At 66.0% G+C, this 56,969-nt stretch carries 48 protein-coding genes (1 of these 48 running past the window's edge); 23 read left to right on the forward strand and 25 right to left on the reverse strand.

Translation table 11 applies throughout. The annotated features are described in order from the left end of the window. Positions 1-149 precede the first annotated feature (149 nt). The 6 genes from tal to pgi all read right to left on the reverse strand — a co-directional run bounded on the left by tal (position 150) and on the right by pgi (position 7,027). Positions 150-1,079 carry a transaldolase gene (tal, locus tag AC56K1_RS21055; RefSeq protein ID WP_497159736.1) on the reverse strand — a complete coding sequence of 310 codons (930 nt, stop codon included), beginning with the start codon at positions 1,077-1,079 and terminating at the stop codon, positions 150-152. A 175-nt stretch (positions 1,080-1,254) separates the two neighbouring features. Next, complete coding sequence (locus tag AC56K1_RS21060) at positions 1,255-1,755, reverse strand: GAF domain-containing protein (RefSeq protein ID WP_497159737.1); 501 nt, start codon at positions 1,753-1,755, stop codon at positions 1,255-1,257. Positions 1,756-1,954: 199 nt separating this feature from the next. Beyond that, complete coding sequence (locus AC56K1_RS21065; RefSeq protein ID WP_171082253.1) at positions 1,955-2,809, reverse strand: SIS domain-containing protein; 855 nt, start codon at positions 2,807-2,809, stop codon at positions 1,955-1,957. Between the two features lie 6 nt (positions 2,810-2,815). Then, positions 2,816-4,285, reverse strand: a complete 1,470-nt coding sequence (gene zwf / locus AC56K1_RS21070) for a glucose-6-phosphate dehydrogenase (RefSeq protein WP_497159738.1) — start codon at positions 4,283-4,285, stop codon at positions 2,816-2,818. Between the two features lie 176 nt (positions 4,286-4,461). Beyond that, positions 4,462-5,364, reverse strand: a complete 903-nt coding sequence (locus AC56K1_RS21075; protein ID WP_497159739.1) for an SMP-30/gluconolactonase/LRE family protein — start codon at positions 5,362-5,364, stop codon at positions 4,462-4,464. A 19-nt stretch (positions 5,365-5,383) separates the two neighbouring features. Beyond that, entirely contained in the window at positions 5,384-7,027 is a 1,644-nt protein-coding gene (gene pgi / locus AC56K1_RS21080; RefSeq protein ID WP_497159740.1) for a glucose-6-phosphate isomerase, read from the reverse strand. A 326-nt stretch (positions 7,028-7,353) separates the two neighbouring features. Here pgi and edd point away from each other — a divergent pair, with 326 nt between their 5' ends. From edd to AC56K1_RS21100, 4 genes are all read left to right on the forward strand, one after another. Further along, positions 7,354-9,273 carry a phosphogluconate dehydratase gene (gene edd, locus AC56K1_RS21085; protein WP_497159741.1) on the forward strand — a complete coding sequence of 640 codons (1,920 nt, stop codon included), beginning with the start codon at positions 7,354-7,356 and terminating at the stop codon, positions 9,271-9,273. After that, positions 9,270-9,893: a bifunctional 4-hydroxy-2-oxoglutarate aldolase/2-dehydro-3-deoxy-phosphogluconate aldolase gene (eda, locus tag AC56K1_RS21090; RefSeq protein WP_497159742.1), complete on the forward strand. Its 624-nt coding sequence runs from the start codon at positions 9,270-9,272 to the stop codon at positions 9,891-9,893. The genes edd and eda overlap by 4 nt, the downstream gene beginning before the upstream one ends. Positions 9,894-9,899: 6 nt before the next feature. Further along, positions 9,900-10,445, forward strand: a complete 546-nt coding sequence (locus AC56K1_RS21095; protein ID WP_497159743.1) for a Rhs element Vgr protein — start codon at positions 9,900-9,902, stop codon at positions 10,443-10,445. A gap of 300 nt (positions 10,446-10,745) precedes the next feature. Then, a complete protein-coding gene (locus tag AC56K1_RS21100) occupies positions 10,746-11,300 on the forward strand; it encodes a DUF4755 domain-containing protein (RefSeq protein WP_497159744.1) in 555 nt (184 codons plus the stop codon). A 66-nt stretch (positions 11,301-11,366) separates the two neighbouring features. Here AC56K1_RS21100 and AC56K1_RS21105 read toward each other — a convergent pair whose 3' ends face one another. Then, positions 11,367-13,841, reverse strand: coding sequence for an AAA family ATPase (locus AC56K1_RS21105; RefSeq protein ID WP_497159745.1), 2,475 nt, complete (start codon positions 13,839-13,841; stop codon positions 11,367-11,369). Positions 13,842-14,187: 346 nt separating this feature from the next. Here AC56K1_RS21105 and AC56K1_RS21110 point away from each other — a divergent pair, with 346 nt between their 5' ends. The 7 genes from AC56K1_RS21110 to AC56K1_RS21140 are packed head-to-tail and all read left to right on the forward strand — an operon-like array spanning position 14,188 to position 23,210. Next, entirely contained in the window at positions 14,188-14,913 is a 726-nt protein-coding gene (locus tag AC56K1_RS21110; RefSeq protein WP_497159746.1) for a hypothetical protein, read from the forward strand. Beyond that, positions 14,910-15,983 (forward strand): hypothetical protein, encoded by a 1,074-nt coding sequence (locus tag AC56K1_RS21115; protein ID WP_497159747.1) that lies wholly within the window; start codon positions 14,910-14,912, stop codon positions 15,981-15,983. The genes AC56K1_RS21110 and AC56K1_RS21115 overlap by 4 nt, the downstream gene beginning before the upstream one ends. After that, positions 15,980-17,341: a caspase family protein gene (locus tag AC56K1_RS21120; protein WP_497159748.1), complete on the forward strand. Its 1,362-nt coding sequence runs from the start codon at positions 15,980-15,982 to the stop codon at positions 17,339-17,341. Before AC56K1_RS21115 ends, AC56K1_RS21120 begins: the two co-directional genes overlap by 4 nt. Positions 17,342-17,379: 38 nt before the next feature. Next, positions 17,380-18,126 carry a hypothetical protein gene (locus AC56K1_RS21125; protein ID WP_497159749.1) on the forward strand — a complete coding sequence of 249 codons (747 nt, stop codon included), beginning with the start codon at positions 17,380-17,382 and terminating at the stop codon, positions 18,124-18,126. Further along, complete coding sequence (locus tag AC56K1_RS21130) at positions 18,123-19,703, forward strand: hypothetical protein (protein WP_497159750.1); 1,581 nt, start codon at positions 18,123-18,125, stop codon at positions 19,701-19,703. Before AC56K1_RS21125 ends, AC56K1_RS21130 begins: the two co-directional genes overlap by 4 nt. Before the next feature lies 1 nt (position 19,704). Continuing rightward, positions 19,705-20,928: a surface-adhesin E family protein gene (locus AC56K1_RS21135; RefSeq protein WP_497159751.1), complete on the forward strand. Its 1,224-nt coding sequence runs from the start codon at positions 19,705-19,707 to the stop codon at positions 20,926-20,928. Further along, positions 20,925-23,210, forward strand: a complete 2,286-nt coding sequence (locus tag AC56K1_RS21140; RefSeq protein WP_497159752.1) for a lipase family protein — start codon at positions 20,925-20,927, stop codon at positions 23,208-23,210. The genes AC56K1_RS21135 and AC56K1_RS21140 overlap by 4 nt, the downstream gene beginning before the upstream one ends. Positions 23,211-23,268: 58 nt before the next feature. On the opposite strand, the gene AC56K1_RS21145 is transcribed toward AC56K1_RS21140, so the two are convergent. The 5 genes from AC56K1_RS21145 to AC56K1_RS21165 form a co-directional block, all read right to left on the reverse strand. Then, the gene (locus AC56K1_RS21145) at positions 23,269-25,539 is read right to left on the reverse strand and encodes a hybrid sensor histidine kinase/response regulator (RefSeq protein WP_497159753.1); all 2,271 of its coding nucleotides are present in this window, start codon (positions 25,537-25,539) and stop codon (positions 23,269-23,271) included. Between the two features lie 268 nt (positions 25,540-25,807). After that, on the reverse strand, positions 25,808-27,031 hold the full coding sequence (locus AC56K1_RS21150; RefSeq protein ID WP_497159754.1) for an ABC transporter permease: 1,224 nt from the start codon (positions 27,029-27,031) through the stop codon (positions 25,808-25,810). Continuing rightward, entirely contained in the window at positions 27,028-27,777 is a 750-nt protein-coding gene (locus AC56K1_RS21155; RefSeq protein WP_497159755.1) for an ABC transporter ATP-binding protein, read from the reverse strand. Before AC56K1_RS21155 ends, AC56K1_RS21150 begins: the two co-directional genes overlap by 4 nt. Then, the gene (locus tag AC56K1_RS21160) at positions 27,774-28,997 is read right to left on the reverse strand and encodes an efflux RND transporter periplasmic adaptor subunit (RefSeq protein WP_497159756.1); all 1,224 of its coding nucleotides are present in this window, start codon (positions 28,995-28,997) and stop codon (positions 27,774-27,776) included. The genes AC56K1_RS21155 and AC56K1_RS21160 overlap by 4 nt, the downstream gene beginning before the upstream one ends. Before the next feature lie 11 nt (positions 28,998-29,008). Then, positions 29,009-29,167, reverse strand: a complete 159-nt coding sequence (locus AC56K1_RS21165) for a hypothetical protein (protein WP_497159757.1) — start codon at positions 29,165-29,167, stop codon at positions 29,009-29,011. Here AC56K1_RS21165 and rpiA point away from each other — a divergent pair. Both rpiA and AC56K1_RS21175 read left to right on the forward strand, forming a co-directional pair. Next, positions 29,166-29,843: a ribose-5-phosphate isomerase RpiA gene (gene rpiA / locus AC56K1_RS21170; protein WP_497159758.1), complete on the forward strand. Its 678-nt coding sequence runs from the start codon at positions 29,166-29,168 to the stop codon at positions 29,841-29,843. The two genes, AC56K1_RS21165 and rpiA, sit on opposite strands and share 2 nt — an antisense overlap. 21 nt (positions 29,844-29,864) lie before the next feature. Next, on the forward strand, positions 29,865-30,221 hold the full coding sequence (locus AC56K1_RS21175) for a hypothetical protein (RefSeq protein ID WP_497159759.1): 357 nt from the start codon (positions 29,865-29,867) through the stop codon (positions 30,219-30,221). 209 nt (positions 30,222-30,430) lie between these two features. On the opposite strand, the gene AC56K1_RS21180 is transcribed toward AC56K1_RS21175, so the two are convergent. Beyond that, positions 30,431-30,703: an oxidative damage protection protein gene (locus AC56K1_RS21180; RefSeq protein ID WP_497130648.1), complete on the reverse strand. Its 273-nt coding sequence runs from the start codon at positions 30,701-30,703 to the stop codon at positions 30,431-30,433. Between the two features lie 37 nt (positions 30,704-30,740). Continuing rightward, positions 30,741-32,054, reverse strand: a complete 1,314-nt coding sequence (argA, locus tag AC56K1_RS21185; protein ID WP_497159760.1) for an amino-acid N-acetyltransferase — start codon at positions 32,052-32,054, stop codon at positions 30,741-30,743. A gap of 55 nt (positions 32,055-32,109) precedes the next feature. Here argA and hrpA point away from each other — a divergent pair, with 55 nt between their 5' ends. Further along, entirely contained in the window at positions 32,110-36,258 is a 4,149-nt protein-coding gene (gene hrpA / locus AC56K1_RS21190) for an ATP-dependent RNA helicase HrpA (RefSeq protein ID WP_497159761.1), read from the forward strand. A gap of 237 nt (positions 36,259-36,495) precedes the next feature. Here hrpA and AC56K1_RS21195 read toward each other — a convergent pair whose 3' ends face one another. Continuing rightward, a complete protein-coding gene (locus tag AC56K1_RS21195) occupies positions 36,496-37,182 on the reverse strand; it encodes a PRC-barrel domain-containing protein (protein ID WP_497159762.1) in 687 nt (228 codons plus the stop codon). 526 nt (positions 37,183-37,708) lie between these two features. Between AC56K1_RS21195 and AC56K1_RS21200 the strand changes: the two genes are divergently transcribed. Beyond that, positions 37,709-38,335: a TetR/AcrR family transcriptional regulator gene (locus AC56K1_RS21200; protein WP_497159763.1), complete on the forward strand. Its 627-nt coding sequence runs from the start codon at positions 37,709-37,711 to the stop codon at positions 38,333-38,335. 224 nt (positions 38,336-38,559) lie between these two features. Here AC56K1_RS21200 and AC56K1_RS21205 read toward each other — a convergent pair whose 3' ends face one another. The 3 genes from AC56K1_RS21205 to AC56K1_RS21215 are packed head-to-tail and all read right to left on the reverse strand — an operon-like array spanning position 38,560 to position 43,843. Beyond that, a complete protein-coding gene (locus AC56K1_RS21205) occupies positions 38,560-41,382 on the reverse strand; it encodes an Hsp70 family protein (RefSeq protein WP_497159764.1) in 2,823 nt (940 codons plus the stop codon). Between the two features lie 17 nt (positions 41,383-41,399). Beyond that, complete coding sequence (locus AC56K1_RS21210) at positions 41,400-43,262, reverse strand: Hsp70 family protein (protein WP_497159765.1); 1,863 nt, start codon at positions 43,260-43,262, stop codon at positions 41,400-41,402. After that, complete coding sequence (locus tag AC56K1_RS21215) at positions 43,259-43,843, reverse strand: DUF2760 domain-containing protein (RefSeq protein ID WP_497159766.1); 585 nt, start codon at positions 43,841-43,843, stop codon at positions 43,259-43,261. Before AC56K1_RS21215 ends, AC56K1_RS21210 begins: the two co-directional genes overlap by 4 nt. A 219-nt stretch (positions 43,844-44,062) precedes the next feature. Here AC56K1_RS21215 and AC56K1_RS21220 point away from each other — a divergent pair, with 219 nt between their 5' ends. Together AC56K1_RS21220 and AC56K1_RS21225 are read left to right on the forward strand one after the other, a co-directional pair. Next, on the forward strand, positions 44,063-44,260 hold the full coding sequence (locus AC56K1_RS21220; RefSeq protein WP_497159767.1) for a hypothetical protein: 198 nt from the start codon (positions 44,063-44,065) through the stop codon (positions 44,258-44,260). 132 nt (positions 44,261-44,392) lie between these two features. After that, positions 44,393-44,779, forward strand: coding sequence for a VOC family protein (locus AC56K1_RS21225; RefSeq protein ID WP_497159768.1), 387 nt, complete (start codon positions 44,393-44,395; stop codon positions 44,777-44,779). A 15-nt stretch (positions 44,780-44,794) separates the two neighbouring features. Here the strand turns inward: AC56K1_RS21225 and AC56K1_RS21230 are convergent, their stop codons facing one another. Both AC56K1_RS21230 and AC56K1_RS21235 read right to left on the reverse strand, forming a co-directional pair. Next, on the reverse strand, positions 44,795-45,694 hold the full coding sequence (locus AC56K1_RS21230; RefSeq protein ID WP_497159769.1) for a DUF2145 domain-containing protein: 900 nt from the start codon (positions 45,692-45,694) through the stop codon (positions 44,795-44,797). Then, positions 45,694-46,155 (reverse strand): hypothetical protein, encoded by a 462-nt coding sequence (locus AC56K1_RS21235; RefSeq protein WP_497159770.1) that lies wholly within the window; start codon positions 46,153-46,155, stop codon positions 45,694-45,696. The genes AC56K1_RS21230 and AC56K1_RS21235 overlap by 1 nt, the downstream gene beginning before the upstream one ends. A gap of 235 nt (positions 46,156-46,390) precedes the next feature. Here AC56K1_RS21235 and AC56K1_RS21240 point away from each other — a divergent pair, with 235 nt between their 5' ends. Next, positions 46,391-47,479, forward strand: a complete 1,089-nt coding sequence (locus tag AC56K1_RS21240) for an endonuclease/exonuclease/phosphatase family protein (protein WP_497159771.1) — start codon at positions 46,391-46,393, stop codon at positions 47,477-47,479. 129 nt (positions 47,480-47,608) lie between these two features. Here the strand turns inward: AC56K1_RS21240 and hepT are convergent, their stop codons facing one another. Both hepT and AC56K1_RS21250 read right to left on the reverse strand, forming a co-directional pair. After that, on the reverse strand, positions 47,609-48,025 hold the full coding sequence (hepT, locus tag AC56K1_RS21245; protein ID WP_497159772.1) for a type VII toxin-antitoxin system HepT family RNase toxin: 417 nt from the start codon (positions 48,023-48,025) through the stop codon (positions 47,609-47,611). 16 nt (positions 48,026-48,041) lie between these two features. After that, complete coding sequence (locus AC56K1_RS21250) at positions 48,042-49,280, reverse strand: putative Na+/H+ antiporter (protein WP_497159773.1); 1,239 nt, start codon at positions 49,278-49,280, stop codon at positions 48,042-48,044. 228 nt (positions 49,281-49,508) lie between these two features. Here AC56K1_RS21250 and imuA point away from each other — a divergent pair, with 228 nt between their 5' ends. From imuA to AC56K1_RS21265, 3 genes are all read left to right on the forward strand, one after another. After that, the gene (gene imuA / locus AC56K1_RS21255) at positions 49,509-50,216 is read left to right on the forward strand and encodes a translesion DNA synthesis-associated protein ImuA (protein ID WP_497159774.1); all 708 of its coding nucleotides are present in this window, start codon (positions 49,509-49,511) and stop codon (positions 50,214-50,216) included. Next, positions 50,146-51,720: a Y-family DNA polymerase gene (locus AC56K1_RS21260; protein WP_497159775.1), complete on the forward strand. Its 1,575-nt coding sequence runs from the start codon at positions 50,146-50,148 to the stop codon at positions 51,718-51,720. The genes imuA and AC56K1_RS21260 overlap by 71 nt, the downstream gene beginning before the upstream one ends. Before the next feature lie 169 nt (positions 51,721-51,889). Beyond that, complete coding sequence (locus AC56K1_RS21265) at positions 51,890-52,318, forward strand: response regulator (protein ID WP_497159776.1); 429 nt, start codon at positions 51,890-51,892, stop codon at positions 52,316-52,318. Positions 52,319-52,372: 54 nt separating this feature from the next. Here the strand turns inward: AC56K1_RS21265 and AC56K1_RS21270 are convergent, their stop codons facing one another. Further along, positions 52,373-54,769 (reverse strand): hybrid sensor histidine kinase/response regulator, encoded by a 2,397-nt coding sequence (locus AC56K1_RS21270; RefSeq protein ID WP_497159777.1) that lies wholly within the window; start codon positions 54,767-54,769, stop codon positions 52,373-52,375. Positions 54,770-54,796: 27 nt separating this feature from the next. Further along, positions 54,797-55,501: a GNAT family N-acetyltransferase gene (locus tag AC56K1_RS21275; RefSeq protein ID WP_497159778.1), complete on the reverse strand. Its 705-nt coding sequence runs from the start codon at positions 55,499-55,501 to the stop codon at positions 54,797-54,799. A gap of 97 nt (positions 55,502-55,598) precedes the next feature. Between AC56K1_RS21275 and AC56K1_RS21280 the strand changes: the two genes are divergently transcribed. Next, positions 55,599-55,832 (forward strand): hypothetical protein, encoded by a 234-nt coding sequence (locus AC56K1_RS21280; protein WP_497159779.1) that lies wholly within the window; start codon positions 55,599-55,601, stop codon positions 55,830-55,832. 16 nt (positions 55,833-55,848) lie between these two features. Here the strand turns inward: AC56K1_RS21280 and arfB are convergent, their stop codons facing one another. After that, on the reverse strand, positions 55,849-56,247 hold the full coding sequence (gene arfB / locus AC56K1_RS21285) for an alternative ribosome rescue aminoacyl-tRNA hydrolase ArfB (protein ID WP_497159789.1): 399 nt from the start codon (positions 56,245-56,247) through the stop codon (positions 55,849-55,851). A gap of 185 nt (positions 56,248-56,432) precedes the next feature. Here arfB and AC56K1_RS21290 point away from each other — a divergent pair, with 185 nt between their 5' ends. Further along, positions 56,433-56,969, forward strand: partial view of a putative bifunctional diguanylate cyclase/phosphodiesterase gene (locus tag AC56K1_RS21290; protein ID WP_497159780.1) — the 5' end (the start) only. Its footprint extends 1,848 nt past the window's final position; 537 of the gene's 2,385 nt are visible here — the first part of the coding sequence; its start codon is at positions 56,433-56,435; its stop codon lies beyond the right edge, outside the window.

Genomic DNA, 56,969 nt, shown 5'->3' on the forward strand with positions numbered 1-56,969 from the left:
ACCCGCAGTGCCGGAAAGGTACTGCTGGACGATGGCGAGCTTAAATTGCTCACTGTACTTCGACATGAAAAAACCCCAAAAGTTGGTGTCCAACTTTTGGGGTTCAGTTCACCCGGGGCGCGCTTTTGTATTTACCGCATGCGTCTTGATCAACGCATCGTTTCGATCATCTGCTTCAGCTTGATCGAATCCGCGACAAAAGCGCGGATGCCTTCGGCCAGCTTCTCGGTGCCCATCGCGTCTTCATTGAGCATGAAGCGGAAGGTCTTTTCGTCCACGGTGATCTTCTCGATGTCGGCCTGCGCCTCGGCGACCAGCTTGCGTTCGAGGGGGGTATCGCTGTCGGCCAGCTTTTGCAGCAGGTCCGGCGAGATGGTGAGCAGGTCGCAGCCGGCCAGTTCCTGGATCTGCGAGGTGTTGCGGAAGCTCGCGCCCATCACTTCGGTCTTGTAGCCAAACGTGCGGTAGTACTGGTAAATACGCTTGACCGACTGCACGCCCGGATCGTCCGCGCCCTGGTAGTCGGTACCGGTCGATTTCTTGTACCAGTCGTAGATGCGGCCGACGAACGGCGAGATCAGCTGCACGCCGGCGTCGGCGCAGGCGATCGCCTGGCACAGCGAGAACAGCAGGGTCAGGTTGCAGTGGATGCCTTCCTTTTCCAGGATCTCGGCTGCGCGGATGCCTTCCCAGGTCGAGGCGATCTTGATCAGGACGCGCTCGCGCGAGACGCCGGCCTTTTCGTACAGGGCGATCAGCTCGCGGCCCTTGGCGACGGTGGCTTGCGTGTCGAACGACAGGGCGGCATCGATCTCGGTCGAGACGCGGCCCGGCACGAACTTCAGGATCTCGACGCCGAAACCGATCAGGAGGTTGTCGACGATTTCATCGACGGTGGCGTGCGGCGCATCCGCAATGGCCTTTTCCAGCAGCGGGCGGTATTCCGGCTTTTGCACGGCCTTCAGGATCAGCGACGGATTGGTGGTCGCATCCTGCGGCGTGTAGGCCTTGATCGACTGGAAGTCGCCGGTGTCGGCGACGACGGTGGTGTATTGCTTGAGTTGTTCGAGTTGGTTCATCGTGGGTCTCGGTGTGAATGAGTGAAACTTGAATGTGGTGTTGCGGATTCGGTCGGAGAACTTGGATCCCCGCCTGCGCGGGGACGACGTGCAAAGTGTGTATTGCAAATACGGGTACCACTGACCTGCAGCCTAAAAACCGTCGTTCCCGCGCGGGGGGAACCCACTCAACGCATTATGAAAAATCGGTCCCATCCATGAACGCCGCAATCATGCGCTCCAGCCCTTCGCGGTCTTCATCCGAAAACCGGTCCAGCACCGGGCTGTCGATATCGAACACGCCGAGCACTTCGCCATCCTTGATCAGCGGAATCACGATCTCCGAATTCGACGCAGAATCGCAGGCGATATGCCCCGGAAAGGCATGCACGTCCGCCACCACGATGGTCTTGCGCTCGGCCGCGGTGGTGCCGCAGACGCCGCGTCCGAACGGAATGCGGGCGCAGGCCGGCTTGCCCTGGAAGGGACCGACCAGCAGGTCCTGGCCGTCACCCTTGCGCGCCGGCACGGTGAAATAGAAGCCGGCCCAGTTCAGGTCGGAGAGTGTGTCATAGACGAGCGCCGAGAACTGCGCGGCGTTCGCGATCAGGCTGCGCTCTCCTTCGAGAACGCTCTCGACCTGGCGCTCGAGCAGGGCGTAATCGGGACGGGTGGTGCGTTCGGGATTGATATGCATGGCGGTGCCCGGGATGCTTTGGAAACCGGCTATTTTACACCTGTGGCATTTTCAACGCCGCGGCCGCTCAATCAAGATTGGGCTCCCGACTGCGCGGGAGCGACGGTTTTAAGGCCAACAACATTTGCACGTCATACCGGCGAAGGCCGAAACAATGCCACTGGCATTGTTCCGTCCAATTCGTTCGAAAAGCGTTAGCTCAACCAATAAACGAATCGAACTGCATATCGAACTCCTGCAACGCCTTCTGCGCATTCTGCATCTTCTTGCGGAATTCCGGCCCGCGCTGCAGCGCCAGGCCCACGGCCAGCACGTCGATCACGACCAGGTAGGCCAGGCGCGCCGAAATCGGCGTGTAGGGGTCGATCGCGAACACCAGGTCGATCGGGATGAACAGGGTGGCGATCTCCGCCAGCGGGGTGCCGGACGGCGCCAGCACGATCACGTCGGCGCCGCCGCGCCTGGCCAGCTTGGCCGAACGGGTCAGGGCCGGATTGTTGCCGCGCTGGGAAATCGCCACCACCGCATCGCCTTCGCGCAGCAGAGCCGCCGCGATCGAGTGGATGGCCGGGTCGGTATAGGCCACGGTCGGCACGCCCGAGCGGAAGAACTTGTGCTGGGCGTCGCAGGCCACGAAACCCGACGAGCCCTGGCCGTAGAACTCGATCTTGTTGGCGCGCGAGAGGATGTCGAGCGCCTTTTGCACCAGCTCCGGCTTGAGATTGTTGCGCAGGTCGAGCAGGGTATTGATCGAGCGGCTGCAGATCTTGTTCACCAAATCGGCCGCCAGGTCGTCCGGCGCCGGCTGCTCGTTCGCACCGGGGAGCGCCAGCGCCAGGCCCTGGGCCAGCTTGAGCTTGAACTCGTGCCAGCCGTCGTAGCCGAGCGTGCGGCAGAAACGCACCACGGTCGGCTCGGACACTTGCGCATTCTTGGCCAGCGCGGTGATGTTCTGGCTCACCGTGCTCGACGGCGCGGCGAGCACCGCGAGCGCCACCTTGCGCTCGGATTTCGAGAGCGAGTCGAGCTGGGTGCGGATGGAGTCGAGCAGCATGGCTATTTAATCTTCCGGCAGCACTTCTTCGCGCCACTGCAGGCCATCGCGGCCGATCAGCGCGCTCGAGGCGGCTGGGCCCCAGGTGCCGGAGGAATAGGGCACCGGGGTGGAATCGTCCTGCTCCCAATGCTCCAGGATAGGCTCGACCCATTCCCAGGCCGCTTCCAGCTCGTCGCCGCGCATGAACAGGGTCAGCTGGCCGCGCAGCACGTCGACCAGCAGGCGTTCGTAGGCTTCCATGCGCGGGCTCTTGAACTGCTCGCGGAAGTCCAGCTCCAACTCGGCCTGCTTCAGGCGCATGGAATCGCCCGGGGTCTTGGCCATCAGGTTCATCGACAGGCCTTCGTCCGGCTGCAAGCGGATCACCAGACTGTTTGGCTGGAAGCTCGACGTCGGCTGGTTGAAGATCGAATGCGGGATCGGCTTGAAGCGCACCACGATTTCGGCCAGGCGGTCGGCCATGCGCTTGCCGGTGCGCAGGTAGAAGGGCACGCCGGCCCAGCGCCAGGTGTCGATCTCGGCCTTCATCGCCACGAAGGTCTCGGTCTTCGAGCCCTTTGGCGCTTCCGGCTCGTCGCGGTAGCCCGGCACCGCCTGGCCATCGACATAGCCGCCGCGGTACTGGCCGCGCACGATGTTCTGCGCCAGCGTGGTCGGGGTGAAGCGTTTCAATGAACGCAGCACCTGCAGCTTGGCGTCGCGTACGGCGTCCGGCGAAATCGAGGTCGGCGGCTCCATCGCGACGATACACAGCAGCTGCAGCAGGTGATTCTGCAGCATGTCGCGCAGCGCGCCCGAGGTGTCGTAATAACCCAGGCGGTTGCCCACGCCAATTTTCTCGGCGATGGTGATCTGCACGTCCGAAATCCATTCGCGGCGCCACAGCGGCTCGAACAGGATGTTCCCGAAGCGCAGGGCCAGCAGGTTCTGCACGGTCTCTTTGCCCAGGTAGTGGTCGATCCGGTAGATCTGCGATTCAGCAAAGACCTTGCCGACGTCCAGGTTGATCTGCTTGGCCGAGGCCAGGTCGCGCCCGAGCGGCTTTTCCAGCACCACGCGCGAGTTCGGCGATACCAGGCTTGTTGCGGCCAGGTTGTCGCAGATGGTGGCGAACAGGTGGGGCGGGGTGGCCAGGTAGTAAACGCGGGTGAGCGAATCGTCCTTGCGCAATGCCTCGACCAGCGGGCCGTAGGTGGCGACATTCGTGGCGTTGAGCGCCACGTAGACGATGCGCTTGAGGAAGCGCGCCCAGCTTTCCTCGTTGGGCGTGTCCTTGATGTGCTGCTTGGAGTTCGTCTCGACCATCTTCAGGAATTCTTCCTGGGTCGCTTCCTCGCGGCCGACGCAGATGATGCGGGCGCTGTCCGGCAAGTCGTTGCAGACATCGCGCGAGTACATCGCAGGGAGCAGCTTGCGCATCGCAAGGTCGCCGCTGCCGCCGAAGAAAACGAGGTCGAAATCGGAAAGTGCCATAGGAATCTGGGGGAGAGTGAAGACTTGGATGTAAATTTACTACACGAATATCGTGTTAGCAAGAAAATATACTACGAAACCGCCGGGTTGGACGGTGAACTCCCGCGCATCGCAGGGTGGGCGGCGCACGCGGCGCGGATGAATCCCATCACCGGGTGGAGCCGCCCATCCTACGGTTATGCGTGTGACCGGTATTCCGGCTCTTCCCGCCCCGCCACATCCACGCGAATCGACAGCAGCTTCCCGCTGAGCGGATAGGTCGCCAGCTCTTCCGCCGACCGTCCATGGCTGGCGCTGGTGATGTATAGCGTGCGCAAGTCCGAGCCGCCGAAGGCGAGCGAAGTGGGGCAGCGCACCGGCAGCGCAATCTCGCGCAGCACCGTGCCATCCGGCGCGATGCGCAGCACGCGCCCGCCTTCGAACATCGCCACCCAGTAGGCGCCTTCGCTGTCGACCGTCGCGCCATCCGGGCGGCCGCCGTAATCCGCAGCCGCCTTGTCGCTCGAGAAGGTCTTGATCGTGCGCCCGTTCGATTGCACGCCGGTCGCCGGGTCGAAATCGTAGCAATCGATGCGGTGCGTCGTCGTATCGGCATGGAACATCGTGCCGCCGTCCAGGCTCCAGGCCAGGCCGTTCGAATTGGTCATGCCGCCAGCCCAGGCGCGGCGCAGCTGGCCGCGCTCGAGCACGTACATCTCGGCGGCCGGCTTGTCGCGCGGCTCGTACATGGTGCCGATCCAGAAGCGGCCGGCCGGGTCCACGCGGCCGTCGTTGAAGCGGACGATGGACGTGTCGTAGGGCGCATCCGCGATCGGCGTTTCCTTGCCGCTGGTCGTGTTCAGGCAGACCAGGCCGGCGCGCGTGGCGACCATCAGGTTGTTGTCGCCGTCGATGGCGATCGCCGACGGCTCCGAGCCCATTTTCCACGAGCTGAACTTGCCGCTTGCAGGGTGCACGCGGTTCACAGTGAAGCCGTTGATGTCGACCCAGTACAGGGCCGACTCGACCTCGTGCCAGGTTGCGGATTCGCCGACCAGCATCGGCGCGTCGTGCACCACTTCGAATTTTTCCGTTGCCATGTGCATGTTCAGTTGGGGTTCAGACGGCGGCCTTGGCCCGTGCAATCAGGCCGTTGGTGGAGCTGTCGTGGAGTTCGGGTTGGGGCTCGCCTGCCAGCTCGGCTTCGATCTTCTTGGCCAGCACCTTGCCCAGTTCAACGCCCCACTGGTCGAAGCTGTTGACATCCCAGAGCACGCCCTGCACGAAGGTCTTGTGTTCGTACAACGCGATCAGGGCGCCCAGCGTGGCCGGGGTGAGCCGCTCCATCAGGATAGTGTTGCTCGGACGGTTGCCCGGGAAGGTCTTGTGCGGCGCCAGGCGCTCGATTTCGCTCGGCGACAGGCCTTGCTGCTGCAGGTCGATCCGCACTTCGTCGAGCGTCTTGCCCTTCATGAAGGCTTCCGACTGCGCGAAGCAGTTCGCCAGCAGGGCAGTGTGGTGGTTCTGCATTTCGTGCGCAGGGCGCAGCGCGGCGATGACGTCGATCGGGGTCAGGTCGGTACCCTGGTGCAGCAGCTGGAAATAGGCGTGCTGGCCATTGGTGCCGGGTTCGCCCCAGATCGCCGGGCAGGTCGGGGTGTCAACCGGCTCGCCGTCGCGCGTGACGCGCTTGCCGTTGCTCTCCATGTCGAGCTGCTGCAAATAGGCCGGGAAGCGGTTCAGGTCCTGGTGGTAGGGGGCAATCGTGACCGACGTGGCGCCCAGGAACTGGCGGTTCCAGAACCCGACCAGCGCCAGGATCATCGGCAGGTTTTCTTCGACCGGAGCAGTGCGGAAGTGCTCGTCCAGCTCGTGCGCACCGGCCAGGAAGTCGGTGAAATAGCCGAAGCCCACGGCCAGTGCCACCGGCAGGCCGATGGCCGACCAGACCGAATAGCGCCCGCCAACCCAGTCCCAGAACGGGAACATGTTGGCCGGGTCGATGCCGAAGGTTTTAATGGCCTCGGTATTGGTCGAGACCGCGACGAAGTGCCTGGCCAGCGCTTCTTCGGGCGCATTCTGCAGGAACCAGGCGCGCGCCGTCTGCGCGTTCATCATCGTCTCGGCGGTCGTAAAGGTCTTGGACGCGACGATGAACAGCGTGGTTTCCGGATCGACCTGATTCAAGGCCGCATCCATGTCGTGGCCGTCCACGTTCGACACGAAATGCAGCGCCAAGCGCGGATGGGCGTAGTGGCGCAGCGCCAGCACGACCATCTTCGGGCCCAGGTCCGAGCCGCCGATGCCGATGTTGACGATGTCCGTGATCGGCTTGCCCGTATGACCCAGCCAGTCGCCGCTGCGCACCGCGTCGGTGAACAGCTTGACGCGGTCGAGTACTGCGTGCACGTCGGCATTCACGTCCTGGCCTTCGACCACGAGTTTCGCGCCGCGCGGCGCACGCAGGGCAGTGTGCAGCACGGCGCGGTTTTCGGTGTTGTTGATCCGTTCGCCGGCGAACATCGCATCGCGGCGCGCCTCCACGCCACGCTCGCGCAACAGCGCCGCGAGCAGTTCAAGCGTGCGCCCGTCGAGGCGATTTTTTGAATAGTCTAGGAACAGTCCTGCAGCTTCGGCCGAGAGACGCTCGAAGCGCTGGGGATCGGCGGCGAACAGGCTGCGCATCTCCCAGTCTTCGGCCTCGATGGCATGGGTTTCAAGGGCCTGGAAGCTGGAGGTGGAGGTCAGGGAAGGCTGGCGCATGGGGTCGGTGTCGATGGCACAATGTTGTCAATAGCAGATTAGCGAATAATACAATATGTGTGCGTAAATTCACTACACAAAAAGTGGTTGTATTCGCATGGTGGTGTCGCGCGACGATGATGTGATCGCGCAAGAGCAGCCGGAATTCGTTGGGGCGGCGGGTCCCCGCCCACGCGGCGATAGTTGGAATATGTGCAGCCGCACGGGCAACAGCACCGTGATGTGAACGCGTGGCCGGGAAACCCGACCACCCTGCCGGCCGATTTGCTGCACCCCAAATAAATCTGTAGTAAAATTTCAGATACCAAATTTAAGAAGGAACGATCATGGCGCTGCACCCCGTAGTCGAGCAGGTAACCAAGCGGATCATCCAGCGTAGCCGGCCATCGCGCGCGGCTTACCTGGCGCATCTCGAAGCGGCCCGGATCCAGGGTGTGCAGCGCGGCGCGCTGTCGTGCACCAACCTGGCGCACGGCTTCGCCGCCTTCCCGGCCAACGACAAGCTCAAGCTGCGCGAATACAAGCAGCCGTCGGTCGCGATCGTGTCGTCGTACAACGACATGCTCTCGGCCCACCAGCCCTTCGAGTATTACCCGAAAGTGATCAAGGACGCCGTGCGCGAGATCGGCGCCGTGGCCCAGTTCGCGGGCGGCGTGCCGGCCATGTGCGACGGCGTTACGCAAGGCCAGCCGGGCATGGAGCTGTCGCTGTTCTCGCGCGACACCATCGCCATGTCGACCGCCGTGGCGCTGTCGCACAATATGTTCGACGCTTCACTCTACCTGGGCATCTGCGACAAGATCGTGCCGGGCCTGCTCATCGGAGCGCTGCACTTCGGCCATATCCCGGGCATCTTCGTGCCGGGCGGTCCGATGACCTCGGGCCTGTCGAACAAGGAAAAGGCGCGCGTGCGCCAGCTCTACGCGCAGGGCAAGGCCACCCGCGAAGAGCTGATGGAATGCGAAGCCCAGTCCTACCACGACGCCGGCACCTGCACCTTCTACGGCACCGCGAACAGCAACCAGATGCTGATGGAGATGATGGGCCTGCACCTGCCGGGCGCCGCCTTCATCACGCCGGGCACCCCGCTGCGCGATGCGCTCACGCGTGCTGCCGCCCAGCAGGCGGTCGCGATCTCCCAGCAGGGCAGCAACTACATGCCAATCGGCCGCATCGTGGACGAGAAGAGCATCGTCAACGCCATCGTCGCGCTGCACGCGACCGGCGGCTCGACCAACCACACGCTGCACCTGGTGGCGATCGCCCGCGCGGCAGGCATCGTGATCGACTGGAACGACTTCGACGAACTGTCGAAAGTGGTGCCCTCGCTGACCCGCATCTACCCGAACGGCGAAGCCGACGTGAACCACTTCCAGGCCGCCGGCGGTCCTGGCTTCGTGATCCGCGAACTGCTCGACGCCGGCCTGGCCCACGAAGACGTCAACACCATCCTCGGCCACGGCCTGCGCAATCACTGCAGGGAGCCCTTCCTGGGCGAGGACGGCAAGGTCGTGTGGCGCGACGTGCCGCAGCAAAGCGGCGACGACAGCGTGCTGCGGGGGGCGGCGAACCCGTTCAGCGACAACGGCGGCATGGTGCTGGTGCAGGGCAACCTGGGCCGCGCCATCATGAAAATCTCGTCCGTGAAGAAGGAATACCACGTGGTCGAAGCGCCGGCGCTGACCTTCGATTCGCAGGAAGCCTTCATGCAGGCCTATAAAGACGGCAAACTCAATCGCGACTTCGTGGCCGTGATCCGCTTCCAGGGCCCGCGCGCCAACGGCATGCCGGAACTGCACGCGCTGACCCCGGCGCTGTCGAACCTGCAGGACGCCGGTTTCAAGGTGGCGATGGTCACCGACGGCCGCATGTCGGGCGCTTCCGGCAAAGTGCCGGCGGCGATCCACGTCTCGCCCGAAATCCTTGCCGGCGGCCCGCTCGGCCTGGTGCGCGACGGCGACATGATCCGCGTCGATGCCACCACCGGCTCGTTCGCTGCGCTGGTGCCCGACGACGTCTGGGCCTCGCGCAGCATGGCGACCGCCGACCTGTCCAAGAGCCACATCGGCATGGGGCGCGAGCTGTTCGCCATGTTCCGCAACGCCAGCACGCCGGCGGAGCAGGGCGCGGCCACCTTCCCGATGCCCTCGCCCATCCCGACCACCGTACCGCTGCACGAAGGCATCAACGCCGATGAAGTCGTGCCCGGTTCAGACGAAGACTTTCTCTTTAGGACGCAGAAATGACCTTACTTGAAATCATGCGCTCGGCGAGCGTCATCCCTGTCATCGCCATCGACGATCCGGAGCACGCCGTGCCGCTGGCCAAGGCCCTGGTGGCAGGCGGCATCCGCGTGCTGGAAGTGACGCTGCGCACCAAACACGGCCTGGAGGCGATCCGCGCCATGAGCCAGGTCGAAGGCGCCATCGTCGGCGTCGGCACCCTGACGCAGGCCGACGAATTCGCAGCCTCGCGCGATGCCGGCGCCGTGTTCGGCGTCTCGCCTGGCCTGACCCCGATGCTGATCGAGGCGGCAAAGAGAAGCGGCCTGCCGCTGCTGCCGGGCGTGATGACCCCATCCGAAGTGATGGCCGCGCGCGAGGCGGGCTTCCGCCAGCTCAAGCTGTTCCCGGCAGTGCCGGCGGGCGGCGTGGGCATGCTCAATGCGATCGGTGGCCCGCTGCCGGACGTGACCTTCTGCCCGACCGGCGGCATTTCGATCGAGACTGCGCCGAAGTTCCTGGCCTGTAAGAACGTGGCCTGCGTGGGCGGTTCCTGGCTGACCCCGAAAGACCTGATCGCCGCCGGCGACTGGGCCGGGATCACCGAATTGGCCAAGGCGGCGGCCGCACTGCGTGCCGCATAAGCCTGTATGAAACGCCCGCGATCCCGTCCCCTGACCGAGGCCGAGATCGCGATGGCGTCGCTGCTGTTCGGCGACGCCATCGACTATAGCCGCGTCCGTATCCACGGGCGCCGCTACATGCCCCTGCAGCCGAAGAACTGCTGCATGACGCCTAACGGCAGCATGTACTTCCATCGTTCCTGCTTCCTGCCCGATTACACCCGCGGCGACCCCGGCGCCATCCACTGGTTCATGCACGAGATGGTGCACGTATGGCAGCACCAGCTGGGCTATCCGGTGCGCCTGCGCGGGGCATTTCGTATCGGGCTGTCCTATGACTACACCCTGCGCGATGGTGCGCAACTAGCCGACTACAACATGGAAGCGCAGGGGGATCTGCTGGCCGATTACTTCGTCCTCGCCCACCTCGGCAAACCCGCGTCGCTGCGCCAGCCGCACTACCGCGGCAGCCTGGCCCTCTACCGCCAGGTGCTGGCGGCATTCCTGGCCGATCCGTCCAGCCGCGCCCACCTTCCGCGGGCGCTGTCATGGCGGCGCGAAGCGCATGCCTGAGCCGCAGGCGAGCGGGCACGCCGGCATCCCCCATGCGTAACAGGCACCGCCCAAAAAAATAATTACATGAATGTTTGAAAAATGGCGGATTACCGCGTTCTGGGTAAGTGCCGTCGTTGTTAACAACGGCACGCGCCAGCAACCCGGGCGGTGATGATTGGATAGATTCGTGGCATTTCTACAAGTTAAAATCGCAACCGCGCATTATTCAGCGGCGCGGTTTTTATCCACGTTTTGTCAGCCGGTCTCGCTGGTCGCCGATCCCGGGTATTTTTAATCCACAGCCCTTCATACACAACGATGAAAAACTTCCTTAAACCCGCACTGGTGGCGCTCGCCGGCCTGTACTTCTTTAATTCGTCCAGTTCTACCTTTGGCGGACTGTCTGCGCTGCTCGGCCTTATTCTGCTCGCATGGGCTGTATGGCTGTTTATCAAGGCGATCAAGAATCATTCCAGCGAAAGCGCGGTCGATCCGCTGAAGCAGAAACTGGCGGGATTCCAGTATTCACATTTTCACCTTGATTCCGGTGTCGCCCTCGATACGAGTGCGAAAGAAGTCCACCTGCTGTCCAAGGGCGTCCACAAGGTGTATCCGTATGCGAAGATCCGTTCGTGGGAGACCAATGTGGCGAGCGGCGGGATGATCATGGCGGCTTCGGGATTTGGCGCCTCGATGGCGGCGACAGCGGCCAACGTGCGCCAGGCCAGGAATAACAGGTCCAGCACCGGCCTGTTTTTTGAAGTGAAAGATATCGATTTCCCAAAATGGCAAATCGAGTTTCCAGCGAAAAACATCGAGCATCAGCTGCAACGCTGGATGGAAATCCTGCGCCAGGAAGTGAACGAATCCTGATTTCCCGGGCGCCGGCCTCGGCCGGCGCCGCAGCGTCACGGCTGACAGCTCGTCAGCCGATCACCTTCAGTCCAGCACGATTGTCCGTCCCGCCACCACGCTCCCCGCGAAATCATTCTCCACGATTCGGATATCCTCGATCTCCAGACCTTCGACATCAGCGCGGTGCATCGCCTGGTTGGCGGCCACGCTCACCAGAGTATTGAGGTCGCGCCCCGACATGCCTTCGGTGGCGGCAGCCAGCTTCGGCAACACGGCCGGGAGCGCGAAACCGAGCGGCTTATTGCTCAGCAAGACTTCCAGGATATCGGCACGGGCCTCGGCGTCCGGCAGGCCGATTTCTTCCTTCTCGCCGAAGCGCGACAGCACGGCATCGTCGATCTTGTCGACGCAATTGGTCGCGGCCAGCAGGAACACGAAACCTGCACCAGCGCGTGACTTGATGCCGTCCATTTCCTGCAACAATTGGCCGATGATTTCCTGTGAATAACTGTCGCCTTCGCCGCGGCGGGCAGTGACAATGTCGATTTCGTCGATGAACAACAGGCAGGGCGCCTGGCCGCGTGCGGTCTCGAAGATCTGGCGCAGGCGCTTGCCGGACTCGCCAAGGCTGCTGCCCTTGACTTCGCTGGTCGTCACCGCTTGAAAGGCCAGGCCGGATTCGGTGGCGAGCGCCCGCGCGATCTGGGTCTTGCCGGTGCCGGGCGGACCGTAGAGCAGCAGGCTTTTCGGCACCGGGAAGCCGGCTTTCTGGTATTCCTCGGCGCGCTTGATCTTGCGCGCCAGGCCTTCCAGCTTGGTCTTCACGCGCGCCGGCAGGATCACCTGGTCCCAGCGCACGCCGTCGGTCATGGTCGAGGCCTTCCCGCGGGTCTGCTTGACGATGCTGGTGAACATGGCTTCGGATGGCTCGTCGAGCAGGGTCGCGCCCTGGAAGCTGGTCGCCAGGTTGCTCAGGTCGCGTCCGGACATGCCGGCGGTTTCCTTTGCCATCTTGTCCGACACCGGCAGGGCGATGTTGCGCTTGCCGAATTCGAGTTCCAGGATGCGCTTGCGCGACTGCACGTCGGGCAGGCCGATCTCGATCATCTGGTTGAAACGCGACACGATCGCGCTGTCCAGGTTTTCGCGCCGGTTGGTGGCGCCGACCACGAAGACCTGGCCGGCCGAGGAATTCATGCCATCCCATTCCGCCAGGAAGGTCTCGACCAGTTCGTTGTCGAAGTTGACGTTGTGGCCGCTGGCCGAGCGTTCCGAGCGCGTGCCGAGGATACCCTCGCATTCGTCGATGAACAGGATACAAGGCGCCTTGCTGCGCGCTTTTTTCCAGATGTTGACCACGGCAGGCGCGGTCTGGCCCTGGAACTGGCCCTTGAGGTCGGCCAGGTTCACTGCGATGAAATGGCAGCCCGAGCTCTCGGCCAGGTTGCGTGCGATGCTAGTCTTGCCGGTGCCAGGCGGACCGTACAGCAGCATGCCTTTCGGCGCGCCTGCCTTGCCCAGCTTGAACAGCTCGATCTGGATCACGATCTGGTCAAGCGCGTTACGGTTGACGGCGACATTGCGCCAGGCCGCTTCCTGGGTGGACAGCGTCTGGATGCGTGCCTTGAGGATGGCCAGTTCGCCGTCTGCTGCGCGGCGGCTGTCGGCATGGGCCGACATGGCTTTCATCGCCAGGGCCAGCGCCGCGCTGCGCTGCCGCAGCAAGGCCTCGAGCGCCGGCTCGACCAGCTTGAAGCGCGCGGTTTCCACCGCCTTATCCGACAGGTCGATCCAGCGCATCTTCTGGCCATCCTCGGGCAACTTGATCCAGAAGCCGACGCCATTGGTCCTTGTGTCCGAGACGAAGCCGACCAGGGTGGCGCCGAACATGTCGCCGTAGGCCTTGGTGTCGAAACTGCGGGCGCTATCAAAGCTGCTGCCGCCGAAGCTCACCTGCACGCACTGGTAGGGGTAATCCTTGTTGCCGGATGGGGTCGTAGCCAGTTGCACCACCGCCGGCCGGTAGCCCTCGACCAGCGTGAGCGCGGCCACGCTCTTCATGCTGGCCTGGCGCGCGAACTCGGCACGCGCCTTGCCCAGGAATTTCCAGTACACAAAGGCGGCGGCGGCGGCGGCCAGCACCAGGCTGACCAGGCCCCAGGCCGGGAGCAAATACATCAGCAAGCCGAATACGGCCAGTACCGAGAACCAGGCGCCGATGACGGGATTGATGCCCCATTTCCACGGGGCGGTGGTCAATTGCTTGAGTCCCAAACATTTCCACGCAGATTGTGCGAGCGCGGCTGAATAGAGCGCCGTCTTGCCCTCCGCGTACAACGTGCGCAAGCCGGCGTCGAGCACGCCCAGTTCTTCCTGCACCGGCGCCACGGCCGCGCCGAGCACGCGGTTGGCGTCGTCGCGTTGCGCCTGCAACTTGTCGATGCGCTCTTGCAATTGAATGCGCTGCTTTTCCAGATGGCTGTCAGGTGCGGCTTTGGCGGGCGTGGGAAGCGCTGCGGCGCTTGCAGGCAGAGAATCGAGGGTGGAAGTCGTCATCATAGTGTCATCAATTAAGAATAAGCAGGCCGCTGCCAATAACAAAGGCAAAGCGAATCATGCTATCGGCTTTTATCTGCGAACGCAATTCTACCTACCGTGCATGAAAGGTATTAGCGCGCCTGGTCCTAAAACGACAGAATTCGAAAATTTTTAAAGAGAACATAATGCGGCCTGCATAAAAATTCGATAGATCTGCGAAAGTTTTAAAAATCCGGTATGTACGCCGTTATATCGGTAAGCCGTGAGCTTTACAAACAAATATGGGCACGTTATGCTGGCTGCCTGATTTCATTATTGCAACATTTTTCGCCAGTGGCGGAAGGCTGTAAATATTATCTCCATGGATGTGAATACAGCCCTCGATTCCGACCACGCGGCCATTATCGATTACTGGGATCGCCGCGCAAATGGCCTGAGCGAGGCGGAATGGGCCGATTTCTATCGGCTGGTAATGCCGGTCCTGCTGCGTACTCGCCTGCCGGCTGGCTTCAACACCGACGCGCAGCGCCGGGATCTCGCCAACCTGTTTTTCCAAGACAAGATTCTGCTGAACGCCTCGACCACCCGCGCCGGGCCGCTGCTTCACGTGCATGCGTTGCACGCTTACCTGAAACGCTACGCCCTCGACCTGGCGGACGACGCGCCGCCGGGCGCACCGATCGACGAGAACCTGCCTGCTACGCCACCCGCCCCAGGCCACGAGCGACTGCTGCGCGAAGCCGGTATCGACACCGCCACGGCGATGCACAGCGCCGACGCTTTCCTCGCCAGGCTGGCGCCGGGCGAGATCGCTTATCTGAGCCTGCATACCTGCACCGATGAACACGAGCGCGAACCGGTGTCCGCCATCGCCCGGCGTTTCACATTGGGCACGGCGTTCCATCACAAGGCCAGGCGGCTCGGCATTACGCGCAGCAAGGGCGAGAGCTACCGCCACTACGGCAAGACCAGCATCGGCCGCTGGATGCTGGACGTGGGCGTCGAACTGCAACTCGACTGGCGCGAGGAAATCGCGGCACTCCTGACGCTCTTGTGCCAGCGTGTGCGCGCGCGGTACCGGAGCGCCGCATGACGGTGCACCTGTACCCGCCGCTGGCGCTGATCGAGGCCGGGCTGTTCGGCGGTGGCCCGATGCCGTCCGCCGAACTGGAGGACAGCGCCGGGAATGTGGCGGCCGGGCCGATGCCGGCTCACCTGGCCGAACTGGTGCGGCGCCGCGTGGTCAGCGATGCCGCCTGGCCGCCGCAGGCACCCGCGGCCGGCCAGATCCGGCGCCTGGACACCGGGCGTGCCTGCGGCGTGCTGCTGGGCGCCAGCCAGGGGGGACAGCGCTGGCGCGGCTGGCTGGTCGCCCAGGAAGCCGACTATGCAGGCGAGCGCGACCTTGTCCTGCAGGAAGAAGACGGCATCGTGGCCCCGGAAGCGGCAATGGTGCAGGCATGGAACCCGGTCGAGGTCGTGATCTTGGGCGACGAAGCGCTCCTGGGCAAGTTACCGGCCGCCATGCTCGGAGCGATCGTGCGCCTGGCCGACCTGCAGGCGCCGCTTGGCGACGGCGCCGTGCTGCCGCGACCGGGACGGATCGGCGCCTGGGATCTGGAAGAGGGCACCACCGTCGTGACCGGCACGCCGCTGGGCGAGGCCGACGACCCGCGCCACGCCTACCAGCGCTTGTACCGCCGCCTGGCCGGGCAAGTGCAGGCCACGGGAGCCACACGGCCGCGGCCGGCGGCGCGCTCCGGCCGCGTGTTCGATTGGTTGCGCGACACCTTCGTCACGCCGGCCTGGACCTTCGGCGCGCTGGCGCTGGTGGCCGCCCAGGGCCTGTGGATGCTGGGCGGACATGCTCCGCGAGACAACAATGCCATGGTCTATCGGAGCGGCGCGGGTCCGGCCTATGCCCCGGCCTGTGCGCCGCGCCTGCGCGTGGTGTTCGGCGCCGACGCCGTGTATGCCGATATCGTCGGCGCCCTGCGGCAGGCGCAGGCGACGCTGGTGCAAGGGCCGTCCGAGGATGGCGAGGTGTGGGTGTCAATGCCGGCGGGCAGGGATGCGCGCGCGGCGGCCGCCATCCTGGCCGACAGTCCCGTAGTAGAGCAGGCCGACCTCATCGCACCCGCGCACCCGGAGTGCGCGCCATGAAGCGCCGTACTTTACTCCGCGCGGCCGCGCCGGCCCTGCTGTTGGCGAGCACGGGCAGCCACGCCGCCGTACCCGCCGCGCGGCTGGCGCTCGTGCTGGGCAATGCACGCTACGGGGGCAGCGGCACGCTGCCGAATGCCGTCAACGATGCGCGCCTGATGGCCAGGACCCTCGCTGCGCTCGGCTTCGCGGTCACCGAGTACTACGACCTCGACCGCGAGCGCATGGCCGCGGCGGTCACCGGCTTCGCCATGCGGATCCCGTCCGGCGCCACCGCCTTCGTCTACTACGCCGGGCACGGCATGCAGCTGGGCGGCGCCAACTACCTGAATCCGGTGGACATGCCGGTGACGGGCGAGCAGGGCGCCCGCCTGCGCGCCTATCCGCTCAAGACAATGCTCGAGCGCTTGGCGGGTTCGCATTCGGCCCTCAACATCGTGGTGCTGGACGCCTGCCGCAACAACCCCTTCCAGCCGGTGTCGGCGGTCCGCTACCGCAGTTTCGCCGGGATCGGACTGAAACAGGTGGCGCCGCCGCGCGGCACCTTTATCGCCTACTCGACCGCGCCCGGCCAGCTGGCGGCGGACGGCAAGGGACCGCATAGCATCTACACCCAGGCCCTTGCGCGCGTGCTGCTGGCGCCGGGACATGAGCTGGAAGAGGTATTCCGCACCGTCGCCGGCGAAGTACGCCGCAAGACGCTCGACGACCAGCATCCCTGGTACGAGTCGTCGGTGGCCGGCAGCTATTATTTCCGGCCCCAGGGCGGGCAGCGAACCGATGTCCTGCCCGCCGTCGTGGTGGCTGGCGGCGTCCGGCCCGCCGGCGCCAGCTGGGGCATGCGCGCGGAGCCCGGCCCGGCCTGGTATCGCCAGATGAGCGCGGCCGAGTGGCAACTGGTGGACTGGGAGATCCGGCAGCGGGTGCGCAACCTGCCGCGCGACGAAATGCCTGCGCTGGAACGCAAGGCGGGCGCGGGCAACGTGGTGGCGCAGACCGTGCTCGGCATCGCCCACCGCGAAGGCCAGGACCGCGCGCGCGACCAGAACGGCGGGCGCACGGTCCGCTTCAACGCCAGTCACGGCGCGGCCTGGCGCTGGCTGAAGAAAGCCGCCGAAGCCGGCTTCCCCGTGGCCCAGGCCGAGATCGGCGAGATGTACTACGTCGCGCACGGGACCGCGCGCGACCTGGAGGAAAGCCGGCGCTGGCTCGAGCAGGCCGCCGCAGCCAACTACCCGCGCGCCAGGCTCGACCTGGCCCAGCTCGATCTCGAGACCGGCCGTGGCACGGGGCGCGTGCAGGAAGCGGTGCAATCGCTGCTCGAGAGCCTGAATGCAGCGCCGCCGCCCACCCGATGAATGCCAACGACCGAAGCGACCAGCAGACACGCACAACGATGACCCACTTCAAGCAATCACTCCCGTCCCTGGCCCTGGCTGTGGCCCTGGCCGGCTGCGCCGTACAGGAAGGCCCCGGTCGCAGCATGCGGATCGGAATCGACAACGCGGCCCTGTTCGGCCGCACCATCGACGAGTTCGTGCTGCCCGATGGCAGCGCCGCCTCGGTGCGCGAGCTCGAGCGGCGCTATTCGGTCAAGCTGCAAGCCTGGTCGCGCGTGGTCGACATCGACAAGGCCACGGCGCTGCGCTTCCGTTCGGCGCAGGAGGTCGACGGCTACACAGTGATCGTGCTCGACAAGTCGGAACGCCAGTGCCGCCACAAGATGCAGCTGCTGGCAGTCAAGGGCGCCGAGGTGCGCGCCTGGGACTTCGGCAATTGCCAGGCGCCGCCGGTGGCCGTACCCGGCGGCAGCGGGGCGAGCTTCGACGTCGCCAATGGCGCGCACGTCACGCGCTACCAGTTCTCGCAGGGGAAGCTGCTGTACGGCGACATGGTCGCGCGCGCGCTCCCGCTAGTGCCGGCGCCATCCCCGCGCACCGCGCCGGCCTCGGCGCCCGTCGCCCTTGTTCCAGCGCAGGCGCCGCGGCAGCCGGTGGCCAGGGCGGCGCCTGCGCCTGCGCGCACGCCCGAGCCGTCCATCCCGGCCGCAAGGGCTTCGCGTCGGGCCACCGCCCTGCCAGCGGTCAAACTCGAATTCGAGCAGAAAGAGCAGGCTCCCCGCACCATGTACCTGAACCGATGATGTCGCCGCGCGCCACCTTCTCCCTCATTGTCCTGACGGGCGTCTACGTGTGCCTGGAGCTCGGCTTCAATGCGCGCCTGCTCGATGCGCTCGGCGGCCACGTCACGACCGCCGATATCCACGGCCTCGAGACCTGGGGGCGCTGGCTGTCCGGGGCCGCGATCGCGCTGCTGTTGCTGCAGGCCGCGATCCACGTGCGCCGCTCGAAGCCGATGTTCGCGCGCGGCGCCGGCGCCGGCGTCTACTGGATTTTCACAGCAGCCCTGTGCGGCGCCGGCGCCACCGCCGTGTATTTCTCGCTCGACCGCCTGACCGAACATCTGGTCGAAAGCAGCAGCGGCGAATTCCGCCGTTCCGCGATGACCGCCGTGCTGGCCAAGTCGGCCCTGGTCGACGGCACCACCCGTCTCGGCAACCTGGCGGAGGGCGAAAGCCTCGCCAGCAAGCCCGAAGGCAAGGCCTTCCTGGCGCTGTTCCCCCTGTTCGCCGGATCCATGGACAGCCTCGAGGAAGAATTCGGCCCGGACAAGAAGCCCCGGGTGCAGCGCATGGTCGAAGGGACGCTGGGCGGCCCGGCCGCGTTCTATGGGCATTACCGCGAAGCGATCCAGGAAGTACATGCGCGCTGGCGCAAGTACGGCGCCGCGCACCCCGCCGCGCTCAAGGCGCGGCTCGAAGGCTCGATCGGGGCCGAGCAGGACAGGGCCTGGGCCCGGTACGTGCGCGACCTGGGCCGGCGCGGCTGGTCGCCCCATACCGTGCCTTACGCGGCGCAGGAGCGCGTGCGCCAGAAGGTGCGCAGCCGGGTGCCGGTGGCGGCGGACTGGGACCTGGGCGACGAGGAAGCCTTCCGCGCGGCGGTCGCGCACAAGGCCAGCGCGGCGGCCGAGCGGCGCCTGAACGCGCGTGCCGGCAGCACCGTCGCGCCGGGGCTGGGCTGGGAAGCCTTCCTGGCGCAGCCGGCGGTCCAGCGCGAACTGCGCCGCCAGCTCGGCCTGCCGTCCGGCGTGGTGCTGCAGCCGCACTACGCCACCGGCGCCCAGTTCCAGCGCGCCGTGTTCGACCCGCTGGTCAACCTGCAGCTCATGAAACGGTGGCAGGCCTACGAGGCCGATGCCCCCCAGCTCGCCGACGGCGGACGCTTCGAGGCCGAGGGCAGGGATGCAGCGCGCGCTGTGATCGTGCCGCCGCTGGCGCTGTTCTGCTCCCTGCTCGGCGCGCTCATGCACATGACCAAGCTGGCCTGCATGCTGTGCTACGCCGCGATGCGCCGGCCGGACGGCTCGGCGCCCCAGTTCGGCCGTGCGCTCGCCGGGATCATGGTCCTGGCCTTGGCCGGCACTGTCTCGCTGGCCTATATCGACAATCGCTTCACCAGCAGCAAGGCCTACGAACTGCTCGAGAACAAGATCGCCAACTCGGAAACGGCGCCGGGCTGGTCCCGGCTGATGGCGCGCGCGCTGCACGGCGTAGCGGTCGGACAGGGCCTGCTGTTCCCGGTGAACGAACGCATCCGGACCACGCTGTTGTTCGGCCTGGACTATGGCTATACCCCCGACAAGCACCCTGGAAGCTGACATGACGCACCTGACACGATTCACTCTTTGCCTTCTTGGATTCCTGGGCGTCGCGCTGCCGGCAGCCGCCCAGGACACGGCGGCGCCGCGCCACCTGTCGGAACTGGAGGCGGCCGGCGCCGTCTTCATGGACGACATCAACACGCCGCTGCTGCACCACACCGCCACGGGCACGCCCTACAACCTGCAGGTGCTGGCGCGCGGCGACAACCACACCGCCACCGTGCGTCCGCAGCGCAAGCTGCGCAACAAGATCGAGGACCGCGACGAGTTCGTGCGCCAGGAATCGATGCCGGCCTGGAGCGCGTTCGTGGACGAGCGCGTGGCGCTGCTGCGCCAGGCCCGCAGCTACCTGATCCCGATCGAGGTGACCTGGCAGGAATACGATTTCGCACGCGGGCGCTATCCGGTGGCGCTGGCCATGAACAAGCGTGCCTCGATGCGCGCCGGACCAAGCTACCACTGCGCCGGGGCCTACGACACCGGTCCGCGCAACTCGTTCAAGACCGCTTGCCTGCACGCGGTCAACGAAGACCAGAACGACTCCTTTCTCCGCTACTTCCCGGTCGCGGATACGGCGCTGGCGCGCGAGATCCGCAACAATGGCCGGCGCTTCCTGATGTTCGCGCTCGGCGAGCCGGCCGGCAACTACCGCGTCTTGCGGGGCAACGAGATCCGCTACATGCCGCTCGAAATCTTTGCCGCCTCCGGCTACCAGCCGGTGCGGATCACCCAGCTGATCCTGGCCAGCGCGGAGGGCGAGATCTTCGCCATCTCGCGCAGGAGCGGGGCGCCTGCCGCCGCCGCCGCCGCCGCGATGCCGGCAACGCCGGCTGCACCCGTCGCCGCGGGTCCGACCGTCCCTGCCGGCTGGACCCTGGTCGCGCATGACACCGCCGTCACCACCTACGTCGACCCGGCCAGCGTGCGGCGCGAAGGCGCGACTGTCCTGTACCGCATCCTGATGGACTTCGGCGACGCGACTGTCTCCCCGGTCAAATCGACGATCGCCCTGTACGAGAGCGACTGTGCGCGCCGCACGATGCGCCAGCTGCGCAACAAGGGCTACGGCGGACGCTTCGGCAGCGGCGGCATGCTCGCCGAGGTCCAAGAGCCGCAAGCGGCAAGCACGCCCGGCAGGGGCTCGGTCGGCGAGTCGATGTTCGTGTTCGCCTGTAACGCCGCCAGCGGCGCGCGCCAACCCTTTACCTTCACGTCGCCATGAATCTGACGCGCCACCTCCTGTCCTGCGCCATGCTGTGCCTCACCGTCCCGGCCTGGGGCGGTGCGCCGGCGCTGCCCATCGTCCAGCAGCTCGAAGGACCGCACGCGGTCATGGACGACCTGAACCTGCTGCTGCTGTTCGCGCAGCGCACCGGCCAGGCGGTCGACCCGGTGGAGCTAGCCGAGATGAGCGATGGCCGCGCCTCCGACGACATCCGGCAGGCGCTCGCTTACTTGCGGGCGGCGGCCAACGCGCGCGAGCGCTTCGAACGCAGGACCTTGCTCGAGTTCGCGCTGCAGGAGCGCCAGGACCGCCTGCGCGGCGGCGTCCCCTATGTGCTGCCGCTGGTTTCGACAATCGGCGCCTTCGACGCGGCCGGCAAGCGTTTTGCGCTGCAACTGAGCCTGGACAGCGGCGGACGCACCGGCGATCCAGGCCGGCAGTGCATTCAACCCTACCGGGTCGCCGGGGCGGAGGTGGTGGCCTGCATGGTGTCCGTCAGCCTGGCATCGGGCGACCCCATCTTCAACTCCCTGCCGGTGCCGGATGCGGCCAGCGCGGCGCTGCTCTCGGCACGCCACGCGCAAGGCAAGCTGCGCCTGTACGCAGTGGCCGAGGATGCCGGCGGGGCCAGCTTCGCGCAAGGGGCACTGGAGCGCATCTGGAACCAGCCGGTGCGGGTGACCGGGCTGTTGCTGGTCGATGCCGAGACCAGCAAGGTGCTGGGCGTGGCCAAGGCACAGGCAAGCGGACAGCTGGCCGGCAGGGCGCCGGGCGCCACGCCGGACACGCGGACGCCGGTCGGGTCCGGAGGCGGGCAATTGGCGGGACAACCTGGTGGCCCGCCGCCCGCTCCGGTGCGCCCATCGGGCCCGCCCGCAGGCTTGCCGGCGGTGCTGCCGACAGGTCCGGGCGCGCCGCCGCAGCCGCGAGCCGGCCCCGGGCCGGAGGAGCTCGCCGACGCGCCGGTTCCCGATGTCGACCGCCTGTTGTCGCTGCTGTCGCTGGCCGTGTACAGCGATGCCGACAAACTGCGCCTCGGCGCGGCCGACATCGCCGACCTGGAAGCGAAGATTCGCCGCATCGAGAACGACCCGCGCCGCAACGAGGGCGTGCGCATGAAGGAGCTCAAGAAGCTGGCCATCGCTCTCGGAAAGAAGCGCCACCGGCTGGCCGAGCACGAGTACATGCTCCTGCGCAAATCAGAGCTGCCGGCGCGCGAAGGCCTCAGCCAGCTCGATGTCGATCCCGCCACCAGGAGCGATCGCCTGCACTACGAGCGCTACCGGCTGCGCGACGGACGCCACGTGGTGGTCTTCCGCGGCAGCGATACGCGTGCCGATTTCGAGACCGACTTCCAGCTGGCGACGACGCCGGAAATGCTCAACGAGCTGGGGAGCAAGCTCAGTTCCTCGGGTGGCGGGATGCGCGGGGCCGTCGGTAACTGGATGCTCGAGCGCGCCAGCCGCCAGGTCGCATCGAACCCGGCCGCCTTCCAGCTCGCCGACATGGTGGTGGCCGCGCTGATCCGCAGCGGCATACCGCGCGCGAAGATCATCCTCACCGGGCATTCGCTGGGCGGCGGACTGGCCCAGTACGCGGGCTTGCGCAACGGCGTGGGCCTGGTGGTGGGTTTCAATCCGGCGCCGCTGACCCCTGGACTGATCATGCAGCTGCCGGGGGACGCCGCTACGCACACGGATGCGCGAAACTATGTCTCCTTCGTGCCGCGGCCAAGCGGCGAAGGGGGCACCTTCGACCCGGTCTCGCACGCCGCGGCCGACCTCACCGGCCTGCACAACCCGTCCAGCCTGCGCGTGCTGGGGGACAAGCGCGTGGTCACGGTCTGCAACGACCTCGAGGGCGAGGACTTCAAGGCCTTCATGAACGCCGCGCAGGGTGTCGTGACCAACTACACGCTGGCGACCATGGCCGTCGGCAGGGGCAAGCTGGTCAATGGAGGCATGGTGCTCGGAGCTGCCTCCGGCCTGAGCGGCTCGGGTACCGAGCGCCCATCGGCAGCCATCACCGGCGGCTGGGAAGGCCGGAAAGCCGGCACCATGCTGGGCGCCGGCTTGAACTGCGTGCGCCATCCCTTCCTGTGCAGTGCTGCAGCCGTGGGAGGTGGATTCATCAGCATCGCCACGCGCATGCAGCTGCCCGAGGTGTGGGCGATGTACACCGCCCACAGCATGAAGCTGCTGAACGCGACGCTGCGCGGGGAAGATGCGCCCAGTTGCGCACCGGGCGGGCTGTCCCATGACCAGGAGACGATGCAGTAAGGGCTTGGGCAGCAATGAGCACCGCCCCGGCGGGGTGCCCCGCTGCAAACTGGCGGAATCAGGCCTTGAACAGGGCGGCCAGCGTTTCCGGCGCCAGGGGCTTGACCAGGTGCGCCGCGAATCCGGCCGCCGCGCTGCGTTCCTTGTCGAGCTGCTGTCCGAATCCGCTCAAGGCCACATAGCGCGCAGCTGCGTTCTTTCCACTGTCGCGCATCATGTCGGCAAGATCATATCCGCTGGTCCCGGGCAAGCCGATATCGAGGATGGCAAGGTCGACCCGCTGATCCTTGAATGCCTGCAGCGCGGTTTCAGGCGTATAGGCAACTGCCACGCGATGTCCGAACAGGCCGAGAGTCTCCGCCAAGGTATCGGCTGCATCGATATTGTCGTCCACCACGAGGACATGGTGGCTGTTGGCGAGCGCCGGCGCGCCGCACGCCGCTTCCTCGCGCTCGGCGTGTGCCGGCTGGGTCAGCAAGGGCAAGCGCACGATGAAGGTGCTGCCCTGTCCGATGCCGTCGCTGCGCGCCATCACGCTGCCCCCATGCAGCTCAGACAGGTTTTTCACCAGGGCCAGGCCGATCCCGAGCCCGCCGACGGAACTATGCAGTTTTCGTTCGCCCTGGACGAAGGGATCGAAGATCCGGGGCAGCAGGTCCGCAGGCAGCCCCGAGCCGTCGTCGGATACCTCGATCTCGAGTGAACCGTCGATGCTGCGCGCGAGCAGCGCGATGTCGGCGCCGGCGTCGCTGTAGCGCGAGGCATTGGTCAGGAGGTTGGAGACGATCTGCGCCAGCCGGGCCGGGTCGCCGTACCAGTGCATGGCTGCGATATCGACCTGCAGGTGCTGCCGTCGCTGCGCGATCATCGGATTGACCATTTCCACCGCACGCGTCAGCACTTCGCGCACGTCGACGGTTTCCTTGCGCAATTCAACCTTGCCGCGGGTGATGCGCGAGACGTCGAGCAGGTCGTCCACCAGCCGTGTCAGGTGTACGACCTGGCGGCGGATCACGACCTGCTCGCGTTCCGAAGAGCGGTCGCGCATGCGCATCAGTTCCAGCGCGGTGACGATCGGCGCCAGCGGGTTGCGCAGCTCATGCCCGAGCAGGGCCAGGAACTCGTCCTTTGCGCGGGCCGCGGCCTGCAGCTCGACGTTCAGTTTTTCCACCTCGGCGCGCGACTCGACCTGCACCGTGATGTCCACCGCGATCACCATCAGGCCGTAGACCTCGCCGCCCAGCGTACGCAAAGGCGACAGGTTGTAGGTGAAGTAACGATCGTCCAGCGCGCCCCCATTACGGTGGATCTGTACCAGCGTCGGTGGCGAAACGAACGGCTGGCCGGCGCGGTAGACCTCCTTGAGTTTCTCGTGCACGACCGATCCCTGCAACTCCGGGAACACCTCGACGAACGGCTTGCCGACCATCGCACCGGACGGGCGCCCACTCACCATTGCGTACATCGAATTGACCAGGTGGTAGGTCAGCTCGGGGCCGATCATGACGGCCGCGCCGACCGGCGCATCGAGCAAGAGCCGGTCACGCTCGGCTTCGACCAGCACGCGCAATGCGTCGCTCTCGATGCGGTGACGGGCCGTGGCCACCAACAGGGTGAATTGTTCGAGAAACAGACGGTAGGCGGTGTCCGGGGCCAGCTTCGGCGACAACCCGAACTCGACGGCAAGGTCGACGTCGACGCCTACGTCCAGCGCCGTGATGCGCACTTGTAGTGGCGTCGCCGCAGGCTTGTTTCCGGCATGCTGCGGCAGGAGCACGGCGCTGTACAGGTCTGCCGGATTGAACCCGACTGCGCGCTTGACCGCGGTGCCAAGGGCCTCGACGGTGTTCGTACCGGAGAGTTCCTGGCGCAGCAAGTCCAGGGTCTGCTGGCGCCGGACACTCAGGATGCGTTCGGTCGTCTCGTTCGAAATCACCAGCACGCCCTGGATCGCCCCTGCGTCATCCCGGACCGGCGTGAAGGAATAGGTCCAGTAAGTATCTTCGACTCTGCCATTGCGCTCGATGTCGATCAGGAAATCCGAATAACCCTTGGACGGTTTCCCGGCCAGGACGAGCCTGAGCTGGGGGCTGATCGACGACCAGCTGTGCTTCCAGTTTTCGACGGCGGGCCGTCCGAGGGCGCTGGGGCCTGCGCCGGCATGGATACGCGGCGCGTACGCGTCGTTGTAGATCTGGAGCGCATCCTCACCCCACCAGATGACCATCGGCTCGGTCGAGTCCAGCATCAATGCGACGATTGTCTTGAGACTGGCGGGCCATTCGGCCATCGGGCCCAGGGGTGTCGATGCCCAATTGTGGTTTGCCACCAGCGTGCGCATGCTTGCCTGGCCTTCGGTGAGGGAGGCTGTGAGGGCGGTGCTTGTGTGTTTCTCTGGCGTAGCCGGGATAGGGGACATCGTGAATGGCTGAAAACCAGTTGTTCGGCTTTAATGCATGCCGTAAATGACGAATTGTACCTAGGTGAACCAGAGTATGAGGAACGGGACGTTTTCTTGTGCCTGTATTGACGGGCAAAAGCCGTCCTGGCCGGGAACCAGGACGGCTTTTGCCCGCATCGGATTGGCAAGGCCCCGCTTACTCGTACCGCAGGCAATCCACCGGTAACAGGCGCGACGCCCTGCGCGCCGGATAGAATCCGAAGAACACCCCCACGGCGGTGGCGAACCCACAGGCCACCAGCACCCCCTGCAAGGTCAGGTACACATCGAATTTCCCGGTCGACGTGATCGCCGCCGCCCCACCCATCGCGATCGCCACGCCCACCAGCCCGCCGGCCACGCAGATCACGACCGACTCCGCCAGAAACTGCAGCAGCACCGCACTCGGCCTGGCACCGATCGCCATGCGGATGCCGATCTCGCGGGTACGCTCGGTCACCGACACCAGCATGATGTTCATGATCCCGATTCCGCCCACGAGCAGCGAAATCGCGCCGATCAGCCCGAGCAGCATGGCGACGCCGGCACTGATCTTGTTGGCCGTTTCCGCGAACGTGGCCATGTTCTGCACGCGGAAGTCGTCCGGGTCGTCGAGGCGGATGCGGTGGCGGCCGCGCAGCGATTCCTTGATGTCTTCCACTGCGTCGCTCAACGCCATGTCGGGCCGGCCCTGCGCCGCGATGTAGTGCACGTTCTGCGGGAAGGGCGTGCGGATCAGGTTCGCGCTGGCCGCGGTGATCGGCACCAGCACCAGCTCGGCCAGGTCGGCGCCGTCGATCTGGCGGCCTTCGCCGGCCAGCACGCCGATCACCTGGAACGCGACGTTCTCGATGCGGATATAGCGCCCCAGCGGGTCGGTCTTGTAGAAGAACTGGTCGGCCACCTTCTGGCCGATCACGACCATGCGCGCGGAGGACCGGATGTCCGCTTCGCTGAACAGATTGCCCTGGTCGAGCTTCCAGTTGCGGATCTTGAACATGGCTGGCGTCACGCCATGCACGATGCTGTTCGCGGTCTCGCTGCCGGCGCTGAGCTTGAAGCTGCCCTGCAGCGCCGGCGCTGCGCCCACCAGGCTTGGCAGCGCATTGAGCGCTTCCGCATCCGACAGCGACATGGAGGGCACGGCGCCGGTGCGGGCGCGCCGCTCGGCCGTGCGGTCGCCGCCCGGGAACACGTAGACCATGTTCGTGCCCAGCATCTGCAATTCCTTGCCGATGAAGCGCTGCATGCTGTCGCCGATCGCCAGCAGCAGTACCACCGAGGCGATGCCGATGATAATGCCGAGCATGGTCAGCGCCGTGCGCAGGCGGTTGGCCGCCATCGAGCGGAAGGATTCGATCAATACCTGGATGAAGTTCATGCCATCGCCTCCGTGTGAACGGCGTTCAGCGCGCGCAGGCCGTCAAGAGCGGGGCCGTCGTACAGCACGCGCCCGTCCTTCAGGCGCACCAGGCGCCGGCTGTAGGCGGCGACGTCCGGCTCGTGGGTGACGAGCACGATGGTGATGCCGCGTTCCTGGTTCAGTTGGCGAAAACTCGACATGATGTCGTCGCTGGTTTGGGTATCGAGGTTGCCGGTCGGTTCATCGGCCAGCAGCATCGGCGGATCGGTGGCGAGGGCGCGCGCGATCGCCACGCGCTGCTGCTGGCCGCCGGAGAGTTGGCTCGGGGTGCGCTTGGCCAGGCCGGCCAGGCCGACGCGCTCGAGTTCCTGCACGGCGCGCGCATACGCCTTGCCGCGGCTGACGCCCGCATAGATCAGCGGCAGCGCCACGTTTTCGGCCACGTTCATCCGCTTGATCAGGTTAAAGCTCTGGAATACGAAGCCGATGCTGCGGTTGCGGATGTCGGCCAGCCGGGCGCGCGAGAGCGAGCGGGTATCGACGCCATCGAGCAGATAGCTGCCGCCGGTGGCCTGGTCCAGGCAGCCGAGGATGTTCATCAGGGTCGACTTGCCGGAACCCGACTGGCCCATGACGGAGACGAAGTCGCCACGCATCACCTGCATGTCGATCCCGTACAGCACCTGGGTGTCGACGCTGCCGCTGGTGTAGGTCTTGGTGACGCCCCGGATATCAATCAAGGGCGCGATCGGCAGCGCGCTCACAGGTCATCTTCCTGCTGCTGCACCAGCGTGCGCGTGACAATCCGGTCGCCCGTCTTCAGGCCGCCGGACACCACTTCGGTGTAGCGGAAGTTCGACAGGCCGGCGCGGATGTCGACGGGCTGCGGCTCGTTCCTGGCGTCGAGGCGGTAGACCTTGAACATGCGCGCGGTCTCGTTCGGGCTGCGGAAGGCGAGGTCGTCATCCGGCACCGATGCCGGCGTAAGCGCCACCGTCTTGACTGCTCCCTTGTTCTTTTCCTTTTCCAGCTTGCGCTGCTTTTCCAGCTCTTCCTCGGGCAGGGTGAAGCGCAGGGCGGTAGTCGGGATGCGCATCACGTTGGCGCGGTTGGCCACCACCAGGCGTACCTGGGCGGTCATGCCGGGCTTGAGCATCTCGTCCTTGTTGTCGACGTCGAGCACCACGTTGTAGGTCACGACGTTCTGCACCACGTTGGCGGCCAGGCGGAACTGGCGCATGGTCGCGTGGAATTCGCGGTCCGGGTAGGCATCGACCACGAAGCGCGCCGGCAGGCCGTCCTTCAGGGCGCCGACGTCCGCTTCCGAGACGCTGGTATCGATCTGCATCTTGGTCAGGTCGCGCGCAATCTGGAACAGGTTTGGCGTGGCGAACGAGGCCGCCACGGTCTGGCCCAGGTCGATGGTGCGCTTGATGATGACGCCGTCGATCGGCGAGCGGATCACGCTGTTGTTCAGGTCAGCCTGGGCGCGCTCGAGCTGGGCTTGCGCCAGCTGGATGTTCGCTTTGGCGACGTCCAGCTCGCGGCGGGTCTGGTCAAGCGCCACGCTGGAGACGAAGCTGCGGCTCACCAGCTGCTCGTTGCGCTGGAAGTTGGCCTGGGCCAGGCGCTGCGAGGCCTGGGCCGAGGCCAGGCTGGCCTGGGCCTGGCGCACCTGGGCGTTGAAGATGGTCGGGTCGAGCTTGAGCAGCACCTGGCCTTTTGTCACGCGGTCGTTGAAGTCGACGTTCAGTTCGACCACGGTGCCGGAGACCTGGGAGCCGACATTGACCAGCGCGACCGGGTTGATGGTGCCGGTGGCGGTCACGGTCTGGTTGATGCTGCCCATGTCCACTGCCGTGTAGCGGTATTTCGGCGGTGGCATGACCGCTTCGCCCTTCGGTGCCATCCAGGCATAGGCCGCGCCGGCCACCAGGACGAGTCCCGCTGCAATCGCTACGCGTTTTTTGGTAAAGAGTTTCATCAATGGGTCCGTTAAGCCAGCGGGAAAAATCCAGTTTGATGCAGTGATGCAATCATTGCAATGCCTGGTGCATCGACCGGCAAGGCGATGGGATGAAACGACGTTTTCGCGGTATGGACGGTGCGATCCGCTAAAATGGCGTCTTTCTCTCTACCCTCAAAAAGCATCATGACCCAGGACGAACTCAAGCAAGAAGTAGCCCGCGCCGCCATCCAATACGTGGTGGAAGGCGAGATCATCGGCGTCGGCACCGGCTCGACCGCTAACTTCTTTATCGACGAGCTGGCCAAGATCAAGGACCGTATCAAGGGCACCGTGGCCTCATCCGAAGCGACCGCGGCGCGCCTGCGCGGCCATGGCATTCCGGTGTTCGACCTGAACGACGTCAGCTCGATGGCGGTCTATATCGACGGCGCTGACGAGATCACCGCCAGTGGCGCGATGATCAAGGGCGGCGGCGCGGCCCTGACGCGCGAGAAGATCGTGGCCTCGGTGGCGAAGCGTTTTGTCTGCATCGCCGACGGCTCGAAGCTGGTCGACACCCTCGGCAAATTCCCGCTGCCGGTCGAAGTCATCCCTATGGCGCGCGCCTGCGTGATGCGCAAGCTGGCCGAACTCGGCGGCGAGCCGCGCCTGCGCCTCAAGGCGGGCAGCACCGACGCTTTCATTACCGACAATGGCGGTGAGCTGATCGACGTGCTTGGCCTGTCGATTCTTGACCCGGTAGCGCTGGAAGAGAAGATCAACCAGATCGTCGGCGTGATCGCGGTCGGACTGTTCGCCAAGGCGGGCGCGGACGTCTGCCTGCTCGGCACCCCTGAGGGCGTCAAGACCCTGACCTTTTAACTCCTACCCGGAGAACGTACGATGAAGCATGCGCTGGCGCTGGTGGCGGTATCGACGGCCGTGTTGTTGAGCGGTTGTTCCCTGTTCAGGAGCAAGATGCAATCGGCGCCGGTAACCGTGGCGGCTGCGAGGCCGGCCGCGCCTGCGCTGACCGACGGTCATGGCGCGCCAATCGAACGGGTGCCGTTCAGGACCGGCGTGTCGTCGGCGACTGTCGAGAAGATGGCGAAGGCGCAGGGCTGCAGCGGCGGGCAGGGTGCGGGGCTGATGACGGAGGCGGGACCGGTCGAGGTTTACCGGATGCGCTGCGAGGATGGGGCGATGCGCGGGAGGGTGTATACGGCGCGTTGCGAATTGAGGCAGTGTGTGAAGATGTGAAAGCTTCGAACGTCGTTTTGTTCACGCTCCCGTTTGAACGTCGTTCGGCGAAGGCCGAAACCCAATTATGCACGCTTACCACCAGCGTTTGACGTTATCGGTACGCGACGAACTTAGGCTCCGGCCTTCGCCGGAGGTCGCAGGCGCCAGTGGCGCTTGCGACGGTTTTAAGGTACGCGGCAGGAAAGCCACCGCGTAGTTTTTGATGCTTATGCCGTCGGCGGCACGTAGCCCACGGCCGCATCGGCGCCATCACCGAAGAAATGCTTTTCCATCTGCGCCGCCAGGTATTTGCGGGCGCGGTCGTCGGCCAGGTTCAGGCGGTTTTCGTTGATCAGCATGGTCTGGTGCTTGAGCCAGGCCTGCCAGGCTTCTTTCGACACCGACAGGTAGAGCTTCTTGCCCATTTCGCCTGGGACCGGCGGGAAGTCCAGGCCTTCGGCTTCCTTGTTCAGTTTGATGCATTGGACGGTGCGGGCCATCGTGTACTCCTGTTATGCGTTTGGTGTGAATCCAGCATTATAAGGTTTTGATCAAAACCTGTGACCGGCGCTGCCAGTTGTACATGTGCTGGCGGTCCTTCGGCAGGTCGTCGACCGAGGCCGGCACGAAGCCGCGCTTCTTGAACCAGTGCGAGGTGCGTGTGGTCAGCACGAACAGCTTGGTCAGGCCGGCGGCCCGGGCGCGGTTTTCCATGTGCTTGAGAATGCGTTCGCCGTCGCCCTGGGTCTGGGCTTCCTGGCTCACGGTCAGGCAGGCCATCTCGCCCATCTTCGATTCCGGGAACGGATACAGCGCCGCGCAGCCGAAGATCACGCCGTCGTGGTCGATCACCGAGAACTGGTCGATCTCGCGCTCGATCAGCTCGCGGCCGCGGTAAACCAGGGTGCCGTCGGCTTCCAATGGCTCGATGAGCTTGATAATTCCGCCGACGTCCTCAATTGTGGCCTGGCGCAGGCTTTCAAGGTTCTCGTGGCTGATCATGGTGCCGACGCCGTCGTGCGTGAACAGCTCCAGCAGGGCCGAGCCGTCCATTTCGAAGGGGACCACGTGCACGCGGTCCACGCCGCTGTTGCAGGCCTTGACGGCGTGCTGCAGGTAGAAGGCGGCGTCCAGCGGCAGGAAACCCGCCTGCAGCACGGCTTCGGCCTGGTGCGAGGACAGCTCGCGGATCTCGGTGCCGGCGGCATCGATCATCATCGAGGTCTCGGTGATGAAGATCAGCTTGTCGGCGTGCAGGGCGATCGCGGTCGATGCGGCCACGTCTTCCATGGTCAGGTTGAAGATCTCGCCGGTGGGCGAGAAGCCCAGGGGCGAGAGCAGCACCAGGCTGTCTTCGGTCTGCAAAATGGGGTGGATTTTCTCAGCCGCGATCTTGCGGGTGACGCCGGTCAGCTCGAAGTCGACGCCGTCGATCACGCCAAGCGGGCGCGCCACGACGAAGTTGCCCGATACGATGCTGATCTGGGCGTGCGACATCGGGGTGTTCGGCAAGCCCTGGCTGAAGGCCGCTTCGATGTCGAGGCGCAGCTCGCCAGCGGCTTCCTTCGCGCATTCGAGCGCGGCGGTGTCGGTGATGCGCACGCCGTTATGGAAGCGGCCCTCGACATTGCGCAGCCCGAGCTGCTCGGCCACCTGCGGACGCGAGCCGTGCACCAGCACGACGCGGATGCCGAGCGCCACCAGCAGGGACAGGTCTTGCGCCAGCACCGGCAAGGCGCCGGAGGCGACCAGCTCACCCGGGAATGCAACAACGAAGGTCTTGCCGCCAAAGGCGTGAATGTACGGCGCGACAGAGCGCAGCCACTGGACGAATTGGGTAGGATTTTCCATTTGCCGCATTATAATTCGCTGCGCGATGTGCGCACCAAATACCTTGTAAAAACTAATGTCTGAACAGAGTAACAAGCCTTCGCCTCCATCGGCGCGTGCCGCTTCCCAGAATCCTTCCGCTACCGAGCCGCGCAAGCCGCGCTTGGCGGGCGAACCGCGTGCGCAACGGCCGCGTGGCGAAGGTGGCCAGCGCACACCCGCGCAGCAGGGCGAGCGCAAGGCAGGCACGCCGCAGCCGCAACGAACGCCGCGTGGTGAGCCGCGCGGTGAAGCCAAGCCGCGTCCAGAGAAAGGCGAGCGTCCGGCGCCGTTCCGCACGCCGCTGCCGCCGATCGTCTATCCGGAAGACCTGCCGGTATCCGGCCGCCGCGCCGAAATCGCCAAGGCCATTAGCGAGAACCAGGTCGTCATCGTCTCCGGCGAAACCGGCTCGGGCAAGACCACCCAGCTCCCTAAAATCTGCCTGGAGCTGGGCCGCGGCCAGAAGGGATTGATCGGCCACACCCAGCCGCGCCGTATCGCGGCATCGAGCACCGCCAAGCGCATCGCGCAGGAACTCGGTTCGCCCCTGGGCGAGCACGTGGGCTTCAAGGTGCGCTTCACCGACACGCTGCAGCGCGGCGCCTCGGTCAAGCTGATGACCGACGGTATCCTGCTGGCCGAGACCCAGACCGACCCGCTGCTGCGCAACTACGACACGATCATCATCGACGAGGCGCACGAGCGCAGCCTGAACATCGACTTCCTGCTCGGCTACCTCAAGCAGCTGCTGCCGCGCCGGCCGGACCTGAAGATCATCATCACCTCGGCCACCATCGACGCCGGCCGCTTCTCGCGCCATTTCGGCACGCCAGACAAGCCCGCGCCCGTGATCGAGGTGTCGGGCCGCCTGTACAAGGTGGAAGTGCGCTACCGTCCCGTGGACCGCGATCCGGTCACTGCCACCAATGCCAAGCCGGGCGAGCCTGCGCCGAAGGCACAAGTTGCGCGCGACAAGCGCGACCTGATGGAAGCCGTGGTCGATGCGGTCGATGAGCTGTGCCGCATCGGCTCGGGCGACGTGCTGGTGTTCCTGCCGGGCGAGCGCGAGATCCGCGACTGCGCGGAAGCCCTGCGCAAGCACCATCCGCCGCATGTCGAGATCCTGCCGCTGTTTGCCCGTCTGTCGGTCGAAGACCAGGACCGCGTGTTCAAGACCACTAACGCGCGCCGCGTGGTACTTGCCACCAACGTGGCCGAGACTTCCTTGACGGTGCCGGGCATCCGCTACGTGGTCGACACGGGCCTGGCGCGTGTGAAGCGCTACAGCTTCCGCAACAAGGTCGAGCAGCTGCAGGTCGAGCCGGTGGCACAATCCTCGGCCAACCAGCGCGCCGGCCGTTGCGGCCGCGTGGCCGACGGTGTCTGCATCCGCCTGTACGAAGAAGACGATTTCAACAAGCGCCCGAAATTTGCCGACCCGGAGATCCTGCGCTCGTCGCTGGCCTCGGTTATCCTGCGCATGAAGTCGCTGCACCTGACGGACGTCGAGACCTTCCCGTTCATCGAGCCGCCGCAGGGCAGGGCGATTGCCGACGGCTACCAGCTGCTGCAGGAAGTCGGCGCGGTCGACGAACTGAACGACCTGACTTCGCTGGGCATGAAGCTGGCCAAGCTGCCGCTCGACCCGCGCGTGGGCCGCATGATCCTGGCCGCTGTCGACAGCGACTGCCTCACCGAGATGCTGATCGTGGCGTCGGCATTGTCGACGCAGGACCCACGCGACCGTCCGATCGAATACCAGCAGCAGGCCGACGAGAAGCACAAGAAGTTCGCCGACGAGAAGTCCGAATTCCTCAGCTACCTGAAGATCTGGGCCTGGTTCGAAGACGCCATCGAGCACAAGAAAACCAACCGCCAGCTGCAGGAAAACTGCCGCGCGAACTTCCTGTCGCAGCTGCGCCTGCGCGAGTGGCGCGACGTGCATTCGCAATTGCTGACGGTGGCGCGCGAGCAGGGTTGGCGCCTGAACGCGGCCCCGGCCACCTACGACCAGCTGCACCTGGCGCTGCTCACCGGCCTGCTCGGCAATATCGGATTCAAGGCCGAGGACGAGCCGGTGTTCCTGGGCGCGCGCGGCATCAAGTTCCATATCTGGCCAGGCTCCTACCTGGCCAAGAAGCCGGGGCGCTGGGTGATGGCGGCCGAACTGGTCGAGACCACCCGCCTGTATGCGCGCACCATCGCGCAGATCCAGCCCGAATGGGTGGAGAAGGTGGGCGCGCACCTGCTGAAGAAATCCTGGGGCGAGCCGCGCTGGGAAAAGCGCCAGGCGCAAGTGACCGCGCTCGAGCGCGCGACGATGTACGGCATCGTCATCTACAACAACCGCCGCATCAACTACAGCCAGTACAACCCGGTCGAAGCGCGCGAGATCTTCATCCGCGACGCCTTGGTAGCGGGCGACTACGAGACCCGCGCGCCGTTCTTCGCCCACAACCACAAGCTGGTGAAGGAGATCGAGAACCTTGAGCACAAGTCGCGCCGCCTGGACGTGCTGGTCGACGAGCAGCTGATCGCGGCCTTCTACGACAAGGAGATCCCGCAGACGGTCGTGAACGGCGCCGGCTTCGAGAAGTGGTACAAGGACGCCTCGCGCGAGAATTCGAAGCTGCTCTTCTTGAACCGCGAAGAGCTGATGCGGCACGAGGCGGCCGGCGTCACCACCGACCTGTTCCCGAAGACGATGAACGTCACCGGCATCGAGATGGGCTTGAGCTACCACTTCGAGCCGGGCAGCCTGCGCGACGGCGTGACCCTCGCGGTGCCGCTGTTCGCGCTGAACCAGATTCCCCAGGAGCGCGCGGGCTGGCTGGTGCCGGGCATGCTCAAGGAGAAGGTTCACCTGATGCTCAAATCCTTGCCGCAGAAGCTGCGCCGCCATTGCGTGCCGCTGCCGGATTACGCGGCGCGCTTCGTGGAGCGCATCGACCGCGCCGGCACCTTCGGCCGGGGCGACCTGATGGATGTGCTGATTGCGGATGTGCGCGAACAGACCGGCGTGAACGTACTCACCGGTGACTTCAAGCTCGAGACGCTGCCGGTGCACCTGTCGATGAATTTTAAGGTGATCGACGAGCACGGGCGCCAGCTTGACATGGGACGCAACCTGGCGACGCTGCAGGCGGAGCTGGGCGGGCAGGCACGCGAGAGCTTCCAGAAGCTGGCGGAAGCCACGCCGTCGTCCGCGCCTGCGCGCCTGCAGCCGGCGGCGCCGGCACCGGCCCCGGTTGCGGCAAAAGGGAAGGGCGGTGCCGGGCCGGTGACCAAGCCATCGGCTACTGCGACCGCTGTCGCGGCGCCTGCGGGCGCGAGCCAGCATACCAGCTTGACCACCTGGAGCTTCGGCGAGCTGCCGGAACTGCTGGAGATCACCCAGGGCAAGCTGACCCTGATCGGCTTCCCGGCGCTGGTGGACAAGATCACGCATTGCGACCTGGAAGTCTTCGACGACCCGAACGTGGCGGCGCGCACCCACCGCATCGGCCTGCGCCGCCTGTTCATGCTGCAATTGAAGGAACAGCTCAAGTTCGCCGAGAAGAACATCGTCGGCCTGCAGAACATGGGCATGCAGTTCATGAGCGTGGGCTCGCAGGAAGACCTGCGCGACCAGATCATCGCCAAGGCGGTCGACATCGCCTGCCTGCAGGATCCGCTGCCGATCAATGCAGCGTCGTTCAACAAGCGCCGGGATGAGGGCAAGGCCCGCATCGGACTGTTAATCAACGAAACGGCGCGGCTGGTGGGCTCGGTGCTGGCGGAATTCCACGGCATGCCCAAGCGCATCCAGAGTCTGGCTCCGGCGGTGGCGGCGGACATCCAGGCCCAGCTGCAGGGACTGGTGCACAAGCGCTTCATTGCGGACAACGAGTACAGCCAACTGGCCCACTTCCCGCGCTACCTGAAGGCGATCAACGTGCGCCTGGAAAAGCTGCGCGGCAATCCGTCACGCGATGCGCAGCTGATGGCCGAGTGGCAGGGTGTCGCCAACCAGTTCCAGCGCACGCTCAAGAACCTCTCCAGCAAGAGCAACGATCCGCGCATGCTGGAGTTCCGCTGGATGCTGGAGGAGCTGAGGGTGTCGCTGTTCGCGCAGGAGCTGAGGACGCCGATGCCGGTGTCGGCCAAGCGACTGCAGAAGGTGTGGGAGTCGATGATTCGCTGACGGGCTGACCGGCTGACCGGCGGCCGGATTGGCCGATTTGCCGGTTCTCCAGGCTGGGCAAGTTTCTTGCCCGGGCGGTCAACTCACATTTGCGATGACGCGCGGTGTTTACCACCCAAGACCGAAGGGTCACAATTTGTGATCAATCAGGTCGATTTCGTAAGGTTTAACCACATATCGTGGTCATTCATGCGCAGCTTGAACGCGTGGGCAGGAGGACCCGCCCACGCTACAAGATCAACCAATATTGCTGCCCCGAATCCGGCTCAAGTCCTTGTCATCGCCATCATGCCCCGGCCGTGGATCGGCGCTGCCGCCAACCCCATACGAGTCGCCGTGCGCGCTGCCTGAACCGACGCTGACACCAACGCTGCTGCCCGCACCGCCGGTGCTGCTGGTGCCGGCCGAACCCGCACCCATGCTCGAGCCCATGCCGCCGCCCATCGCCGAGCCGGTGCCGACGCCGGTGCTGCCGGTCATGCCCCGTACCGACGAGCCGGGCCCCATGGAAGGGGCGCCCGGACGATCGATGTCGGTGCCGTAAAAGCTGTGGATGCTGGTGGCCCAGGTGACATCGCTCATGTCGGGCCAGGAGTCCTTGTCGAAGCCGGGGGCGTTTTTCAGCCTTTCCTTCTCGACATCGAGCACCATGCGCTTGTTCACGGTGTCGAGGTGCAGCGCCTGCCAGGGCACGGCGAACAGCTTTTCGCCCAGGCCGAGGAAGCCGCCGAAGGCCAGCACGGCGTAGGCGACCTGGCCGGTCTGCATGTCGAGCATGATTTCCTTGACGTCGCCGAGATCCTCCTCTGCGGCATTGACTACACTATCACCGATCAATGTGTCCGCACCCATCAGCGCGGGGCCGGGGCCGCTGCCGCGGGTGTCCTTGTAGATGCCATACCTGTCACGATCTGCGTAGCTCATCATTACCTCCATGGTCGTTGAGTTACCGGCAAAGCCAGCAAGCCTATCCATCGAGCATAGGGCGCGACCTTGCCATTCGCATGATATGGCGCAATCGTGTGGCGCCGCGCGCGACAGAAAGCGCCGGTTGCTTCACTAAGCGAGTTGGCGCACAGAAAATAATTTGCTCTGTAGTTAATGTGCTAAGTAATGTTTCGGAGATAAAACAAATGACTGTCAACTCACGCTGCAACTACGCCGGCCCACTGGGCAAACTGATCCCGACCCGTCCGGTCGTCTCGCTGTTCGATTCCCTCTTTGCCCGCCTGAGCTGGCTCAGCCGCCGCTGATCCAGGGCTGTATGCGCGCAGGCTGGCCCCAGCCCGCGCCAGTCTCAGCTATTTCACTGCCTCGCTGCTGCCGGAGACGCTTTTGCCTGTCCGGAGGTGGCCTGCCATTTTTCACCTTCCCCACTAGGTGTGCTGACGCACTGCCATCGACTGGAAAATTCCCTTGTAGTTTCGCACACCTGTGCTAAAATAGGTGCATGAACACCTCCGCCGCCATCACCGCCAAAAGCGAAGCGACCTACGCCGCGATCCTCGACGCCGCCGTCGACATGGCCGCCGCCGAGGGCATCGGCAAGGTGTCGCTGGGAGAGCTGTCCAAGCGCACCGGCATCAGCAAGAGCGGCGTGTTCTCGCGCGTCGGTTCGCTCGAATCCCTGCAAGGTGCGGTGCTGGACGAATACGACCGCCGCTTTTCCGAGGAAGTCTTCCTGCCGGCGCTGCAGCTGCCCCGGGGCTTGCCCCGTCTGAACATGCATGTAAGCCTGTGGCTGAAGAAGATCGGCAACGAGACCACGCGCGGGGGCTGCCTGTACACCGCGGGCGCCTTCGAATTCGACGATGTGCCCGGCCTGCTGCGCGACCGCATCGAAGAAGGCATCCTGCGCTGGCGCTCCTCGCTGCGCAAGACGGTGCTGCAGGCGGTGGAAGCAGGGCACCTGCGGCCGGACACCGAAGCCGAGCAGCTGGTGTTCGAGATCTACAGCCTGGTCATCGGCGTCATGCACGATGCCAGGTTCCTGCGCGACGTCGTGGTGACGCGCCGGGCGCAGCGGGCCTACAACCGGCTGATATCGACGTACAAGAGTTTCAGCGACCTGGAATAAGGTTGCCAGACCGGGACAGGGCGGGATACGTCTGTCCCTTTTTTTGACATAGTTTCGCACACCCGTGCGAAACATGAGCTTGCCAAGGAGTCGATCATGTTTGCATTCTTGTTGTGGGTCCTGTCGGTCGCCGGCGTTGCCGGTTCAGCCTGGTTCGTGTTCGGTGATGTCGTGCGCGCCGTGCCGGCGTCGAACGACGACTTCGTGTTCTGCTGATGTCGAGCTCAGCGCAGCAGCTTGAGGCCCGGCGGCAGCGCATCGCCCAACATGCGGGTCTCGACGGCCTGGTCGAGTTCCACGACCTCGCGCACCATCGCCGTCCAGGCCGGCGGCGCGCCAATGGCCGACAGGCGGCGCAGCACCTCGTCGCGCACCGCCTGGCCGATGTCGCGCGAGCGGTCGCCGGTCATGCGCGCGATGTGGGCGGCGGCAAAGCCGGCCGGCTCGATTTTCTTCCAGTCGAGCGTCGAGAGCCGGGTCAGCCAGGCTTCGGCGGACGCCGCGGGCGCGACTTCATGCGCGGCGCCATGGAAAGACTGGCGCGCGCCGACACGGCCCAGCGCCCACAGGTAGCGGGCGTACCTGGCCGCGGCACGGGCATCGATCTTGGCCCCAAGCGGCATCTCCATGATCTGCCCCATTAACCACTCGCCGATCTCGGCCTTGTAGGCGGACGGAATGCGTTCGAGCGAGGCGCCCACGCGCAGCATGTCGTCCTCTGTGCCGTCCACCAGCGTGACCGGACGGCGCCCGCGTTCCGAGGCATCGGCCTGCAGGTTGAAGGCGAAGTCGTCGAGCAGCCGCAATTGCGCCTCGACGGACAAGCCGCCTGCCACGCGCCGCCACAGCGTCCACCATTCGGCGCGCACCTGGCTGTCCTTGTGGTATTGCACGCCCGTGTCGAACAGGGCCCACAGCTGCTCGATGCGCCATTCGTCGAGCGGATGGCCGAAGCCGGGACGCAGGCAGTAACCGGCGAGGTTCAGCCAGGCGCGCTCGTGCTCGGCGGAGCGGCGCCGGCCCTTGGCGCGCGCCAGCAGGGCGTCGAACAGGCGGCGCAGCAGCGGCGTGGTCCAGCGCTCGCGTGCGCCCAGCAGATGTTCGAGCCAAGCGCGCAGTTGACGCACTTCGCGCGGATCGACCTGCTGCGAACGGTTGCCGAAGATGCGGTCGATGCGCACGACCGCCTCATCGAGCTGGGGCGGCAGCGTTGCATCTTCAGTCACCTCATGGTCTTCGCCGCGCAGCTGGAATTCGAGGCGCCAGCGGCGGGAAGCATCGTCTTCCGCCACGCAGAACACTTCCAGCGTGCCGACTTCCGACAGGGTCGCAGCCAGCTGCACCGGGATCTCCGCTGCGCGCATTGCGCCCCCGCCGCGCAGGACGGTGGAAATCGCCGGCAGGCGCACGATGTCCGTGCTCGGGAGGTCAAGCAGCTCGCCCGGCTGCGGCAGCCGCCCGCCCGGATCGGCGGTGATTGATGCCAGGTGGAAGCGCACCGGCCGCCCGAGGCGCAGCGCGAAGCTGCGGCCTTCCAGGCGCAGTTCTTCGCCCGCCGGCGCACCGCGCGGCAGCAGGCAGACGGCGCGCAGCAGCTCGCCCGAATGTTCGGCGTCCAGCAGCAGATAGTAATTGCGCGCCGAGCCGCTTTCGATGCCTGGTGCCTGTCCGGCACGCGCCAGCGAGTAGGCGACGCCGCCGCGCGCGACCGCCACGTCCGGGTCCTCGTTGTGCAGCACGTGGACAGGCGCGCCGCGCCAGCCGGACAAGACATCGCCGAGGCGCTGCGCCAGCGTCGCGCCGCGGAACACGCCGCCATTGAGCAGCAGCGTATCGGGCACCGGCAAGCCGCCGTCATCCTCGATACCGAGCGCCTCGCGCGCCGCCTGCGCATGCTGGCGCAGGAAGCCGGCCAGATGGCGGGTGATGGCCGGGTCGCTCGCATACGGCAGGCCGAATTCGACGATGCCGGCACGCGCCCGTTTGGCCGGCTCCTGCGCTTCGTTGGGGGGGAAGAAGCCGTCCAGGACGATGCGCTGCACGTCCTCGCGCGTGATGCTTGCAAAGCGGCTTGCGCCGATCAGGCGCGAGCCCGTGCCGAGCAGGGTGACCTTGACCTGTTCCGGCGCGTCCCGGGCAAGCAATTGCTCTTTCGCGGCGCGGCAGCGTTCGGTGAGCTGGGCCAGTCGCCCGGCCGACAGGCGCGTGGGCTGGGCATCCTGTCCGCCAAGGCGCGCTTCGGCCAGGTGCGCCAGCGCCAGGTCCATGTTGTCGCCACCGAGAATCAGGTGGTTGCCCACGCCGATGCGGGTGAGCCGAGGTTCACCGTCTTCGCCCAAGTCCACCTTGACCAGGCTGAAGTCGGTGGTGCCGCCGCCGACGTCGGCCACCAGCACCAGCCGCGTACCCGCGAGGTCCTGGGCCAGCGTGGCGCGGTGCCGGTACAGCCAGTCATACAAGGCCGCCTGCGGCTCTTCCAGCAGGCGCAGTTCCGGCAGGCCCGCCATGCGCGCCGCCTCCAGGGTGAGCGCACGCGCGCCTTCGTCGAAGGAAGCGGGAACGGTGAGGACGATCTGCTGGCGTTCGAGCGGCGCCTTGGGGAAGCGTGTATTCCAGGCGGCGCGCAGGTGCGCGAGATAGCTGGCGCTGGCCGCGACCGGCGACACCTTCGGCACGTCGGCGTCGAGCGCGCCCCAGGGCAGGATGGGCGCCATGCGGTCCACGCCAGAGTGCGAGAGCCAGCTCTTGGCGCTGGCCACCAGCCGTCCCGGCGTTTGCGCGCCGAGCACGCGCCCCAATCTGCCGATCGCCACGCGTTCGACCCCGGCCGGGTCGTGCGCCGTCCAGGGCAACTGGAGTTCGCCGGGAGCGAGTTCACCCTCGGCAGGGTGGTAGCGCATCGACGGCAGCAGCGGCGCCTGGGCAACTTCGCCGGGCGCCACCAGCTGGTCGATCGCCAGCAGCTCGACCTGCGTGCCACCGACGGCGGCATAGGCCAGCACCGTATTGGTGGTGCCCAGGTCGATGCTGACGAGGTAGGACGTCACTGCTCGTGTCACTGTTGTTACTGCGGCGCGCTGCGGACGTCGAACTCGATCTTCCAGCGCTGGCCATCGCGCGCAACAGCGGCCAGTTCCAGCGTGCCGGTGTCCGTGGCCAGCGCATGCAGCTTGACCTGCACCACGTCGCCCGCCACGCGGCCCTCTGCCGGCAGGGTCGCCTGGATTTCATGCAGTTCCTGCAGTTCGTCCGGGCCCCAGAATTCCAGCACTTCGCCGATGCGGTCCTGGCGGCGCGTCGTGGAGCCGAAGAAGCGGAAGGTGACCGGCTCGCCCACCACCAGGCCGAATTCCTGGCCCGGCAGTTCGAGTTCGCTGCCTTCTTCCATGCCGAAGGGCGCCACGCACAGCGCCTCGATCGGCGGCTCCATGCCGGGAATGGCCGGCATCGACGATTCCACGCCCACGTAATACGACCGGGCCGTGCCGCCGCGGATGCGCACGCCGCCGCCACGGCGCGCATAGCTGTAATAGGCTGCGCCGCGCGCCACTGCCAGGTCGAGGTCCGCGCCTTCCAACATGCGTGCGGGCTGGGCCCCTTCCATGTACAGCCAGTCGTTGATGGTGTCGATCACGCGCTGGGACAGGATGGCGGACTTGAACACGCCGCCGTTGAACAGCACCGCGCTCGGATGCAGGAAGCTGTGCTCGGCGCTGCCCGGGCCGTCCTCGTGGCCGCCGAAGCCTTCGAGTTCCGCGGTGGCGCCGGCCTGGCGTGCCAGGAAGGCGGCCAGGTGGCGGGTGATGGCGGCGTCCTGGGCGTAGGGCAGGCCGACCTGGGTCAGGCCGGCGCGGGTGCGCACCGCTGGCCGGCTCGATGCTTCGACACGCGGGAAGAAGCCGTCGAGGATGAAGGTGGTGACTTCCTCGCGCGTGAGTTCGGTGCGGATCGAGCCGCCGATCAGCTTCGAGCCGCGGCTCGGCACGACGATCGGCCAGGTGGTCGCCTCGGCGTCGGCCAGCAGGTGTTCCTTGGCGCTGCGGCAGCCGTAGGTGAGGGCGCGCATCTGCCAGGAGTCGAGCTGGGTGCCGCCCGCTTGCAGCTTGCGCGCCACCAGGTGGGCCAGCGCAAGGTCCATGTTGTCGCCGCCCAGCAGGATATGGTCGCCCACGGCCACGCGGTGCGGTTCGAGCTTGCCCTCGCGTTCGAGGATGGCGATCAGCGAGAAGTCGCTGGTGCCGCCTCCGACGTCGACCACCAGCACGATGTCGCCGGCCTTGACCTGCTTGCGCCAGGCGCCGCCGCTGCCCTGGATCCAGCTGTACAGGGCCGCCTGCGGCTCTTCCAGCAAGGTCGGTGCGAAGCCGGCGGCGCGCGCGGCTTCCGCGGTGAGTTCGCGTGCGCCCGGGTCGAACGAGGCGGGGATGGTGACGGTGACCTGCTGCTGCTCGAAGGGCGCATCCGGATGCGCCGCGTTCCATGCCTGGGCCAGGTGCGCCAGGTAGCGGGTGGAGGCCTCGAGTGGCGAGACGCGCGTGACTTCTTCCGGCGCGTCGTGCGGCAGGATAGCGGCGCGGCGGTCCACGCTCGGGTGGCTCAGCCAGCTCTTGGCCGAGGACACCAGCCGGATCGGGGTGGTGGCGCCGCGGCTGCGCGCCATCTCGCCGGCGATGCTGGTGTCACCCTCGGCACTCCAGGGCAGCGCCAGTTCGCCCGGCGCCAGTTCGTCCGGGTGCGGCAGGTAGAGGAAGGATGGCAGCAGCGGCAGGGCTTCGACCGTGCCCGGCGCGGTCAGTTGCGGGATGGCGAGCACGCCGTCGAGGGTCTTTTCGCCGTCGCTGGCCTCCAGGTCCACATACGACAGGGCGCTGTGGGTGGTGCCCAGGTCGATGCCGATGGCGTAGCGTGCATTCTGTGCGTCGCTCACAGTTCCACCTCCGCCGGGGCCAGCACGCGCGCGTCGTGCTTCTCGGCCAGCTGCGGCAGCTGGACCTTCGCGGCGCGCCAGCCGCGGTGAGACAGCGTGCCCTTGAACGGCGCCGCGCCGACCACGTTGCCGGTCAGGCGCACGCTGGCGGCGTCGAAGCCTTCTTCCAGGGTGATGCGGGTTCCCTCGGCTTCGGCGCGCACCGGTTCGATCGTGAAGTGCTCGCGCAGCACGCGCGCGCAGCCTTCGTGCACGACGCGGGCCGCGGCGCCGATCTCGGCGTCGGAATAGGCGGCCAGGTTTTCGTGGGCGAAGTCGATCAGGCGCGCTTCGCGCTGGAACAAAGTCAATAGCTGCAGTGCCGATTCGGCGGTCGGGGCGCGTAGCGTCGGTGCGGCTGGCACCGGCGCCGGCGCAGGTGCAGGCGCCGGGGCGGGCGCGGGAGCGGGAGCGGCCACGGGACCGACCCCGTCATCGCGCACGCGCGCGGCGAATTCGGCGTCGCCCAGCGACTTGAAGAAACTGCCAAAAGCGATCGAGAGCCGGCTCCAGAAGGAGGGCAGGTTGGATGGTGTGCGCATTCTTGATCTTCTGTAGGGTGAGGGACGGGCGGGCTGTCAGACGGCCTCGGGGCCGACGTCCGGAAAACGCGCATGATACCAGTTCAGGCAAGAGCAGCGCACGCGCAGCGCCGTCAAGATAGTTGATTTGTGAATGACGATCATCATGGATGGCAATTTGATTTCTATCTCAAAGGGCGCATACTGGAGGTATCCAAATTTCTGCCTGTGAGGAATATCATGTCCCATGCCCTGCCAGCCTCGACCAATGTTGCCAGTATCGCCCTCGACTTCATCCAGGGCCTGTTCAGCCGTCCATCGCCGGCCGCTTTGCGCCGCGCCGATGCCGGCGACGTCTGGGCGCTCTACAGCATGAGCCGCGGACGCGATTCGGTCTCGCCTGCCGTCCTGCGCAAGCTGGCCGACAAGGCAGCGTAAGCACCGTAGCAAGGCCAGCCCAAACAGCCCCGCTTGATGTGGGGCTTTTTCTTGTCATAAAGCTTTCAGTAGTGCGCTATGCGCGGGCGGTTCGCAGTAGGCTATCCGCTCATATCTCCTATGGAGGCGATCATGTTGTCCACTGCGGAAGCAATTGCAACGGTCGGGGTGCGCGATATCGCGAGGGCAAGGGAGTTCTACAGCACGGTGCTGGGATTGCAGGAAGGCGAAGCGGGCGATTGCACCCAGGGCGAGGTCCTGTCCTTCCAGAGCGGGAATTCCCGGATCTATGTCTACCGGTCCGAGTTCGCCGGCAGCAACGGGACCACCGCCATTACCTGGGATGTCGGCGAGCAGATCGAGGAAATCGTCGTCGACCTGAAATCGAAAGGCGCCATCTTCGAGCGCTACAACATGGAAGGCATGCGGCTGGAAGGCGACGTCCACGTCGGCAGCGGGATGAAGGTCGCGTGGCTGAAAGACCCGGACGGCAATATCCTGAGCATCGCGGGCAAATAAACCAGGCTCGAGGGCCTACGGTGCCAGGCTGATCACTTCATCGCCCGACTGTGGCTCGCAGCTCGCACCGATCGGCTCCCAGCCGCGGCGCACGACGATGCGGCGGCTGTCATGGCACAGCTCCACGCGCCGCGCCTGCGGCGCCTGGCGGCGCACGAACTCCTCGATCGAGGCCGGCACGCTCACGTGCAGCGCCAGCGCGTGCGCATCTTCCACCGGGTGGTCGTTCATGTGCACCAGCGGCAGGAACTGCCCGGCAAACATCATCCAGTGCGAGGGAATCCTGACCGGCCCGGCGGTATAGCCCCGGGTGCGCAGCCAGGCCTGTGCATCCTCGCGCGCATGCGCCTGGCCGTCGAGGCGGCCCCAGGCGCTGGCGATCAGCTCGGCCACCCAGCCGTTGCAGTTCTGGTAGCGGGTGCCGTAGGCATAGGCATTGGCGCTGTATTGGCCGGACAGCAGGGCCAGGCCCAGGCGCTTGTCCAGCGCGGCCGCTTCCAGCAGCGCGCCGTTTTCGTCGGGCAAAAACAGCAGCGCGATATGGCCGCGCGCAGGAGCATCGGCCCCGAGCGCGAAACCGGCCACGCCCTGGTCGAACAGGCGCGGGCGCGACTCGTCGCAGGCGTAGTAGAGCTGGCGCACGGCCCAGGGCCCGCCCGGATTGTCGCGCAGGGCGATGCCGGCGTGGGAATACAACTGGCCGAAACGGCTCAGGTCCAGGCCGGCGCGCGCGATCAGCGCCACGCCGGCGCCGGAACGCTCGAGCTCACCCTTGACCGCGCCGGCGAAGCGCAGTACCCGGTCCTGGTCGGCGGCGCTGATGTCGAGCGAGCGTTCGCAGAAGGTGGGCAGCCCGGCCGTTGCGCTTGCGCTCGCGGCCAGCAGGAGCGCAGCGGCGGCAGGGCGAAGAAACATCAGATCGTGACCTTGCGCGAGCCGAGGTCGCGGTACCAGTCGTCCTGCAGCGCCAGGAAGAAGGAGCGTTTGGTATCGGCGTGGGCGAATTCATAGCCGTAGACACGCTCGCTTACCTGCACCAGCTCGCCCGAGGCCACGGGGCGCTGCGCCAGGGCGCGGTTCGGCACGTCGAGGTAGAACTCGCGCGCCGGACCAGCCGCGGCGCGCAGGGTCATGCGGGTGGTGTCCAGCTTGGCCGGGGCCTGGGCGACATCGATCACACGGTAGTTGCCGGCCGCCACTTTCTTGTCGTCGCCGGAGCTGTTGCTGGAGCTGCCGATCGAGTCGGAGATGCTGCCCGACGAGGCCGACCCCGCGCTGGACGCCGAGGAGGTGAAGCTGGTGGCGTGGCTTGGGGCGGCGCAGGCGGCTGCGAAGGCTGCCAGGCAGAGCGCGCGGGAAAAGTGGGTGAAGTTCATGGAGATCTTTCGTGGGAAAAACTAGATGGCGCCTATGGTACAAGCCCGCTTGACCCTTGAGAAGGCAGGCTGGGGTGGTTTGTGTAAGTAGCTGTAATAAGAACCTAAGCAAGGGCAGGGTTCGCATAATCGTATGCGTTTACGCACGCTAGCGCACAGACCGCCGCTCCGGGAGGCGGCATACTCAGCCCATCGCAATTTTGTGATGAGCTCATTAACTGCCTCCGAGACTGCCATGCTACCTATTTTCGCGATCCTCGTTGCCCTGATCGTGCTGGCAACGCTGCTGCCGCTGCTACGCAATCCAGTGTGGTGGATTCGCGACTGGGATTTCCCGCGCCTGCAACTGGCGATTCTTTCCGTCCTGGTACTGACCGGACAATTCGTGTTCATGGATTGGCAAGAGCCGGCATTCCAGCTTTTGGTGGTTGCCAACGCCGCCTGCCTGGTCTACCAGGCGTGGTGGATCATTCCATACACAAAACTCTTTCCCCAGGAAGTCAAGGTCTCGGTAGTGGCCGAGTCGAGCCGCCAGTTCCGTATCCTGACGGCAAACGTGCTGACCCCGAACCGCAATACCGATGGCCTGATCGCCCTGATCCGGGAGCACCAGCCGGATATCTTCGTCACGCTGGAAACGGATGCATGGTGGCAGGAAAGGCTGGATGTGCTCGACGCGGACTATCCGTATTCGGTCAAGTGCCCGCTCGATAATTTATATGGCATGCATGTGTATTCCCGGCTGCCGCTGGAGGACAGCAAGCTGCAGTTCCTGGTCGAGGACGACATACCGTCGATCCATACGCTGGTCCAGCTGGAGTCGGGAAAGAAAGTGCGCATGCATTTCCTGCACCCGACGCCGCCCAGCCCGACGGAACACGAGGAGTCCACCCAGCGCGATGCCGAACTGCTGGTGGTCGCCAAGAGCGTGGCCGAAGCCGGCCACGACACGCCGGTCATCGTGGCGGGCGACCTGAACGACGTGGCGTGGTCGACCACGACCCGGCTGTTCCGCAAGATCAGCGGCCTGCTCGACCCGCGTATCGGGCGCGGCATGTTCAATTCCTTCCATGCCGATTACTGGTTTGCCCGCTGGCCGCTCGACCACCTGTTCCACAGCGAGCATTTCACCCTGTCCTTCATCCAGCGGCTTCCTTCGTTTGGCTCGGATCATTTCGCGATGCTGGTCGAGCTTACCTACGACGCCGCACGCGGCGCGGAGCAGGAGGGCCTGGCCGCGGACGAGGAAGACCGCGCGCTGGCCGAGGAAAAGATTGCCGCCGAAGGCGTGGAAGTGGACGACGTGCACGAGCCGCAGGCGTGATGCTTATTGAGCCTGCGGGAGGCGCAGGGACGGCGGCCTGTCTCCCATGAGATGCCACTTGGGCAAGGCCTGTAACGCATATTGCTGCGGCTCTTGCAGGTTCATGGCACCCCGGCAGGCAGTAGGCGCCTAGGCCGTCGTGGCGCCGCTCACCAGTGCCCCCGCATACATCGTGAAATCGTCCAGCCCACGCTTGATGATGGTAACCAGCGCCGGCAGCGGGGCTTCCTGGTAATCCCATTCGGCGCGGCAGAATTCGCCGGTGCGCTTGAGGTCTTCGGCCAGGGTGGCCTCGATCCAGCCGTGCTCGGCCAGCAGGGTAATGACTTCGCGCTCGTCGTGGGGCAGGCCGAGCCTGGCGTTGCCGATCACGTAGTCGCCCATCTCGATGGCGGCTTCCCAGGCGCGGATCACGTTGAGGGTGGCCGCATCCTGGCGCGTGAGGTCGCTCGCAAAAGTGGTCGGGTCCTTCTCGTATTCGTCGCGCGCGCGCCGGCAGCAGCGTTCGATGGTGCCGGCCTTGCTGACCAGGATGTCGTCGTCCATTGCTTACTCCCTCAAGCTAGATCAGGAACATGGCTGCCGCCACGCAGGTAGGGCCCAGCGCCCCCAGGAACAGTCCGCCCATGCCGATCGACCCGTGCTCGAAGCCCGCGCGCAGCAGGGCGGCGCCGGCCGGGTTGGGGGCGTTGGCGATGACGGTCAGCCCGCCGCCGCCGACCGCGCCGGCCACCAGCATGTATTTGGCTTCGGTCGACAATCCCTCGATCAGCGAGCCGAGATAGGTCAGGGCTGCATTATCGGTGATTGCCGTCAAGGCCAGCGCGCCGAAGAACAGTGCGGTCGGCTCCAGGCTCGAGACCAGCGGCTGCAGCCACCACTGCTGCATGCCGCCCAGGACCACCAGCCCGGCCAGGAAAAAGCCCACCAGCAGGCCTTCCTTCAGGATCAGCGGCGACTGGTGCTTCGGATAGGCCTGGGTATAGCCGAGGAAGAGCAGGAACAGGCCGATGAACAGCACCGGGTGGTGTGCGAACAGCACCACGCCGGCCAGCAGGGCGAGGTGGACGAGGGAGATCAGCCAGGGCATGCGCACGTCCGCGACGGTATCGGCCGGCGCCAGGCGCCGCCGCAGCAGCACGGTGACGACGGTGGCGTTGAAGACCACCGCGACCGCCGCACGCCAGCCGAATGTGCTGGCCATGAAGGCGCTGTCCCAGCCCCAGGCCCCGGCCACCATCAGTACCGGCGGGGCGGCGTAGGAAGTGAGGGTGCCGCCGATCGAGACGTTTACGAACAGCACGCCCAGCGCGCCGTACTTGAGGGGTTCCGGAATCCCGGGGCGGAACACCTGGGGCGCGAGCATCAGGGCGGCCAGGGTCATGGCGGCCGGTTCCGTGATCAGGGAACCGCTCAGCGGCACCAGCGCCAGGCCGAGCCAGCACAGGGCCACCTCGGTGCGCACCGGGGCCAGATTGGCCAGGAAGGCCAGCAGGTCGCGCACGGCATCGAGCACCGGCCGCGAGGCCGCGATCACCATCACCACGAACACGAACAGCGGCTCGGTGTAGTGGCGCGATTCGGCGTAGCCAATGGCCGCGTCGCCGCCTGCCAGCAGCGCCATGGCCAGCACCAGCACGAAGGCCCAGAAACCGAACACCACCTCGACTTCGCCCAGCAGGTGGAACAGGCCGGCGTGGCGCGGATGGCGCCGGGCCAGCGAGTGGAACAGTTTGGTGGAAAACGTATGGACCAGGGCAATCGCGAACAGGACGGCGCCGACGAGCTGGAGCGAGGTCACGGGCGGGCTCCGTGGGGTGCGGGAAACAGGATGGTCATTGTCTGGATGTAAATGGACGAGCCACCATTATTTCATGTTTCGCTGGCACGGCCGGGTTTTCCGGAGGTGGCGCGGGTATAAGTTTTGTCAATACCAGTGGCTTGACTGGTATGTCCAAAATGAATACATCTTGCCAAATCCAAAACGAACGAGTACTGTACGTTCATACAGTACTTTTGCCAGATCATCATGAACTGCTCACCTCATTTGGCGGCGCCCGAGTCCTTGCATCCTTCGCTCTGGCGCGCATCGCAACTGGCGCATGCCGGCACGCGCTGCGTCGACACCGGGCATGCGGCATTGTCGTCCCAGCTGCCCGGCGGCGGCTGGCCGGTCGGCACGCTCGTCGAACTCTTGCAGCAGCAACCCGGCATCGGCGAAATGCGCCTGCTGCGCCCGGCCCTGCAAGCCTGCGCCGAGCGCCGCATCGTCCTGCTGCAGCCGCCCCATGCACCGCAAGCCCTGGCGCTGGCCGCGCTGGGCCTGCCGCCTTCGCAACTGTTGTGGATCCGCACCAGCCGTAGTGCGGACGCGCTGTGGGCGGCCGAGCAGGTGCTGCGCAGCGGCAGTTGCGGCGCGCTGCTGTTCTGGGCCGGCCATGCCCGCGGCGAAAGCCTGCGCCGCCTGCACATGGCGGCGCAAAACGGCGAAACCCTGTTTTTCATGCTCCGCCCGCTGGCTGCGGCGCAAGACGCTTCGCCTGCGCCCCTGCGCCTCGCGCTGCGCCCGGCGGCCGGCGGCATGAACATCGGTTTCGTCAAACGCCGGGGACCGCAGCGCGACGCGCCGCTGTTCCTGCCCCTTACTCCTTCTTTACTGCAACGACATGCGTTTGTGGATCGGCCTGTCCCTGCCCCAGTTACCGCTCGAAGTCTTCAGCCCCAACTGGTGCAGTGACCCGGGCAGTGTCGTGCTGGAACAAGAACGCGTACTGGCGCTGTCGCCGGCGGCGCGGGCGGCCGGCGTCCTGCCCGGCATGCGGCGCGGCGGGGTGCTCATGCTCCTGCCCGAAGCGCGCCTGTACGAGCGCAGCGCCGCGCGCGAGGCCGAGGCCCTGAACGCGGTCGCGCTGGCAATGCTGCAATACACGCCGCAGGTGGCGCAAGACGAAGAGGCGACGCTGTTAATGGACATCGGCGCCAGCCTGCGCCTGTTCGGCGGCATCCGCGCACTGTGCGCGCGGGTGCGCGCCAATGTGCGGACGCTCGGGTTTACCGCCTCGGTCAGTTGCGCACCGACGGCGCGGGCGGCTTGGCTGCTGGCGCGGCGCAGTGGCTATGGCCTTGGTGGCCATGGTGGCGGCGGCAATGGCGGCAATGCCGGCGGTGGCAATAGCGGCGGTGCCAGGGGCGGCGCTGTCCGAAGGGGCTGCCGCACGGTAAAGATGGCTTCGCTCGAACGCCGCCTCGACCGCCTGCCGGTGGCGCTGCTGCTGCCCGCCCGTCCCTACCTGGCCTGGTTCGACGGCATCGGCTGCGAACGCCTGGGCGAGCTGCGGCGCCTGCCGCGTCCCGGGCTGCAGCGGCGCTGCGGGCGGGCGCTGCTCGATACCCTCGATGCGGCCTATGGCATGTGCCCGGAGCTGTTCGAATGGATCGTGCCGCCCGAAAGCTTCCGGGCGCGGCTCGAATTGTTCGACCGCATCGAGCAGGCCGACCTGCTGCTGGCGGGCGCCCACCATCTGGTGCTGCAGCTGGTCGGCTGGCTGTGTGCGCGCCAGCTCGCGGTAGAGCGCATCACCCTGCTGATCGAGCACGAGCGCGGCCGGGTGGCAATGCCCCCGACCCCGCTCGAGATCCTGCTGGCCGAACCCACCTGGCGCGACGAGCACCTGGTGCGCCTGCTCAAGGAGCGGCTGGCCAAGCTGGAGCTGCCGGCGCCGGTCATCGGGCTGGTACTCGAAGCGCAGCAGGTGAGGGCGATGGCGCCGCCGACCGAGTCGCTGTTTCCCGAGCCTGGCGGCACCGAGGAAGACCGGATGCGCATGCTCGAACTGCTGGTGGCGCGCCTGGGCGCAGACAATGTCCTGCAGGCCTTGCCGCAGGCCGACTACCGCCCCGAAGTCGCCAACGAATGGGTGCCGGTGCAGCAAAAGGTGCGCGCAGCCGAACGCGCCGCGCGCCTGCCGCCGAACGTGGCAAGCCTGCCGCGCCCGAGCTGGCTGCTGGCCAAGCCGATCGCGCTGCTGATGCGCGACCACCGGCCGTTCTACGGCTCCCCTTTGAAGGTCGCCTCCACCCCCGAGCGCATCGAGGCCGGCTGGTGGAGCGAGACCCAAACGCGCGACTATTTCATTGCCGAAGGGAAAGACCATGCGCTGTACTGGATCTACCGCGAGCGCATGGTCGGCGGCGGCGAGGATGCCGAGCCGCGCTGGTATTTGCATGGCTTGTTCGGCTAGGTCCGGCGCCTGGCCGGAGGGAAGGCATAGCGCGAGGCACTCATGCAATCCGTAAAGCGGGCGACGCGATCCCGTGCATTGGCCGATACTAGGGGCATGTGTTCGCACGCCGTGTGCGAACAACCATGACATCAGTGGAGGTCGCGTGTTCGGATCACTGAACAGTCGCATGTTTAGCGGCACAGGGCGCCCGCCCAGTTCATCCTGGGGCGTGCAATCGTTTGGGCAGGATGAAGGAGCGAAGGCCGGCACCGTCCGCAAGGTATTGGTCGTCGATGACGAGGCCGACGTCGCGGACCTGGCCGAAATCCTGCTGTCGGCACACGGCCTCGATACCCTCGTTGCCTATTCCGCCGCGCAGGCACTCGACCTGCTCGCCAGGCATCCCGACATCGACGCAGTCGTGTCGGACGTCATGATGCCCGGCATGAACGGCCTCGAACTGGCGGACCAGATCGGCAGGCGCTATCCGCAAGTCAAGATCGTGCTGGCTTCAGGCTATATGGCGCCCGGCATGGTCGACGGCCAGCACTTGACGCAGCTGTTCATCGCCAAGCCCTATCGTATAGACCAGCTCATCAAGCTGCTGCAGACCTGAAGCCGGGAGCCGGCAAGGCCAGCCTGCAGCCCAGGCTACAGGCGGCAGCGGATGTCAGGCCCGCACGGTCGCGAAAATCGCCTTGAGCTTGTCCAGCTCCAGCGGCTTGACGAAATGGTGGTCGAAGCCGACCGCCCGCGACAGGATCCGGTCATGCGCCTGGCCATAGCCGGTCAGGGCGACGAACAGCGCGTGCCTGGTGACCGGGTCGGCGCGCAGGCGCCGCGCCAGTTCATAGCCATCCATTTCCGGCAGGCCGATGTCGAGGATGAAGACCTGCGGTGGATCCTCTTTTGCGGCAGCAATTGCATCGTGCGGATGCGACTGCACGGCGACCTGGTGCCCCTGCGCTTCCAGCAGGACCGCCAGCGATTCGGCGGCATCCACGTTGTCGTCGACGATCATCACGCGCCGCGGCAGGGCGCTTGCAGCATCCTCGCCACCGGCGGCATCCGGCCGCCCGTCCTGTCTGGCTGCCAGGGCCGGCAGCGAAATGGTGAAGGTGCTGCCCATGCCCGGCCCGGCGCTGTCCGCGGTCACCGTCCCGCCGTGCAGGGTCACCATGGTTTTTACCAGCGCCAGGCCGATGCCGAGCCCGCCCTGGGCGCGGTCCGGCGTGCGTTCGGCCTGGGTGAACAGGTCGAAGACTTGCGGCAGCAGGGGGCTGTCGATGCCGATGCCGTTGTCGGCCACGCTGATCCGGACCATCCCCGCCTCGGCATGCACGGCCAGGGTGATCTCGCCGCCCTGGGGCGTGTACTTCGCGGCATTGTTGAGCAGGTTGACGATGACTTGCACCAGCCGGGTGCGGTCGGCGTGGACGGTGGAATGCGCCGCTTCCAGGCGCACCGTCAGCGAATGGTGGCGCGTCTCGATGAGCGGCCGCGACTGCTCGACGGCGCTCGATACCGCCGCCTCGACGTCGATCGCTTCCTTTTCCAGATGCACCAGGCCGCGCGTCACGCGCGAGACGTCGAGCAGGTCGTCCACCAGCGAGGTCATGTGCTTGACCTGGCGGCTGATGACTTCGCTCGCCTTGCGGGTGCGGGCGTCGTCGCCGGCCGTCATGCGCAGCATTTCGGCCGCCGTGCTGATCGGCGCCAGAGGATTGCGCAGCTCGTGCGCCAGCATCGCCAGGAATTCGTCTTTCTTGCGGTTTGCTTCGCGCAGTTCCAGTTCGGCCTGGTAGCGCTCGGTCACGTCCACCGTTACGCCGCGCATGCGCGCAGGGCGGCCCTCGCCGTCGTACTGCACCTTGCCGCGGCTGTCGGCCCAGATCTGGCGGCCATTGTCGGGGCGGATGAAGCGCACGACTTCCTGGTAGGAGCCGGTTTCTTCGACTGCCTGCCGGTGTGCGGCGGAGATCTTCTCGCGGTCATCCGGATGGAGGAATCTTGCGATCGAGCCCATCGTTTCCGGAACGTAGCCAAGCACCAGGCCGATATTGTCGGAGTACACCAGCTTGCCTGTTTGCAGGTTCCAGTCCCACACCACCATCTTGGCCGCATCCATGCCGTCGCGCAGGCGCTCGTCGCTTTCACGCTTGGCCGCCTGGGCCTCCACCGCCTCGGTGACGTCATAGCCCTGGGCGAAAATGCCGATCGTGCTGCCGTACTGGTCGCGGTAGGGTTCGTACACCAGGTCGACATAACGCTGGATAAACAGGCCGTTGCGCTCGGGCTGGACCGCAAGCGGCATGGCACGCGTCACCCAGGCTTCCCCGGTGGTGTACACGCGGTCGAGGAATTCCTCGTAGCCCTGGCCGGCCACTTCCGGCAGCGCTTCCCAGACCGCTTTCCCGACCAGTTCGCGGTGCCCGACCAGCTGGTAATAGGCTTCGTTCACCATCTCGAACACATGCTTCGGCCCCATCAGCACCGCCACGAAGCCGGGCGCCTGGTTGAACAGGCTGCGCAGGTGCTCGCGCTCGTTGTTCAGGATGCGCGACAGGGCTTCGTGCATCTGGGCGCGGTTGAAGTTTTCGGCATGGTTGCTGCTCGGAGGCGTCAGCTGGAGCGTGGCCACCTGCGACTGCTCGTCGAAGCGGTACAGCTCGGTCACGTCGACCGGATTCTGCACGACCATGAACGGCTTGCCGTCCGCGCCCATTACCGGAGTGTGCACGGTGCTCCAGTAGCGTTCCTCGAATTTCTTGCCGGTGGGCGTGTCGATCTCCACCGCATAGCGCACGAACGCGGTCGTGTCCGGCTCGCCCTTGGCGAGGGCGCGCAGGAGCGACGCTTTTACTTCCGTGATGTCGGTGGCTTCCGGATTATCCGGGTCTTCGGGGAAGGCGTCGAACACATAGCGCCCGACAATGTCTTCCTCGGTGCGCTGCACCGTACGCAAATAGGCGCCGCTGGCGCCGATGATCGTCAGGTCTGGCGCCATCACCAGGTAGGGGTAGGGAGAGGCGCGGAACAGGGCCTGGTAGTCGCTGAGTGTCATCATCCGCAAATTGTCGCACGGATCGACGGTTCAGCCGGCCGGCGCCACCCGTGCCAGGTGCAGCTGGCGCCGCACCGCAAAGCCCAGCGATTCATAGAGCGCCACCGCACTGCGGTTGCTCGGGTAGACGTGCAGGAAAGGAATGCTGCCGCGGTCGATGATGCGGCGCATCTTGTCGATCATCAGATGGCGCGCGTAGGCCTTGCCGCGGTGATCCGGATGCACGCACACGGCGCTTACTTCCACCAAACCGCCAAGTCGCATGCGCTCGCCCGTCATGGCCGCCAGCATGCCGCCGTGGCGCATGCCCAGGAATTCGCCCAGCTGGTGGGTGCGGGTCGAGAACGGCCCGGGATTGGTCAGCGTGGCCAGGGCCAGCATATGGGCCGCATCGGCCTCGCCCAGCACCTCGAAACGGATCGCGGCCGGGCCTGGATCGCGCGTGGCGACCATCTGCCAGACCGGGTCGAGCGGCGTGACGGCGAAGCCGGGCGGCGCATCGACCCTTGCGGCCGTTACCAGCATCGCCGCTTCGCCCGGCGCGAGCAGCTCGCCCAGGGCCGTCCAGGCGGCCGGGCCGGCGCTTTCCAACGCGGCGAAGGGGCCGTATTCGCGCGGATAGCGCCGCGCCGGCCCGGCGCCAACTGCCAGCGCCCGGTGGCCGCTGACGAGCGCCGACCAGACCGGGTTGTCGAGCGCGGCAAGCATCGAAGGAGAGAGGTCGAAGGTGTCCATGCAAGCTGGTGACAAGGATGGGTTGGATGCCGGCCGGCCCCGCGCGCCGGCCGGCATGCTATTGTTGAACTTTCCATATTACCGCGATGAGCCCGTGATGGATTATACCGAGCTGCTGTTTGCCTACCATGTGCGCGAGCTGGCCATGAAGCGCCTGGTGCACGAGACCCCGGAAGGCCTTTCGCCCGAGGCGGCAACCCGCTACATGTTCGAGCGCTTCGAGCCCACCGTCATCGGCGTGGTGCGGGAATTGCAGAACGTTGCCGACATGGTGGCGAAAGCCGCGCCCGGTGCGGCTGCCGGGCCCGGCACGGACGCACCCGCCGCCTGAAGCGGCTAGTCAAAGCTTACTCGGTCACCTTGCCGCGCAAGGCCTTGACCAGCCCGCTGCGCGCTTTGCCGTCGAGCCGGCGCCGCTGCGAGCCGCGCGTCGGCCGGGTAGGACGGCGCACCGCCTGTACCTCGGCGGCCTGGTCCACCAGCGCCTGCAGCCGCTGCAGGGCGTCTTCCTTGTTCTGTTCGAGGCTGCGCGAGGCCTGGGCCTTGAGCACCACCACGCCTTCGCGCGTGATGCGGCTGTCGCGCATCTCCAGCAGGCGCGCCTTGACATAGTCGGGCAGCGACGAGGCCGCGACATCGAAGCGCGCGTGCACCGCGCACGACACCTTGTTGACGTTCTGGCCGCCCGGCCCCTGGGCCCGGATGGCGCTGAACTGGACTTCCCCCGGATCGATTACCGCCGCCATCATGCATCCTTGCTTGCCTGGGGCCGCAGCTTGCCGCCCATGCCGCCATTCTAATGCCGTACTGGAAATGTACCCCGCGCACGGCAGCGACAGGTCCCGCCCCGTATTTACGGGCTGCGGTATGATGGTGCTGCCGGCCGACGGTTCCATGGCGGAAGCGCCGGCGCGGCAATACAGGCGGAACCGTGAACCTCTCACCCATGCCTTTGGCAGTCTTCGTGGTAGATGCGGCAGGCAAGCTGGCGAGCTGGAACAAGGCTTGCGAGAAGCTGGCCGGCTACAGCATGGCGGACATCCACGGCGGCACGCTCGATTCGCTCCTCGAATTCAAGGACCCGCCCGGGGCGGCGCCCACGATCGCCGAGCGCGCGGACGTCGAGTCCGAGGGCACGCTCAAATGCGCCGACGGCCGCAAGCTGGCCGTACGCGTCATGGTGGCCCAGCAATTACTCGATCCCGAACAACCCTGCACCTACAGCGTCATCGTCATTCCTCATCCTGGCCAGGTCCCGCCGCGCTACTCCCTGATCCAGGACCTGGCGGTCACCGACTTCATCGACGCGCTGCCGTGCGTGTTCTACGTCATCGACCAGAGCGGCCACCTGCTCCTGTGGAACCACCAGCTCGAAGATGCGCTCGAAAGGTCGACCGAAGAAATGCCGACCTCCGACGTCCAGTTCTTTTTCGACGAGGTCGATCGTCCCGCCATCCTGGCAAAGATT

The organism is Telluria sp. ZB4P37, from assembly GCF_059685855.1.

Excerpts from the sequence above, each read along its gene's own strand:
- AC56K1_RS21200 (WP_497159763.1), top strand. The coding sequence starts at position 37,709 with ATGAACACCTCCGCCGCCATCACCGCCAAAAGCGAAGCGACCTACGCC.
- imuA (WP_497159774.1), top strand. The coding sequence starts at position 49,509 with ATGAACTGCTCACCTCATTTGGCGGCGCCCGAGTCCTTGCATCCTTCG.
- AC56K1_RS21095 (WP_497159743.1), top strand. The coding sequence starts at position 9,900 with ATGAAACGCCCGCGATCCCGTCCCCTGACCGAGGCCGAGATCGCGATG.
- AC56K1_RS21235 (WP_497159770.1), bottom strand. The coding sequence starts at position 46,155 with ATGAACTTCACCCACTTTTCCCGCGCGCTCTGCCTGGCAGCCTTCGCA.
- AC56K1_RS21065 (WP_171082253.1), bottom strand. The coding sequence starts at position 2,809 with ATGCTGCTCGACTCCATCCGCACCCAGCTCGACTCGCTCTCGAAATCC.
- AC56K1_RS21225 (WP_497159768.1), top strand. The coding sequence starts at position 44,393 with ATGTTGTCCACTGCGGAAGCAATTGCAACGGTCGGGGTGCGCGATATC.
- AC56K1_RS21265 (WP_497159776.1), top strand. The coding sequence starts at position 51,890 with ATGTTTAGCGGCACAGGGCGCCCGCCCAGTTCATCCTGGGGCGTGCAA.
- AC56K1_RS21260 (WP_497159775.1), top strand. The coding sequence starts at position 50,146 with ATGCGTTTGTGGATCGGCCTGTCCCTGCCCCAGTTACCGCTCGAAGTC.
- AC56K1_RS21270 (WP_497159777.1), bottom strand. The coding sequence starts at position 54,769 with ATGATGACACTCAGCGACTACCAGGCCCTGTTCCGCGCCTCTCCCTAC.
- AC56K1_RS21130 (WP_497159750.1), top strand. The coding sequence starts at position 18,123 with ATGATGTCGCCGCGCGCCACCTTCTCCCTCATTGTCCTGACGGGCGTC.
- AC56K1_RS21135 (WP_497159751.1), top strand. The coding sequence starts at position 19,705 with ATGACGCACCTGACACGATTCACTCTTTGCCTTCTTGGATTCCTGGGC.
- AC56K1_RS21115 (WP_497159747.1), top strand. The coding sequence starts at position 14,910 with ATGACGGTGCACCTGTACCCGCCGCTGGCGCTGATCGAGGCCGGGCTG.
- AC56K1_RS21175 (WP_497159759.1), top strand. The coding sequence starts at position 29,865 with ATGAAGCATGCGCTGGCGCTGGTGGCGGTATCGACGGCCGTGTTGTTG.
- argA (WP_497159760.1), bottom strand. The coding sequence starts at position 32,054 with ATGGAAAATCCTACCCAATTCGTCCAGTGGCTGCGCTCTGTCGCGCCG.
- AC56K1_RS21215 (WP_497159766.1), bottom strand. The coding sequence starts at position 43,843 with ATGCGCACACCATCCAACCTGCCCTCCTTCTGGAGCCGGCTCTCGATC.
- AC56K1_RS21125 (WP_497159749.1), top strand. The coding sequence starts at position 17,380 with ATGACCCACTTCAAGCAATCACTCCCGTCCCTGGCCCTGGCTGTGGCC.
- pgi (WP_497159740.1), bottom strand. The coding sequence starts at position 7,027 with ATGCGCCAGCCTTCCCTGACCTCCACCTCCAGCTTCCAGGCCCTTGAA.
- AC56K1_RS21230 (WP_497159769.1), bottom strand. The coding sequence starts at position 45,694 with ATGTTTCTTCGCCCTGCCGCCGCTGCGCTCCTGCTGGCCGCGAGCGCA.
- zwf (WP_497159738.1), bottom strand. The coding sequence starts at position 4,285 with ATGGCACTTTCCGATTTCGACCTCGTTTTCTTCGGCGGCAGCGGCGAC.
- AC56K1_RS21150 (WP_497159754.1), bottom strand. The coding sequence starts at position 27,031 with ATGAACTTCATCCAGGTATTGATCGAATCCTTCCGCTCGATGGCGGCC.
- AC56K1_RS21120 (WP_497159748.1), top strand. The coding sequence starts at position 15,980 with ATGAAGCGCCGTACTTTACTCCGCGCGGCCGCGCCGGCCCTGCTGTTG.
- AC56K1_RS21195 (WP_497159762.1), bottom strand. The coding sequence starts at position 37,182 with ATGAGCTACGCAGATCGTGACAGGTATGGCATCTACAAGGACACCCGC.
- arfB (WP_497159789.1), bottom strand. The coding sequence starts at position 56,247 with ATGGCGGCGGTAATCGATCCGGGGGAAGTCCAGTTCAGCGCCATCCGG.
- AC56K1_RS21105 (WP_497159745.1), bottom strand. The coding sequence starts at position 13,841 with ATGATGACGACTTCCACCCTCGATTCTCTGCCTGCAAGCGCCGCAGCG.
- AC56K1_RS21180 (WP_497130648.1), bottom strand. The coding sequence starts at position 30,703 with ATGGCCCGCACCGTCCAATGCATCAAACTGAACAAGGAAGCCGAAGGC.
- AC56K1_RS21165 (WP_497159757.1), bottom strand. The coding sequence starts at position 29,167 with ATGATGCTTTTTGAGGGTAGAGAGAAAGACGCCATTTTAGCGGATCGC.
- edd (WP_497159741.1), top strand. The coding sequence starts at position 7,354 with ATGGCGCTGCACCCCGTAGTCGAGCAGGTAACCAAGCGGATCATCCAG.
- hrpA (WP_497159761.1), top strand. The coding sequence starts at position 32,110 with ATGTCTGAACAGAGTAACAAGCCTTCGCCTCCATCGGCGCGTGCCGCT.
- AC56K1_RS21140 (WP_497159752.1), top strand. The coding sequence starts at position 20,925 with ATGAATCTGACGCGCCACCTCCTGTCCTGCGCCATGCTGTGCCTCACC.
- AC56K1_RS21160 (WP_497159756.1), bottom strand. The coding sequence starts at position 28,997 with ATGAAACTCTTTACCAAAAAACGCGTAGCGATTGCAGCGGGACTCGTC.
- AC56K1_RS21075 (WP_497159739.1), bottom strand. The coding sequence starts at position 5,364 with ATGGCAACGGAAAAATTCGAAGTGGTGCACGACGCGCCGATGCTGGTC.
- AC56K1_RS21240 (WP_497159771.1), top strand. The coding sequence starts at position 46,391 with ATGCTACCTATTTTCGCGATCCTCGTTGCCCTGATCGTGCTGGCAACG.
- rpiA (WP_497159758.1), top strand. The coding sequence starts at position 29,166 with ATGACCCAGGACGAACTCAAGCAAGAAGTAGCCCGCGCCGCCATCCAA.
- tal (WP_497159736.1), bottom strand. The coding sequence starts at position 1,079 with ATGAACCAACTCGAACAACTCAAGCAATACACCACCGTCGTCGCCGAC.
- hepT (WP_497159772.1), bottom strand. The coding sequence starts at position 48,025 with ATGGACGACGACATCCTGGTCAGCAAGGCCGGCACCATCGAACGCTGC.
- eda (WP_497159742.1), top strand. The coding sequence starts at position 9,270 with ATGACCTTACTTGAAATCATGCGCTCGGCGAGCGTCATCCCTGTCATC.
- AC56K1_RS21220 (WP_497159767.1), top strand. The coding sequence starts at position 44,063 with ATGTCCCATGCCCTGCCAGCCTCGACCAATGTTGCCAGTATCGCCCTC.
- AC56K1_RS21275 (WP_497159778.1), bottom strand. The coding sequence starts at position 55,501 with ATGGACACCTTCGACCTCTCTCCTTCGATGCTTGCCGCGCTCGACAAC.
- AC56K1_RS21100 (WP_497159744.1), top strand. The coding sequence starts at position 10,746 with ATGAAAAACTTCCTTAAACCCGCACTGGTGGCGCTCGCCGGCCTGTAC.
- AC56K1_RS21280 (WP_497159779.1), top strand. The coding sequence starts at position 55,599 with ATGGATTATACCGAGCTGCTGTTTGCCTACCATGTGCGCGAGCTGGCC.
- AC56K1_RS21060 (WP_497159737.1), bottom strand. The coding sequence starts at position 1,755 with ATGCATATCAATCCCGAACGCACCACCCGTCCCGATTACGCCCTGCTC.